Source organism: Roseospira navarrensis (genome assembly GCF_009601025.1).
GTDB lineage: Bacteria > Pseudomonadota > Alphaproteobacteria > Rhodospirillales > Rhodospirillaceae > Rhodospira > Rhodospira navarrensis.
On sequence record NZ_WIVE01000003.1, the window covers coordinates 1 to 57,327 of the forward strand.

Annotated in this window: 47 protein-coding genes, 1 tRNA gene and 1 pseudogene (1 of these 49 only partly in view); 30 read left to right on the top strand and 19 right to left on the bottom strand. The window is 69.2% G+C overall.

Going from position 1 to position 57,327, the window contains the following annotated elements; translation table 11 throughout:
* Nucleotides 1-192 precede the first annotated feature (192 nt).
* A complete protein-coding gene (locus GHC57_RS02105; protein WP_153340668.1) occupies nucleotides 193-978 on the bottom strand; it encodes an anti-sigma factor family protein in 786 nt (261 codons plus the stop codon).
* Nucleotides 975-1,514, bottom strand: coding sequence for an RNA polymerase sigma factor (locus GHC57_RS02110; protein ID WP_343031078.1), 540 nt, complete (start codon nucleotides 1,512-1,514; stop codon nucleotides 975-977). The genes GHC57_RS02105 and GHC57_RS02110 overlap by 4 nt, the downstream gene beginning before the upstream one ends.
* A gap of 129 nt (nucleotides 1,515-1,643) precedes the next feature.
* Between GHC57_RS02110 and GHC57_RS20195 the strand changes: the two genes are divergently transcribed.
* From GHC57_RS20195 to GHC57_RS02145, 7 genes and pseudogenes are all read left to right on the top strand, one after another.
* Nucleotides 1,644-3,413, top strand: a complete 1,770-nt coding sequence (locus GHC57_RS20195) for a S8 family serine peptidase (RefSeq protein WP_153340670.1) — start codon at nucleotides 1,644-1,646, stop codon at nucleotides 3,411-3,413.
* A gap of 156 nt (nucleotides 3,414-3,569) precedes the next feature.
* On the top strand, nucleotides 3,570-4,208 hold the full coding sequence (locus GHC57_RS02120; protein ID WP_153340672.1) for a hypothetical protein: 639 nt from the start codon (nucleotides 3,570-3,572) through the stop codon (nucleotides 4,206-4,208).
* A gap of 23 nt (nucleotides 4,209-4,231) precedes the next feature.
* Nucleotides 4,232-4,822: an aspartyl/asparaginyl beta-hydroxylase domain-containing protein gene (locus tag GHC57_RS02125; protein WP_153340674.1), complete on the top strand. Its 591-nt coding sequence runs from the start codon at nucleotides 4,232-4,234 to the stop codon at nucleotides 4,820-4,822.
* Between the two features lie 8 nt (nucleotides 4,823-4,830).
* A complete protein-coding gene (locus GHC57_RS02130) occupies nucleotides 4,831-5,691 on the top strand; it encodes a hypothetical protein (protein ID WP_153340676.1) in 861 nt (286 codons plus the stop codon).
* A gap of 25 nt (nucleotides 5,692-5,716) precedes the next feature.
* Complete coding sequence (locus tag GHC57_RS02135) at nucleotides 5,717-6,784, top strand: DUF1611 domain-containing protein (RefSeq protein ID WP_153340678.1); 1,068 nt, start codon at nucleotides 5,717-5,719, stop codon at nucleotides 6,782-6,784.
* Nucleotides 6,781-8,445: an ATP-binding cassette domain-containing protein gene (locus GHC57_RS02140; RefSeq protein WP_153340680.1), complete on the top strand. Its 1,665-nt coding sequence runs from the start codon at nucleotides 6,781-6,783 to the stop codon at nucleotides 8,443-8,445. The genes GHC57_RS02135 and GHC57_RS02140 overlap by 4 nt, the downstream gene beginning before the upstream one ends.
* A 173-nt stretch (nucleotides 8,446-8,618) precedes the next feature.
* Nucleotides 8,619-9,807 (top strand): annotated as a pseudogene (locus tag GHC57_RS02145) (IS3 family transposase).
* A gap of 57 nt (nucleotides 9,808-9,864) precedes the next feature.
* On the opposite strand, the gene GHC57_RS02150 reads toward GHC57_RS02145, so the two are convergent.
* A tRNA-Ser gene (locus tag GHC57_RS02150) sits at nucleotides 9,865-9,954 on the bottom strand.
* A 117-nt stretch (nucleotides 9,955-10,071) separates the two neighbouring features.
* Here GHC57_RS02150 and GHC57_RS02155 point away from each other — a divergent pair.
* Nucleotides 10,072-10,722: a ribonuclease HII gene (locus GHC57_RS02155; protein ID WP_153340682.1), complete on the top strand. Its 651-nt coding sequence runs from the start codon at nucleotides 10,072-10,074 to the stop codon at nucleotides 10,720-10,722.
* Nucleotides 10,723-10,896: 174 nt separating this feature from the next.
* On the top strand, nucleotides 10,897-12,030 hold the full coding sequence (locus GHC57_RS02160; RefSeq protein ID WP_153340684.1) for a site-specific DNA-methyltransferase: 1,134 nt from the start codon (nucleotides 10,897-10,899) through the stop codon (nucleotides 12,028-12,030).
* A 255-nt stretch (nucleotides 12,031-12,285) separates the two neighbouring features.
* Here GHC57_RS02160 and GHC57_RS02165 read toward each other — a convergent pair whose 3' ends face one another.
* From GHC57_RS02165 to GHC57_RS19270, 3 genes are all read right to left on the bottom strand, one after another.
* Entirely contained in the window at nucleotides 12,286-12,741 is a 456-nt protein-coding gene (locus tag GHC57_RS02165; RefSeq protein ID WP_343031080.1) for a MarR family winged helix-turn-helix transcriptional regulator, read from the bottom strand.
* A 274-nt stretch (nucleotides 12,742-13,015) separates the two neighbouring features.
* Nucleotides 13,016-14,233, bottom strand: coding sequence for a glutamate 5-kinase (proB, locus tag GHC57_RS02170; RefSeq protein WP_153340688.1), 1,218 nt, complete (start codon nucleotides 14,231-14,233; stop codon nucleotides 13,016-13,018).
* Between the two features lie 155 nt (nucleotides 14,234-14,388).
* Nucleotides 14,389-15,255 (bottom strand): MlaA family lipoprotein, encoded by an 867-nt coding sequence (locus tag GHC57_RS19270; protein WP_170294632.1) that lies wholly within the window; start codon nucleotides 15,253-15,255, stop codon nucleotides 14,389-14,391.
* Between the two features lie 785 nt (nucleotides 15,256-16,040).
* Here GHC57_RS19270 and GHC57_RS02180 point away from each other — a divergent pair.
* Both GHC57_RS02180 and GHC57_RS02185 read left to right on the top strand, forming a co-directional pair.
* Nucleotides 16,041-17,318, top strand: coding sequence for an OmpP1/FadL family transporter (locus GHC57_RS02180; protein ID WP_153340692.1), 1,278 nt, complete (start codon nucleotides 16,041-16,043; stop codon nucleotides 17,316-17,318).
* Nucleotides 17,319-17,412: 94 nt separating this feature from the next.
* Nucleotides 17,413-19,458, top strand: coding sequence for a tetratricopeptide repeat-containing sulfotransferase family protein (locus tag GHC57_RS02185; RefSeq protein WP_170294633.1), 2,046 nt, complete (start codon nucleotides 17,413-17,415; stop codon nucleotides 19,456-19,458).
* 4 nt (nucleotides 19,459-19,462) lie between these two features.
* Here the strand turns inward: GHC57_RS02185 and GHC57_RS02190 are convergent, their stop codons facing one another.
* Nucleotides 19,463-20,053 (bottom strand): hypothetical protein, encoded by a 591-nt coding sequence (locus tag GHC57_RS02190; RefSeq protein ID WP_153340696.1) that lies wholly within the window; start codon nucleotides 20,051-20,053, stop codon nucleotides 19,463-19,465.
* A 191-nt stretch (nucleotides 20,054-20,244) separates the two neighbouring features.
* The gene (gene mazG, locus GHC57_RS02195; protein WP_153340698.1) at nucleotides 20,245-21,063 is read right to left on the bottom strand and encodes a nucleoside triphosphate pyrophosphohydrolase; all 819 of its coding nucleotides are present in this window, start codon (nucleotides 21,061-21,063) and stop codon (nucleotides 20,245-20,247) included.
* Between the two features lie 133 nt (nucleotides 21,064-21,196).
* Here mazG and rpoZ point away from each other — a divergent pair, with 133 nt between their 5' ends.
* The 7 genes from rpoZ (at nucleotide 21,197) to GHC57_RS02230 (ending at nucleotide 28,376) form a co-directional block, all read left to right on the top strand.
* Entirely contained in the window at nucleotides 21,197-21,640 is a 444-nt protein-coding gene (rpoZ, locus tag GHC57_RS02200; RefSeq protein ID WP_153340700.1) for a DNA-directed RNA polymerase subunit omega, read from the top strand.
* Nucleotides 21,641-21,874: 234 nt separating this feature from the next.
* Nucleotides 21,875-24,031, top strand: a complete 2,157-nt coding sequence (locus GHC57_RS02205) for a RelA/SpoT family protein (RefSeq protein WP_153340703.1) — start codon at nucleotides 21,875-21,877, stop codon at nucleotides 24,029-24,031.
* A gap of 84 nt (nucleotides 24,032-24,115) precedes the next feature.
* Nucleotides 24,116-24,901, top strand: coding sequence for a pyridoxine 5'-phosphate synthase (locus GHC57_RS02210; RefSeq protein WP_153340705.1), 786 nt, complete (start codon nucleotides 24,116-24,118; stop codon nucleotides 24,899-24,901).
* A gap of 97 nt (nucleotides 24,902-24,998) precedes the next feature.
* Nucleotides 24,999-25,736: a signal peptidase I gene (gene lepB, locus GHC57_RS02215; protein ID WP_153340707.1), complete on the top strand. Its 738-nt coding sequence runs from the start codon at nucleotides 24,999-25,001 to the stop codon at nucleotides 25,734-25,736.
* A gap of 13 nt (nucleotides 25,737-25,749) precedes the next feature.
* Nucleotides 25,750-26,454 carry a ribonuclease III gene (gene rnc, locus GHC57_RS02220; protein ID WP_153340709.1) on the top strand — a complete coding sequence of 235 codons (705 nt, stop codon included), beginning with the start codon at nucleotides 25,750-25,752 and terminating at the stop codon, nucleotides 26,452-26,454.
* Nucleotides 26,451-27,422, top strand: coding sequence for a GTPase Era (gene era / locus GHC57_RS02225; RefSeq protein ID WP_153340711.1), 972 nt, complete (start codon nucleotides 26,451-26,453; stop codon nucleotides 27,420-27,422). The genes rnc and era overlap by 4 nt, the downstream gene beginning before the upstream one ends.
* Nucleotides 27,423-27,737: 315 nt before the next feature.
* Complete coding sequence (locus tag GHC57_RS02230; RefSeq protein WP_153340713.1) at nucleotides 27,738-28,376, top strand: hypothetical protein; 639 nt, start codon at nucleotides 27,738-27,740, stop codon at nucleotides 28,374-28,376.
* Between the two features lie 310 nt (nucleotides 28,377-28,686).
* On the opposite strand, the gene GHC57_RS02235 is transcribed toward GHC57_RS02230, so the two are convergent.
* The 3 genes from GHC57_RS02235 to GHC57_RS02245 form a co-directional block, all read right to left on the bottom strand.
* Nucleotides 28,687-29,979 (bottom strand): TRAP transporter large permease, encoded by a 1,293-nt coding sequence (locus GHC57_RS02235; protein ID WP_153340715.1) that lies wholly within the window; start codon nucleotides 29,977-29,979, stop codon nucleotides 28,687-28,689.
* Nucleotides 29,979-30,512: a TRAP transporter small permease gene (locus GHC57_RS02240; RefSeq protein WP_153340717.1), complete on the bottom strand. Its 534-nt coding sequence runs from the start codon at nucleotides 30,510-30,512 to the stop codon at nucleotides 29,979-29,981. Before GHC57_RS02240 ends, GHC57_RS02235 begins: the two co-directional genes overlap by 1 nt.
* A 167-nt stretch (nucleotides 30,513-30,679) precedes the next feature.
* Entirely contained in the window at nucleotides 30,680-31,687 is a 1,008-nt protein-coding gene (locus tag GHC57_RS02245; protein ID WP_153340719.1) for a TRAP transporter substrate-binding protein, read from the bottom strand.
* 243 nt (nucleotides 31,688-31,930) lie between these two features.
* On the opposite strand from GHC57_RS02245, the gene GHC57_RS02250 reads away from it, so the two are divergent.
* From GHC57_RS02250 to GHC57_RS02260, 3 genes are all read left to right on the top strand, one after another.
* Complete coding sequence (locus tag GHC57_RS02250; RefSeq protein WP_153340721.1) at nucleotides 31,931-32,665, top strand: aspartate/glutamate racemase family protein; 735 nt, start codon at nucleotides 31,931-31,933, stop codon at nucleotides 32,663-32,665.
* A 131-nt stretch (nucleotides 32,666-32,796) separates the two neighbouring features.
* Complete coding sequence (locus tag GHC57_RS02255) at nucleotides 32,797-34,473, top strand: thiamine pyrophosphate-binding protein (protein ID WP_153340723.1); 1,677 nt, start codon at nucleotides 32,797-32,799, stop codon at nucleotides 34,471-34,473.
* Nucleotides 34,474-34,564: 91 nt separating this feature from the next.
* A complete protein-coding gene (locus GHC57_RS02260) occupies nucleotides 34,565-36,667 on the top strand; it encodes a cache domain-containing protein (protein WP_153340725.1) in 2,103 nt (700 codons plus the stop codon).
* Nucleotides 36,668-36,704: 37 nt separating this feature from the next.
* On the opposite strand, the gene GHC57_RS02265 is transcribed toward GHC57_RS02260, so the two are convergent.
* Together GHC57_RS02265 and GHC57_RS02270 are read right to left on the bottom strand one after the other, a co-directional pair.
* A complete protein-coding gene (locus GHC57_RS02265; RefSeq protein ID WP_153340727.1) occupies nucleotides 36,705-37,856 on the bottom strand; it encodes a helix-turn-helix transcriptional regulator in 1,152 nt (383 codons plus the stop codon).
* Nucleotides 37,849-38,979: a DUF2336 domain-containing protein gene (locus GHC57_RS02270; protein ID WP_170294634.1), complete on the bottom strand. Its 1,131-nt coding sequence runs from the start codon at nucleotides 38,977-38,979 to the stop codon at nucleotides 37,849-37,851. Before GHC57_RS02270 ends, GHC57_RS02265 begins: the two co-directional genes overlap by 8 nt.
* Nucleotides 38,980-39,674: 695 nt before the next feature.
* Here GHC57_RS02270 and GHC57_RS02275 point away from each other — a divergent pair.
* Nucleotides 39,675-39,944, top strand: a complete 270-nt coding sequence (locus GHC57_RS02275) for a DUF3253 domain-containing protein (protein ID WP_153340731.1) — start codon at nucleotides 39,675-39,677, stop codon at nucleotides 39,942-39,944.
* An 8-nt stretch (nucleotides 39,945-39,952) separates the two neighbouring features.
* Here the strand turns inward: GHC57_RS02275 and GHC57_RS02280 are convergent, their stop codons facing one another.
* The 3 genes from GHC57_RS02280 to GHC57_RS02290 all read right to left on the bottom strand — a co-directional run bounded on the left by GHC57_RS02280 (nucleotide 39,953) and on the right by GHC57_RS02290 (nucleotide 42,433).
* Entirely contained in the window at nucleotides 39,953-40,633 is a 681-nt protein-coding gene (locus tag GHC57_RS02280; protein ID WP_246152083.1) for a protein-methionine-sulfoxide reductase heme-binding subunit MsrQ, read from the bottom strand.
* Nucleotides 40,634-40,656: 23 nt separating this feature from the next.
* A complete protein-coding gene (msrP, locus tag GHC57_RS02285) occupies nucleotides 40,657-41,631 on the bottom strand; it encodes a protein-methionine-sulfoxide reductase catalytic subunit MsrP (protein ID WP_153340733.1) in 975 nt (324 codons plus the stop codon).
* Between the two features lie 130 nt (nucleotides 41,632-41,761).
* Complete coding sequence (locus GHC57_RS02290; RefSeq protein WP_153340735.1) at nucleotides 41,762-42,433, bottom strand: LolA family protein; 672 nt, start codon at nucleotides 42,431-42,433, stop codon at nucleotides 41,762-41,764.
* Nucleotides 42,434-42,707: 274 nt separating this feature from the next.
* Between GHC57_RS02290 and GHC57_RS02295 the strand changes: the two genes are divergently transcribed.
* The 5 genes from GHC57_RS02295 (at nucleotide 42,708) to GHC57_RS02315 (ending at nucleotide 48,903) form a co-directional block, all read left to right on the top strand.
* Nucleotides 42,708-44,231 (top strand): hypothetical protein, encoded by a 1,524-nt coding sequence (locus GHC57_RS02295; protein ID WP_153340737.1) that lies wholly within the window; start codon nucleotides 42,708-42,710, stop codon nucleotides 44,229-44,231.
* The gene (locus GHC57_RS02300) at nucleotides 44,231-44,794 is read left to right on the top strand and encodes a L,D-transpeptidase family protein (RefSeq protein WP_153340855.1); all 564 of its coding nucleotides are present in this window, start codon (nucleotides 44,231-44,233) and stop codon (nucleotides 44,792-44,794) included. Before GHC57_RS02295 ends, GHC57_RS02300 begins: the two co-directional genes overlap by 1 nt.
* A 356-nt stretch (nucleotides 44,795-45,150) precedes the next feature.
* Entirely contained in the window at nucleotides 45,151-46,794 is a 1,644-nt protein-coding gene (locus GHC57_RS02305; protein WP_153340739.1) for a GumC family protein, read from the top strand.
* A gap of 110 nt (nucleotides 46,795-46,904) precedes the next feature.
* Nucleotides 46,905-47,852 (top strand): nucleotide-binding protein, encoded by a 948-nt coding sequence (locus GHC57_RS02310; RefSeq protein WP_153340741.1) that lies wholly within the window; start codon nucleotides 46,905-46,907, stop codon nucleotides 47,850-47,852.
* Nucleotides 47,853-47,970: 118 nt separating this feature from the next.
* On the top strand, nucleotides 47,971-48,903 hold the full coding sequence (locus GHC57_RS02315; RefSeq protein WP_153340743.1) for an ExeA family protein: 933 nt from the start codon (nucleotides 47,971-47,973) through the stop codon (nucleotides 48,901-48,903).
* A gap of 34 nt (nucleotides 48,904-48,937) precedes the next feature.
* On the opposite strand, the gene glpK is transcribed toward GHC57_RS02315, so the two are convergent.
* The 3 genes from glpK to GHC57_RS02330 all read right to left on the bottom strand — a co-directional run bounded on the left by glpK (nucleotide 48,938) and on the right by GHC57_RS02330 (nucleotide 52,902).
* Entirely contained in the window at nucleotides 48,938-50,428 is a 1,491-nt protein-coding gene (glpK, locus tag GHC57_RS02320; RefSeq protein ID WP_153340745.1) for a glycerol kinase GlpK, read from the bottom strand.
* 144 nt (nucleotides 50,429-50,572) lie between these two features.
* The gene (gene glpD, locus GHC57_RS02325) at nucleotides 50,573-52,108 is read right to left on the bottom strand and encodes a glycerol-3-phosphate dehydrogenase (protein ID WP_153340747.1); all 1,536 of its coding nucleotides are present in this window, start codon (nucleotides 52,106-52,108) and stop codon (nucleotides 50,573-50,575) included.
* Nucleotides 52,105-52,902 carry a DeoR/GlpR family DNA-binding transcription regulator gene (locus tag GHC57_RS02330; RefSeq protein WP_343031081.1) on the bottom strand — a complete coding sequence of 266 codons (798 nt, stop codon included), beginning with the start codon at nucleotides 52,900-52,902 and terminating at the stop codon, nucleotides 52,105-52,107. The genes glpD and GHC57_RS02330 overlap by 4 nt, the downstream gene beginning before the upstream one ends.
* Before the next feature lie 253 nt (nucleotides 52,903-53,155).
* On the opposite strand from GHC57_RS02330, the gene GHC57_RS02335 reads away from it, so the two are divergent.
* The 3 genes from GHC57_RS02335 to GHC57_RS02345 all read left to right on the top strand — a co-directional run.
* Entirely contained in the window at nucleotides 53,156-54,892 is a 1,737-nt protein-coding gene (locus tag GHC57_RS02335) for an ABC transporter substrate-binding protein (RefSeq protein WP_153340750.1), read from the top strand.
* A gap of 138 nt (nucleotides 54,893-55,030) precedes the next feature.
* Nucleotides 55,031-56,098 (top strand): ABC transporter ATP-binding protein, encoded by a 1,068-nt coding sequence (locus tag GHC57_RS02340; protein ID WP_153340752.1) that lies wholly within the window; start codon nucleotides 55,031-55,033, stop codon nucleotides 56,096-56,098.
* A gap of 184 nt (nucleotides 56,099-56,282) precedes the next feature.
* On the top strand, nucleotides 56,283-57,327 hold the 5' portion of the coding sequence (locus tag GHC57_RS02345; protein ID WP_153340754.1) for an ABC transporter ATP-binding protein. The gene runs 71 nt beyond the window's last position; 1,045 of the gene's 1,116 nt are visible here — the first part of the coding sequence; it begins with the start codon at nucleotides 56,283-56,285; the stop codon falls past the right edge of the window.

Sequence of the window (57,327 nt, forward strand, 5' to 3'; positions counted from 1 at the left end):
CCCGTGCAATCCTGGCATGCATCGCCGGACTTATCTCGCCCAAACAACCAGCATGCATATCTAACGCAAACTGAGCCTTTCGTTTAGAACCAATGGCCTGACCACGCCGATCGGCGCCGACCACCACGCCGCTCCACACGTCCCGACACGGGGCGCCCGTCCGGGGCCGCATGGCGGTGCCGTGACGGCGGGCTAGGTCCCGTCCACGAGATCGCCCAGCGCCCGCCGTTCCTCCTCTGGATCGAGGAACGGTCCCGCGCGCAGGTTCTCGATGGACAAGGTGATCGGATCGGCGGCCTCACCGCTCGCGGGCCGGTATGCGGACGCCCCGGCGTCCGCCGCGTCCTCGTGCCACGTGACCAGCCGCCAGTCGGTCTGGTGGCGCGGCGTGCAGGCCAGGCCGTGTCGGACGGAGCCGGTCCCGATCACCTCGAACTCGCGGCACAGCCGGTGGTCTGCCGTGCGGAAGCTTTGCAGCACCATGGCGGTGCCGTCGCCCGTCGGGACCCCGGCGTAGCTGGGCTGCTCGGAGAGCATCTCCCGGATTTCCGGCCCCGGCTGCGCCATGCGGCGGTCGTCCCTGTCCTGCACGACAACGCCGACGGTCGCGGCGACGCACAGGGCCAGCCCGGCGGCGGCCGCCATCGGCTTCCAGGTCACGCGGGGATAGGCCCGCCGCCGGCGCCGGTCCGATGCAAGGTCGATCACGCCGCCACCGTCCCTGTCCCGCTGCGCAGGGCGGCGCAGCGCCTCGACAAGGTGTTCCGGAACCGTCTCGGACAGCACCGGTTCGAAAGCCCGGCGCGCCAACTCTCCCGCTTCCACCAGCAGCCGGAGACGGCGCGCGGCCTCGGGGTCCGCGCACAGCCGGGCCTCGACCGCTGCCGCCTCCCGCTCGCCCAGTTCACCGTCGGCATAGGCGACCAGGGTTTCGTCTTTCAGGTCTGTGGGGTCGTCGCGACCGGTCGGTACCTTCATCGGTCCAAGCCCTTCTGCTGCGTCAGTTCGGAGCCGAGGGCATCGGCAAGGGCGCCGCGTGCCCGTGCCAGCCGGCTCATCACTGTTCCTATCGGAATCTCGAGGATGCCTGCGGCCTCGCGGTAGCTGCATCCCTCGATGCAGACCAGCGCGAGAACGGCCCGTTGGTCGTCCGGCAGCGCGGCGATCAGCCGCCGCACGCGGTCCAACTCCAGGCGACCCATGGCCGTCGCCTCGCCGTCGTCGCCGGCGACTTCGCCGGCGTCGTCAAGGGACGCGGATGCGGGTCGCACCCGCTCGGCCCGGCACCGGTCGATCCAGACCGTCTGAACGATCCGGAACATCCAGGAGTCAAGGCGCGTGTCGGGCCGCCACTGGTGCAGCCGTCCGAGAGCGCGTTCGCAGGCCGCCTGGACCAAATCGTCCGCCTGGTCCTGGGACCGGGACAGGGCGAGCGCGAAGCGGCGCAGGCGCGGCAACAGGCTGACCAGTTGCTCCCGCACCGCGCTGTCGTCTGAACAGCCTTCGTCCCGCACGTTCGAGGCCCTCCCGGCGTTTCTTCTGACGGACCGACAACGGACCGACCGACCGCCCTATTCCCGGCCCGTGAGGATTTTTCGCACGCGGGCGGCGTCCGGCGTGCGGACGTCGAAATTCTCTGTCGCGTGATCGTGGCGACCGATACTGTTGACGCATTCCAAACGCCGGAGGTGTTTATGCCCGAAGTCCCGGTCTATGACGACCCCACGGCTTCGTCCGCCGAACGCCCGCGGTCCCTGTGCCTCCTGCGCCTGAGCGGCGTCAGCGCGTTGACACTGGCCCTCGTGCTGAGTGCGCCGTCATGGACCAATGATATCTCTGCGCCCGTCTCGTTCGCGCCCCCGCCGGCCCAGGCCGATGATGACGGCGGAGATGACGGCGGGGATAACGGCGGGGATGACGGCGGTGGGGATGACGGTGGTGGGGACAGCGACAGTGGCGGCGGGGACAGCGACAGCGGCGGCGGCGGGGACAGCGACAGCGGCGGCGGCGGGGACAGCGACAGCGGCGGCGGCGGGGACAGCGACGGCGGTGGCGGTGGCGGTGGCGGTGGCGGTGGCGGTGGCGGTGGCGGTGGCGGTGGCGGGGATAGTGACGGATTCGGTGGCAGCGTCGGCGATGACGACCGCGATGACGATGATCGCGATGACGATGATCGCGGCGATGACGACCGCGGCGATGACGACCGCGACGGCGATGACGACCGCGACGACGATGATCGCGACGACGATGATCGCGACGAGACCGAGGAAGACGCGCGAGAGGACGAGGAGGAGGACGGGCTCTTTTCCGGCCTGTTCGGCTTCCTGGGCGGCGATGATTCGGACTCGCCCACTGTCACCGACATCCTCGCCCTCAACGCGTCTCCGGCCCTTGTGGACGCCGCGGACGGAGTCGGACTGGCCCGCCGCACCGTCACCCGGTACGACAACCTCGGATTTTCCGTCACGCGCTTCGCGGTGCGAGGAACGACCCCGGAGACGGCCCTGGGGCGCCTCGCCAACCAGGGCTTCGGCGGCATCGCGCGCAACCAGACCTATCGGCTTGCCGACCGCGGCTGCGTCTCGGCGGCCTGCGTCCCCCACCGACTGGTCGGCTGGGCGACGATCGGCGGTGGCACCTGTGGTCCCGGGGTCCGGATCGGCATGATCGACACCGCCATCAACCCCGAGACCGACGCGCTGAGGACGCAGGACATCCGTGTGCGCAGCTTCATCGGCGAGGACCATCACGGCGCGCCGCCGGACCATGGCACGGCGGTCGCGGGGCTCCTGGTCGGTGCCGCCGGTGGATCGACGCCCGGGTTGATGCCCCGGGCCAGCCTGTCGGTGGCAGAGGTCTTCTTCCTGGACGAAAGCGGCGCGCCGGCAGCTATGGCCACGACGATCCTTGATGCCCTGGACTGGCTGGCGGGCGAGGATCCGTCCGTCATCAACATGAGCCTCGCCGGCCCCGCGAACCCGTTGCTGGCCCAGGCGATCCGGTCCCTGTCGTCGCGGGACATCCTGGTCGTGGCCGCTGCCGGCAACGACGGCCCCGCCGCCGCCCCCGTCTACCCAGCGGCCTATCCGGAGACCATCGCGGTCACTGCGGTGGATGCCAACCTGCGCCCCTATCGGTCCGCCAACAGAGGCGACTACCTGACGCTCGCCGCCCCCGGCGTCGGCATATGGGCGCCGGGAGCCGGCGGCGGCTACACCGCGCGCAGCGGCACCTCGTTCGCCTCCGTGTTCGTCACCGCCGCTGCCGCTGACCTCATCACGCGGACTGGTCTGACCGGGGCGGAGGTCCGCGCGCAACTCGAACGCACCGCCCGGGACCTGGGACCCCGGGGCATCGATGATATTTTCGGGCATGGACTGCTACAGGCGCGACCGGACTGCACCGGCGACTAGGGCCTTTGGACGATTAGGGCGCGGTCACGGCGGCAAACCGAGACGGCCACAAGCATCCACAATTTTATTATTTTTGCCCCGACCGGGAATAGAGCCGGTCCCGCCCCCGTTCTCGACATGTGACGGCCGCAAGGCCCTTTGAGACCGGGAGCCCTCATGAAATACACACCTGTCCTGCTTGCCCTGTTTCTGGGCGGCTGCGTGTCCACCGGCAACAGCCTGCCGGGCACGCTCACCAGCATGTTCCACCCCGATCAACCAGAGACCGTCGCGCTTTCCGCCCCACCGCCCGAGGTCCGCTCGCCGGTCCGGCTGGCCGACATGGCCGTCCGGAGCCTGCGGGACGACGACACGCGCCGCTTCGATGTCAGCGCCTTCGGCAACGGCTACCGGGTGCGCCAGGACAACGGCTGTGTCTGGACCCGGCAGCGCGGCTGGTTCTCGCCGTCCGACAGCTGGGCGAACTGCGGCGAGTCCACGAACTGGCACACCGCCTCGGCGCAGGTGCGGCAGAAGGACCCGCTGTATCCCCTCCGCCTGGGCGCCGAGGGTCGGTACGAGCGCCGGGCCACATCACACACCGGGCGCAGCTACGTTCGGGAGACCATCTGCCGTGTTACCGACGCGGAAGCCGTGGTCCGACCGGCCCGACCGGACACCCCGGCCTGGGTGGTCGCCTGCAACGACGGCAAACGTGTCCGGACCACTTGGTACGCCCCGGGCGAAGGCCCCGTCGCGTTCACCCAAGTCTCGGCGTCCGGATCGCTCGAGGAATCCTGGATCCGGATCAGGTAGGAACCCGCAGGTAGGGACTCACCATGAAACACTTCGCGAGACTTCGCAGCGGAATCGACTGCGCCCCCGTTCTTGACGAGATCGGCTCCCTGGAGAACGCGTGGGACCGCGCGACCGGGCGACAGAGCAAGGTTCGCGTACAACGCGAGGCGCTCTCCATCCCACTGCGCGGGCGCCGGATGTCGGCCGCCGGCGACGTGCCGCCCCGGGACGTGCAGGAGAGCCGGTGGACCACACTTTCCCGCGCGTTCCCGCACACCCGGGCCTTTCTCAAAACCTTCGCGTCCGCTCAGGACGGGGCGCTGGGCCGCGCCAAGCTGGTCTGCCTGCCGCCCGGCCACCGGGGCTACCCGCACATTGACCGGGGGCTCTACTATCTCCCGCGCGACCGCTATCACCTGATCCTGCAATCGCCCCGAGGCTCCTTCCTGCGGGCGGGTGACGAGAGCGTCTGCATGGCGGAAGGCGAGCTCTGGTGGTTCGACAACAAGCAGGAGCACGAATCCGTCAACGACGGCGACTTGGATCGCATTCACCTGATCTTCGATCGCCGCCCGGCCCGCAGCACCTCGACCACCGAGGCGGTCGCCCCGAGCGAAAGGGCGGCATCATGAGGGGCGTGATGATGGTCCGGGATTACGAGATCGACGTGGCCCGTCCCGCGTGCGGATCGCGCCTGGTGTACCGAACCGGGTGCAGACCCCGCGCGCTGCCCTGTTGGATGGCCCTGCCCGCCAATCCGGCACCGGATGCGCCGCCGCTCGTTGCCGTGCACGGCATCCAGCGCGGCGCCCGGGACATGGCGGCATGCCTGATGGCGCGCGCAACCGCCCTGGGCCGCACCGTGATCGCGCCGCTCTTCGGCGAGGCGGAGTGGCCGGCCTTTCAGCAGGTGGTGCGCAAGGGCCGCGCCGATCTGGCGCTTCTGGCGCTGCTCGAGGACCTGCATGTCGAAGGCGTTTGGGACGGCGGTGTGTTTGATCTTTACGGGCATTCAGGCGGTGCCCAGTTCTCCCACCGCTTCGCCATGCTCTACCCGCACCGGGTCCGCCGCCTCACCCTCGGCGCGGCCGGCTGGTACACGGTCCCCGACACGGAACGGTTTCCGCTCGGCCTCGGGCGGCGGCGGGCGCCAACTGAGGATTGGGGGCCGCGCATGGCCGACGGGCTCTCCAGCTTCCTGCGCCTGCCGATCCAGGTTTACGTCGGCGCGCTCGACGGCCAGCCCGACGAGAACACCCGCCGCGGCCCCCTGATCGACAGCCAGCAGGGGACCCATCGGCTCGCGCGAGCGCGGCACTGGTACGGGGCCGTGCGCGAGGCCGCCACCGCGCGCGGCATCGAACCCCGGATGGACCTGATGATCCTGCCCGGCGCCGGTCACGACTTCCTCGACTGCATCCGCAATGGGGCCCTGCTCGAACGGCTTCTTCCCGACCCGTCCGCCGGCGACGGTGGGACAGCCCGCGCTGCGACGGCCTGATGTTACATCAAAGGGATCCAGGATCATGAAGACCGAAAACACCCTGAGCACCGCCATCGGGACCGCCAAGTGGGCCTTCTCCACCCGCCGGGTCCGCCGCGCTGATGTTGCTGGCCTGAGCCGCGCCGTCACCGAAGCCCGCGCCGGCGATCTGGTGCTCGCGCGCATCCACTCCATCGGTTCGCACAGGCGCCTGCAACTGGCGTCCGGACGCCCATCCGAGCTCTACCCGCAGGACCTGGTGGTGGTCGCCTGCGGTGACCGCTACGCGGCGGACCAGTTCGAGGGCATCGCCCGCATCGGGCCGACCGCCGCGGACCTTCTGGCCAGCGGGGGCGTCGCCGGCGAGATGCGGGAGCGCAATGGCCGAACCAGCCCGCCGACCCGGATCACGCCCATGGGCCTGCTGCTGAACGCCCACGACCACCCCGTCAATCTGTCGCACTACGCCGCTGCGCCCGGCGCTGACGGCGCGATGCCTCCGACGCTCGCGGTGGCGGGCGCATCCATGAACGCGGGCAAGACGACAGCCGTCGCCTCGCTCACCAACGGTCTGCGGCGGGCGGGCCACCGGATCGCGACGTTGAAGATCACGGGTACCGCCGCGTTCGGCGACTTCAACAGCTATCTCGACGCCGGTGCCCACTTCGTCGCCGATTTCGTCGACGCCGGTATGGTGTCCACCTATCGCCAGCCCATCGCGCGGATCGAGGCCGCCTTCGACCTGCTTCTGGGGCTGGCTACGGACGCGGGCTGCGACGTCATCCTGACCGAATTCGCCGACGGTATCCTGCAGCAGGAGACCGCCGCCCTGATGCGCAGCGAGGCGGTTCGGTCCCGCATCGGTGGCATCCTCTTCGCCGCCCCGGATGCCCTGTCGGTCGCCGGCGCCTGCCGCACCCTCGACGCCATCGGACTCGAACCGCTGGCGGTCACCGGCCTGCTGACCCAGTCGCCGCTGGCCTCGGCCGAAGCGACGGCGGCGACCGGTCTGTCCGTCTGGACGCGCGACGCCCTGCGCGACCCGGCCTGCGCCACGGCGCTGATGGCCCGCGTGGCCGACGCCATGCCCCGGCGGGACATCGCCGCATGAGCCGCCTTCCGAACCTTCTGGCAGACGGCCGGGGCCGGCAGGTCGGCGTGGTCGCCGCCCTCGCCCTAGCCCAGGCCGTGGCCACGGGGATCGCGGCCTTCGCCACCCGCGATGCCTTCGCCGCCCTGCGGGCCGGGGACAGCGCGCTTCCCTGGTGGCCGCTGCTGGCGATCACTGGCGCGGGAGTGATGGTCGCCGCCGCCCGCATCGCGGAACGCAGCGTCGCCGAGCGCCTGGGACAGGACTATGCGATGGCGCTGCGAGTCCGGCTGTTCGACCACCTGTCCAGAATGGGGGCCGGAGATATCGCCCGGCTGCGCACGGGCGCGCTCAGCATGCGGTTCGTCGGCGACTTGGCGGCAGTGCGGAACTGGCTGAGTCGGGGGCTCACCCGTCTGGTCTCGGCAATCATCGTGCTGCCGGCCAGCGCGGCCATTCTCTACCTGCTCAGCCCGCCCCTGGCGCTGGCCGCCGCCCTCCCCATCGCGGCCGGCTTGCTCCTGATGACGGTGGCGGCGCGGCCGCTCGGCCTGGCGCACCGTCGTCTGCGGGCGCGGCGTGCCCGACTGGCGGCCCGCATGACCGAGCGCCTACCCCATGCGCCGGAGCTGCGTCTTCTGGGCCGACAGGGCATCGAGCGGGATCATCTGCGCAAGCGCGGCCGCGCACTCATGGACGCGGCCGTCCGCCGGACGCGCCTCGCCGAGATGCTGCGCGCGATCCCGGATGCGGTGGCCGGCACGGCCGCGGCGGGCGTGCTGCTGGCCGGATGGGTGCACACCCTGCCGACGCCGGAGATCGCCGCCGGTCTAGCGGTCGTAAGCCTCATGGTTCTGCCGATGCGAGATCTCGGCGGGGTGTGGGATCGCCGCCGGGCATGGTGCGCCGCCCGCGAAAAGTGCGAGACACTGCTGGCGCGCCGACGCCTCGCCTCGGGTCCGCGCAACCGCCTGGACGGGGAACCGGCCCGGCCCCGGTCGATCCGCTTCCAGGACGTGCGACCGGGCGGCCACGCGCCCATCACCGTGACCGCCGAAGCGGGCGAGAAGATCGCCATCCTGGGCGGCAACGGGTCGGGCAAGACCACCCTGTTGCATCTGGCCGCCGGGCTGGAGCACGCCGGGAGCAGCCGCGTGCTGCTGGACGGCGTGCCCGTGTCGTCGCTGGGGGCCGCCGCGCGCCGCCGCGCGCTGATGCTGCTGAGCACCCGGCCGCCGATTCTGGCCGGCAGCCTGCGGCGCGCCCTGACCCTGGGCCTGAACCCGCGCCCTGACGACGCCCGGGTGCTGGCCGTTGCCGAGACCTACGGTCTGTCGGCGGTTGTCGCGCGACCCGGCGGGCTCGACGGCACCCTGGCCGAGGCCGGGCGCAACCTGTCCTGCGGCGAGGCGCAGCGACTCCTGCTGGCTCGCGCCGCGTTGTCGGAGGTCGGCGTGCTGCTGCTCGACGAGCCCGAGACCGGCCTGGACACCGACGGCGAAACGCTGGTCGCCGACCTGATCCGGCGCTCCTCCGCCACCGTGCTGTTCACCACGCACAGCCCGAGTCTCGTGTCCATCGCGGACCGGGTCTGGCGTCTCGATGCCGACGGGCTGGTTGCGTGTGCGCCGGACCCGCACCATGGCCCCGCCCCCGCCCCCGGGCGCCGTGCCGGAGGCTGACGGTGCGGGCACCATCATGCGACCCGGTCGTCCTTCAGGCCTCGGTCCAGGCGATCACTGCGCTGGCGTTCCGCAGTGTGGTGGATGATCCGACGCGGTGTAAGTCTCCGGTGACCCTGCTCCAAAACGGTGGACACCTCCGTTAAGCTCCCTGGGGAGCGGAGAAGTGGACGATGACGAGCAAGACACGACGGACCTTCACGGACGAGTTCAAGCAGGAATCGGTGGCGTTGTTGGAGAGCAGCGGCCGGGCCCCAATCAGTTTGTGGGGGCGCATATCGCGTCCGAGCTGGGCATCCAGCCTTCCATGCTGAGGAACTGGCGCCGACGGTTCGGAGGGCCAGGGGGGACGCCGCGCCCCTCCCAAAGGCAGGCGGCGGCCCCCCTGGCCTGCGATGAACAGGCGAAGGAAATCGCGCGCCTGAAACGTGAAGTGGATCACCTGCGCATGGAGCGGGATATTCTAAAAAAAACTGTCTCCATCATATCGGGTCCAGTGAAATGAAGTTCCGCATCGTTGAAGACTGTCGAGAGGAGTATCCCGTTCGTGTCATCTGCCGCGCGCTCGATGTCTCGGCTTCCGAATACTATGCTTGGCGTGACCGACCCGAAAGTCCACGCAAGGCCGAGAACCGCCGTCTTCTTGGCGATATCCAGCGCCTTCATCACGAGCACTCAGGGCGGTACGGCTCGCCCCGCATCCACATCGCTCTCGGCGAGGAGGGCTGGACCGTCAGCCGGGGGCGGGTGGCGCGCCTGATGCGCCGCCATGGCGTCCAGGCCAAACAACGCCGCGCCTTTCGGCCGTGTACCACGGACAGCAACCACACTCTGCCCGTGGCGCCCAACCTGCTGGACCGGCAGTTCTCGCCTGACGCCCCGGGGCGAGCCTGGGTTGCCGACATCTCGTACATCCCAACTGACGAGGGCTGGCTGTACCTCGCCGTGGTCCTCGACCTGTTCAGTCGCAAGGTGGTCGGCTGGGCGATGCGCGACCACATGCGCACCGAACTGCCGCTGGCGGCCTTGATGATGGCCACCCAGCGCCAAAAGCCTCCGCCTAGCCTGATCCACCATTCCGACCGGGGCAGCCAGTATGCCTCCCATGACTACAGAAAAGCGTTGGAAAACAGTGGCCTGACCCCCTCCATGAGCCGCAAGGCCAACTGCTGGGACAACGCACCCATGGAAAGTTTCTTCGGCACCCTCAAAACCGAACTGGTCAACGGACGCCGATATGCAACCCGCGAGGAGGCCAAACGCGACCTGTTCGCCTACATCGAAGGCTATTACAATCGCCGGCGCCTGCACTCGGCGCTCGGCTACATCACCCCCGAGCAGGCCGAGCTTCGCGCCGCATAACCCGGTGTCCACTTTTTCGGGGCAAGGTCATTTGGAGAGTGCGTTTAAAAGTAGAACTGGCGGAAGGGGTGGGATTCGAACCCACGGTACGGTTGCCCGCACGGCGGTTTTCAAGACCGCTGCAATCGACCACTCTGCCACCCTTCCCAGGCACCCCGCGCGCGGCCCTCCCTTGTGTCCAAGACGGGCGGGCAGGTCAATCCCTGATAGAGGCCCGCGCCCCACCCCCTTCCCTTTCCGGGCGGACCGGCGCAGACTGCCGCCATGCCCGACTTCTCCCTGGAATGCGCCCACACGGGGCTCGTCTGCGGTGTGGACGAGGCCGGACGCGGCCCCCTCGCCGGCCCGCTGGTCGCCGCCGCCGCCGTGCTGGACCGCGACCGGCTGCCCGCGTCCCTGCGGGACGGCCTGGACGATTCCAAGGCCCTGAAGCCCGCCCGGCGCGAAGATTTGCTCGCGGCCATGGAGAACAGCGCCGCCGTGCGCCTGTCCGTCGCGGTGGTGGACGTGGACGAGATCGCGCGCCGCAACATCCTGGGCGCCACCCTGGCCGGCATGGCGCGGGCCGTTGCCGGACTGGGCGCGCCGCCGCCGACCCTGGCGCTGGTGGACGGCAACCGGCCGCCCACCCTGGCCCCGGATCCGCCCTGCGCCGTGCAATGCGTGGTCAAGGGCGACGCCCGCAGCCTGTCCATCGCCGCCGCCTCCATCGCCGCCAAGGTGACGCGGGACCGGATCATGGTGGCCCTGGACGCCCGCCATCCCGGCTATGGCTGGGCGCGCAACATGGGCTACGGCACCGCCGAGCATCTGGCGGCCCTGCGCACCCTGGGCGCCACGCCGCACCACCGGCGCGGGTTCGCCCCCGTGCGGGCCGTTCTGGAGGCGGCGCAGCCCGCCATCCCTGGTGTCTGAGCGTCACCCGCCCCCCACATGCTGACGGCTCACGACTCGGCGGACGGTCTCCCGCATCGCTTCGTCAACATGTTTTAGAGTCCTGATTCAGAACGAAGATTGCGTTCGCGACTCGGGAGGGGTACAACGGGTCCGGGGACACGCCCCGCCCGCCGCCACCTGTCGAGACCCGTCATGCCCTCGCTCAAGACCGACTGCATCTATCAGGGCGCCTGCGCCGAGATCCTGGACCGCCTGCCGGAAAAATCCGTGGATGTGGTGTTCGCCGACCCGCCCTACAACCTCCAACTCGGCGGCGAGTTGCTGCGTCCCAACAACAGCCGGGTGGATGGCGTGGACGACGCCTGGGACCGCTTCCGCGACTTCGCGGAGTACGACGCCTTCACCGAAGCCTGGCTGCGCGCCTGTCATCGGGTGTTGAAGGACACGGGCACACTGTGGGTGATCGGCAGCTACCACAACATCTTCCGCGTGGGGGCCCGGCTGCAGGATCTGGGGTTCTGGGTGCTGAACGACGTCATCTGGCGCAAGACCAACCCCATGCCGAACTTCCGGGGCACGCGCTTCACCAACGCCCATGAAACGCTGGTGTGGTGCTCCAAGGGGCCGGACGCGCGCTATACCTTCAACTACGAGGCCATGAAGGCGCTCAATGACGGGCTGCAGATGCGCTCGGACTGGAGCCTGCCCCTGTGCACCGGGCCGGAGCGCCTGAAGACCGAAACCGGCGAGAAGGTGCATCCCACGCAGAAGCCCGAGGCGCTGCTGCACCGGATCATCCTGGCCAGCTCCAACCCCGGCGACGTGATCCTGGATCCCTTCCTGGGCAGCGGCACCACGGCGGCCGTGGCCAAGCGGCTGGGCCGGCGCTGGATCGGCATCGAGCAGGACCCGGACTACATCGCCGCCGCCCGCGCGCGCATCGCCGCCGTCACGCCGGTGGACGATCCCACCCTGGTGACCACGCCGCGCAAGCGGTCGGAGCCGCGCATTCCCTTCGGCACGGTGGTCGAGCGCGGCCTGCTGCCCCCGGGCACGGTGCTGTCCGATGCCGCCGGCCGCTGGTCGGCGCGGGTGCGGGCCGACGGCACGCTCATCAGCGCGGACCATCGCGGGTCGATCCATCAGGTGGGTGCGGCCGTGCAGGGCGCGCCGGCGTGCAACGGCTGGACCTTCTGGCACATGCGCACGCAGGACACGGACGCCGAGCGGCTGGTGCCCATCGACCTGTTGCGCCAGCGCCTGCGGGCCGAGATGGCGGCCGAAGGCACCGGCACGACGCCGGAAAGCGGCGGAGCCTTGCAGTAGCGCCGTCGCCGCGGCCGTCCCGCGCTATTGGTGGCCTTTTGATGGCGTGGTCCGGGTCCCTCTCGGGTGTCGCGTGTCACGCCGGCCCCCCCTCCCGACCTCGCCCATGAATGGGGGAGAAGTCCCGGTCCACCCGGCGCCAGCCGGACGCCCTCCCCATCGAATGGGGAGGACTGGGGAGGGGGTGTGGCGGGCGCATGCCACCGTCCGGAAACCACGACCCGGGTTCTCCGCGATGCGCCCTATATCTCGGGCTCAGTCGCGCCCGTAGCGGATATAGTCCGTCCAGGTGCGTTCCAGGTGTTCCAGGGTGCCGAACGCGGTGCGCAGGTTCTCGTCCGTCACGTTGTGGCGCTTGAGGTTTTCAACCAGCGCCTGCTGCAACTCGAACACCACCCGCGAAATGTTGAAGCCCTGCTCCGTCAGGCTGAGCCGGGTCGCGCGCCGATCATGCGGGCTGCGTTCCTGGGTCAGGTATCCCAACTCGGTCAACTTCTTGATGTTGTACGACACGTTGGAGCCGTGGTAGTAGCCGCGGTCCCGCAGATCGCGGATCACCACGTCTTCCTGCCCGATGTTGAACAGCAACAGGGCCTGAACGGCATTGATGTCCTCGTTGCCGACCCGTCGCAGTTCCGTGCGCAGCACGTCGAGAAAATGGCGATGCAACCGCTCAACCAGTTGGACGATCGCCGAATAGGACTCGTACACTCCAGCCCCCGTGTTTTGGTCAACTGTGGCCGTGGATGCCCAGCGGGGCGCGGGCATTAAGGCTCCATCGCATTTTCACCGCTTTGCAGGCAATCTTCAAGAAAAACCTTAAGCGGAATAGAGAAGATCAGCCAGAACCATCCGTTTTCACCAATCCTGGACCACTGAAAAGGGGTCAGGCTAACGATCCTCCGGACTCCATGAGCGGGCCCGTGCCCCACCCCAAGCCGTGCACACCGACCCCGCAACACGGACTCGATGACATGGCGACCGGCTAGCCGGGCGGCTCGCCCGATCCCGTCAGGGCCAGATCATCCCGGTGCACCAGTTCGTCCGGCCCCCGGTAGCCCACCGTCGCCTCGATGTCCCCGGTGCGGTGCCCGGCGAGGCGGCGCGCCTCGTCGGACGGATAATTGCACAGGCCGACACCGAGCACCCGGCCGCCCGGGTCGGTGATGCGCACCGGCGCGCCCTTCTGGAAGACGCCATCGACCCGCGTCACGCCGGCCGGCAGCAGGCTCTTGCCGTCCATCAGCGCCCGCACCGCACCCGCATCCAGCCGGAGCGTGCCCTCGGGCTTGAGCGCCCCGGCGATCCAGCGCTTGCGGGCGGCGCGCGGCTCCTGCGCGGGCACGAACCAGGTGCACGGACCGCCGGCCTCCAGCGCGCCCAGCGGCCCCAGCCCCTTGCCGGGCGCGATCACCATGGCGCAGCCCGCATCCATGGCGACACGGGCGGCGATCAGCTTGGTGACCATGCCGCCGGTGCCCATGGACGAGCCGGCCGCGCCCGCCATGGCCTCGATCTCCGGGGTCAGCTCGCGCACCTCGTCCAGGCGCCGCGCGGACGGGTCCACGCGCGGGTCCGCCGTGTACAGGCCATCGATGTCCGACAGCAACACCAGCGCATCCGCCGAGACCATGGCCGCCACCCGCGCGGCCAGCCGGTCGTTGTCGCCGAACCGGATCTCCTGCGTGGTCACGGTGTCGTTCTCGTTCACCACCGGCACCACGCCCAGGGACAGCAGTTGGTCCAGTGTCTTGCGGGCGTTCAGATAGCGGCGTCGGTTCTCGCTGTCGTCCAGGGTCAACAGCACCTGGGCCACGGTGATGTCGTGGTGGGCGAGCGCCTCCTGCCAGGCGTGGGCAAGGCGGATCTGTCCGGCGGCGGCGGCGGCCTGCTTCTCCTCCAGGCGCAAGGCCCGGCCCGAGCCGGTCAGACCAAGCACCCGGCGCCCCACCGCGATCGCGCCCGAGGACACCAGGATCACGTCCTGTCCCCGCCGGCGCAGCAGGGCCACCTCGTCGGTCAGGGCGTCCAGCCAGGTCCGATGGGTCTTGCCGGTGCGGTCGTCCACCAGCAGGGCCGAGCCGATCTTGATGACCAGACGGCGGGCCGTGCGCAAGCGGGCCGTCGGCGGAACCTCCGCCAAGACGTGGGACGGCGCGGATGGAGACACGGAGGGGAAAGCGCCGGTGGCGGGATCGGTCATGGCACGGTCAGTCACGGACGGGAGCGGTTTCGGGCAGCGGACGGAACGGACACCGGCGGCGCCCCTCAGGCCCCGGCCGCATGCGAGAAGGGGCGCCCCGAGGGGCGCCCCTGTCGAGAGGGTGACGCGCCGGGGGCGGCCGGCGCGGGCCTGTCTCAGCCGCCGACGGCGTCGGACCCGGCCGGCTCCGGCACGGTGTCGCCGGTGCGCACGCGCGAGATCGCGGGGGCGCTGGCGGCCGGGTTGCCTTCGTCGTTGGCGATGGCGGCGCGCCGCGACTGGACGTACAGGCTGCGCACGGCGGCGTAGAAGTCGATGGACGTGGACCGCAGCTCCTCTAGACGATTGGTGTTGCTGCCGAGCTGGCTGGACACCGTCGCATAGGTCTTCATCCGCGCCATGTTCTGCCCGGTGTTGCCGGTCAGCCAGAACATGGGGTCGCTGACCATGTCCACCATGCGGCCGACGCCGTCGCGCGGGTTGCCCGGGCCGAGCAGCGGATAGACCATGTACGGGCTGTCGCCGAGGCCCCAGACGCCCAGGGTCTGGCCGAAGTCCTCGGAGTGCTTGGGCAGACCCATCTCCTCGGCCGCATCCACGAAGCCCAGCAGGCCCACGGTGGAGTTCACGCCGAAGCGCTGGGTGGTCACCCAGGCGCGGTCCACCTCACCCTGCAGCAGGTCGTTCAGCAGGATCACGGGCGTGGACACGTTGTGCAGGAAGTTGTCCACGTTGTCCTGACGCTCTTCCGGCAGCACGCCGTAGGGCGCAATGACCGGCTGCAGGAACATGTAGATGAGCGTGTTGAGGTCGAAGACGTAGCGGTTCCAGTCCTCGTACGGGTCCGACACCAGCGTGTCTTCCACCGCATCCGGATTGTCGATGTCCGGGGCCGACTGGGCCAGCGCCGCAAGCTGGTCGCCCGCCTGCCCGGTGGGGGCCTGGGCCTGCAGCGTGGCGGAGGGCGCGCCCGCCGAAGCCGTGGACGCCGATGCCGTGGGCACGGTGTCCGCGTCCCGCATGGCGGCACATCCGCCGAGAAGGCTCACTCCAACCATCGCGGTCGCCAGACCCACAAGAGCCCGCCGCGCGTCTTTCCTTGTCACGTGTGTCATGCCGTACCGCCGCCCCACCTGAAATTCGAGACCGTTCTTGATCGCGTTGACCGAACACCGGACCCCGGGCGCGCGACAGGACTGGCGCACCGCACTCCGACGGTCACATCCTAACGAGAAGCGTGTCGGGGTGCGAGCCCCGTTTCCCGCCCGCCGGGGTCGCTCGCGGGGCGGGGCGGGCTCCCGAGGCGCCGCCCCCCGGAGCGGGATCCGCGTCCCGCCTGCCGCGCCCGGATGGCCGCCACCCCCTCCAGACCTGTAGATGCCCCACCCTAAGGCATTGATATCATGGGCGGTTCCAAGGACACGGTGCCGTGTGCACGCGCCGCGCGAGCCCGTCGCGGGCGGGCACCCGGCACCCCGCCCATCGCACCCCCGCAGCAAAATGAGGGGCCGATGTGGCACTCCCGCAACACTGGCGCCGCTCCGGACCACGCGGCCTGCAACGATTCGCCCCGGCGCCAATTCTGATCGGGATTCCAACCCCTTATACGTCAATCGCGTGGCCGCCAAACCGGAAAAACTGGTTGAAATGTGACGAAAATAGAACAGACTGAAGCGGTGGTCGCCCGGGTCACACGGGGACTCGACGCGCCGAAGGCGATGACCCGCCGCCCACATCAAAAACGGTCGAATGACCGGGCACTCACTTGAAGCCTGTTTTTTTGGCTGAGATTTTTGGGGGAAACCAGATGCGTGGGCGTTCATACCGCCGGATCGTTGCCGGCCTGTGCTGCCTTGGAGGTGTCGCGACGGGGGCCACCGTCGCCGAGGCCTCGGGCTTCCAACTCAAGGAACAAAGCGCCGAGGGCCTCGGTAATGCCTATGCCGGCTCGACGGCGAAGGCGTACGATCCCAGCACGGCCTTCTACAACCCGGCCGGCATGACGCGGCTGAAGGGCATTCAGGGCCAGATGTCCGGGGCCCTGGTGTCGCCCACCGCCTACTTCAGCGGGTCCGCCACCTCCTCGGCGACGGGCGCCGCCATCAGCGGCGGCGGCGGCGGGGATGCCGCCGAGGACGCCTTCCTGCCCTCGATCTACGGCGTCTATCCGCTGACCGACGACCTGACGTTCGGGCTCGCGATCAACGTGCCGTTCGGCATGAGCACCTCCTACGCCGACGACTGGGTGGGGCGCTATCAGGCGGTGGATTCCTATCTGCAGGTCACCAGCGTGATGCCCAGCATCGCCTGGCGCGTGAACGACAATCTGTCGGTCTCGCTGGGGCCGGTCATGCAGTACACCGAGGCCCGCCTGACCTCCGCCATCAACAATCTGGCCTTCTCCGGTATCGACGGCGAACAGAAGCTGACCGGCGACGCCTTCGGCTTCGGCGGCAATCTGGGCCTGTTGTGGGAGTTCAACGAGTCCTCCCGCATCGGCCTCAATTACCGATCCCAGATCCACCACATCCTGCGCGGCCGGGTCAACTATTCCGATGTGGCGCCCCAGCTTGTGGCCCTGCGCAACATGGTGGACAGCGACGCCACGGCGGAGTTGACCACGCCCGACGTCCTCAGCATCGGCGCCTATCACGCCTTCAATCCGGAATGGGCCGTGGTCGCCGACGTGGCCTGGACCCGCTGGTCGGTGTTCAACGAGTTGAAGACCAAGACCGACGTGGGGCCGGACGGTCTGACCCGCGAGAACTGGCACGACACCGTGTTCGCCTCGATCGGCGCGATCTGGACGCCCAACGAGCACTGGTCGTTCCGGGGCGGCGTCGCCTACGACATGTCGCCCATCCCCGACACGTACCGCACCGCCCGCATTCCCGGCGAGGACCGCTACTGGCTGTCCGGCGGCGCGTCCTATCACTTCGAGGACTGGCTGAGCGTGGACGCGGGCTATGCCCACGTCTTCGTCAACGACGCATCGATCAACGAAACCTCCTCGCAGGGCACCCTGGTCGGCAACTACTCGAACGGCATCAACATCTTCAGCCTGGGCGGCACGCTCCGGTTCTGACCGGGCCGGCGGCGGGCGGCCTCCAGAAAAGGGGTTGCGGCGGTCGCCGGTCCCCCTTTTTGATGGCGGACAGTCCCCCCTTGCGGAAGTCGTGATGAGCAGGAAATCGAAGGCGCCGCCCCCCCGCCGCTCCGGCGGCCCCGGACCCGCACGCCCCGCCGGCGGCACCCTGGGGCATCTGGTCCCGAAGGCCGGTCCGACCGCGCCCACGGCCGGACGCTCCGGCCCGACCCCGAAACCGACGGGGGACCCGCGCCGCCTCGCCGCCGAGGGGCATCGTCTCCTCGCCAGGGGCGACGCGCGTGGGGCCGAACGGCTGTTCCGCGAGGCCCTCGCCCTGGACGGCCACGAGCCGGCGGCGCTGTCCGGCCTCGGCTTGGTGGCCGCGCAGTCCGGCCACCTGGAGCCCGCCGCGACCCTGTTCCTGAAGGCCGCCGAGGCCCAGCCGGGCGCGCCGGATCACGGCGTCAACGCGGGCTCGGCCCTGTGGCGGCTCGGCCAGCGGGAGCGCGCCCTTGGCGTCCTGCGCGAGACCGCCCGGCGACACAACCGCGACCATCGCGCCCGGCTGGCCCTGGGCGCGGCGCTGATGGACTCGGGGCATCTGGACGACGCGGAGGCGGAGGCCCGGGCGGCCCTCGCCTTGAAGGGACCGGACTCCGAGGCCCGCGCCCTGCTGGGCCGCGTGCGGCTGCGCGCCGGTCGCCCCGCCGACGCGGTGCCGGCGCTGGAGGCGGCGGCTCAGGGCGCGCCGAAAGACCCCGGCCTGCTGAGCGATCTGGGGCTGGCCCTATCGGCGGCCGGACGCGCGGAAGACGCGATCGCCACCCTGCGCCGGGCCGCGGAGGCCGCCGGACCGGGGCGCGGCGCCATCGAGATCGGGCTCAATTTGGCGGCGGCCCTGCTTTCCACGCAGCGCGCGACCGGGGCCGAGACGGTGGTGCGGGACCTGCTGGCGCGCGCGCCGGACCACGTGGGCGCGCATCTGACCCTGGGCGACGTGCTGCAGCGCCAGGGCCGGTTCGAGGCTGCCCGCGCCGCCTTCTCCGCCGCGTTGGAGCAGGACCCCGGCAACGTCATCGCTCTGCGCGGTCTGGTGAAGTCGGGCCGCGTCGAGACCGGCGACCCGGTCCTGGACAGCCTGCGGACGGCGGCGACCAGGGATCTTGCCCCGGCGGCCCGCACCGAGGCGCTGTTCGCGCTCGCCAAGGCCCTGGACGACGCCCGCGCCGATCCGGGCGAAGTCTTTGCCGCCCTGCATCAGGCCAACGCCCTGCAAAGCCGCGGCCGTCCGGACGACATCGGTCCGCGCACCGCCCAGGTGGAACGCGCGCTGGACCTGTTCACGCCCGACCTGTTCGAGACCCTGGCCCCACTCGGGCATGACAGCGAGCGGCCGGTGTTCATCGTCGGCCTGCCCCGCTCCGGCACGTCGCTGGTGGAACAGATGATCGCCAGCCATCCGGCCGCCGTGGGCGCCGGGGAACTGGGCGTCATGCCGGACGAGGAGCGGCGGCTGGGGGATCGTCTCGCGACGGCCGAGGGGCTCGCCGGCCTCGCCCAAGAGGAGGTGCGCACAGCCGCCGGGCGGGTCCTGTCTGTGCTGGACACGGCCGCCGGGCAGGCCGGCAAGCCGGACGCCCTGCGCGTCACCGACAAGCTGCCCGACAACGCCATGCGGCTGGGGCTGATCGCGCTGCTCTTCCCCAAGGCGCGGGTCATCGTCTGCCGCCGCGACCCGCTGGACACCGGCCTGTCGCTCTACCAGCAGAACTTCGCCGACAGCGTGCCGTTCGCCAACGCGCTGGAGACCATCGGCCGCGCCACTATCCTGCATGACCGCATCATGGCGCACTGGAAGGCGGTGCTGCCGCTGTGGATGCTGACGGTTGACTACGAAACCCTGGTCACGGACCTGGAGGGCGAAGGGCGGCGCCTGATCGACTTCCTGGGCCTGCCCTGGGACGATGCGGTGTTGCGCTTCCACGAAACCGACCGGGCCGTCTACACCGCCAGCAAGTGGCAGGTCCGCCAACCCGTGTTCACGGGCTCGGTGGGCCGCTGGCGGCGCTACGCCGACCAGCTCGCGCCCCTGCGGACCATCCTGGACGAGGCCGGCCTGCTGGACCGGGGGGTGTAACCCCCTACCGCGCCATCACGATCCGGGGGGCGTCGTCGGTGACGCTCCTCACCGTCCAGTCGTAGTACGTGAAGCCGCCCGGCCCGGTCTGCCGGTCCTGCGCGTTGTGCTGCAAGACGTTGGCGTTGGTCGCGACCCGCATCTTGCCGCGCGTGTCCATCCCGGCGGCCAGCAGGCGGGCCTTGTTGTCGTCGGTGATGCCGTGGGTGCGCACGATCATCAGGCCGTCGGCGCGCGAGATGATGGCGATCACGCGCGCATTGCTGCGCAGGAAATAGTAGCTCTCGTCGCCCTCGACGTGGCCCGTGGCCTCGTAGAACACGCGGAAGCGGCCCGCCCCTTCGTGCTCGACCTGTTTGAAGCCGGAATAGCGCACCAGGTCGCTGCGGATGTTCTCCACCTTCTCGGCGATCTCGTCTTCGGAGAGTGTGCCTTGGGCGATGTCCGTCCACAGCGGCGCCCAGGTCAGCGTGCCCTTGTAGGTCAGGCCGAAATCGCCCTCGCGGTTGATGCGGACCTCCACCAGGAAATCGTCGGGCACGTAACAACTGGCCACCAGCGGCACCAGCAGCAGCACGGCCGCCAGGACTCGCACAAAGGGTCTCAGCCCGAACGACGATGAGACTGACTCTTCCGAAACACGGTCGCGACGACGGCCGGTGACGATGAGTCTTTGGATGTGTCGCCGCGGCGCCCCCTCGGGGCGCGCGGCTCCGCCGCTTCGCGGCGCCGGTGCGGTCGCACCGGCCGGACGACGAAAAGGATGAACCTTTCCGTCGTCCGCTCTCACCCAACCTCGCCCTTGGCCTCTTGCCATAGCGCTTCCATCTCCTCCAGCGCGGCATCGGCGGGGCCGCGCCCGGTCTCGGCCAGCCGGGATTCCAGATGGCGGAACCGGCGCTCGAACTTGGTGTTGGTGTGCCGCAGCGCCGATTCGGCATCCACGGACAGCTTACGGGCGAGTTGGACGCAGGTAAACATCAGGTCGCCCACCTCGTCGGTCAGGCGGTCGGCGCCGGCCCCGGCGTTGACCTCGACCCGGACCTCGTCCAGCTCTTCCTGCACCTTGTCGAGCAGGCGGTTCGGATCGGACCAGTCGAAGCCCACCCGAGCCACCCGGTTGCCGATCTTCTGCGCCCGCACCGTCGCCGGCAGCCCGACGGTCAGCCCGTCCAGCACGCCGTGATGGGCCTTGGCGGCCCGCTCCTCGCGCTTCAGGGTTTCCCATGCGTCGGTCTGGGCGGCGGCGTCCTCCACGATGGCGTCCCCGAACACGTGCGGGTGCCGGCGCTCCAGCTTGTCGGCGATGGCCGCCACGACATCGGGAAAGGCGAAGTGGCCGGCTTCCTCGGCGATGCGCGCATGGAACACGACCTGCAACAGCAGATCACCCAGTTCATCCTTCAGGTCGGCCATGTCGCCGCGCTCGATGGCGTCGGCGACCTCGTAGGCCTCCTCCAGGGTGTGCGGCGCGATGGTGGCGAACGTCTGCTCCACGTCCCAGGGGCAGCCGCCCTCGGGATCGCGCAGGCGGGCCATGATGCCCAGCAGCCGGCTCATGGCGCCGGGATGGGGCGGGGTCGGGTCTGGGCGGTCGTCCTTCATGGCCCCTGGGGTAGCCGCTTCCCCGGCCCGGCGCAAGCGCGGTCCGCGCGAAACCCGCCACCGCATGCTTGCGGCAGCGCACACGAGACTCTATATAGCTTGGTTCAACTGATTTTTCCTCGGGGAGACCACGATGGCGCGCGTCACCGTCGAAGACTGCATTGAACGCATTCCGAACCGTTTCGAACTGGTGCTGCTGGCCGCCCAACGCGCCCGCGACATCACCGCCGGCAGCCCGATGTCCGTCGAGCGGGACAACGACAAGAACCCGGTCGTCGCCCTGCGCGAGATCGCCGAGCAGCATGCCCGCCCGGACGAGTTGACGGAAGGCCTGATCCACGGCCTTCAGAAGCATGTGGAGACCGACGAGCCGGAAGAGGACGACTTCGACGCCCTGGCCGTTCAGCGCCAGCTTTCCACGGACGCCCGGGACGCGGCCAACGAGGCCGAGGAGGTCTTCGCCGACGGCCTGACCGTGCACGGCGACGGCGGCGAGGCGGAAGACGCCACACCCGAACAGGCGGTGTCCGTCGAGGACAGCGACACGGACGAGCGCGGCCCGGCGGAGGGATACTGATCCCGCCCGGGGCCGCGGACGCGCAGCGGCTCCCGGCTCCCCGCCCCCCGGTTTTCACGACGCGCAGGTGCGCACGGCACTGGACAGGATGACACGACTCGAGCGCCCCCGAGGGCCTGACAGACACGGCGGTTCCGGCCCCGGACACCCGGAGCAACGCTGCCGCTGTGTCGGTCGGGTCCCGGCGACGGGCGCCGGTTTCTGCGCGTCCGCCGCATCGGAGGGCCATGGCCCATGATGCGGCAGTTCGAGCTTGTGGAACGGGTCAAGGCCTACGACCCGAACGCGGACGAAGGCGTTCTCAACAAGGCCTACGTCTACGCCGTCAAGATGCACGGCTCGCAGTTGCGCGAATCCGGAGACCCCTATTTCTCCCACCCGGTCGAAGTGGCCGGCATCCTGACCAACTACAAGCTCGACAGCGCCTCCATCATCACGGCGCTGCTGCACGACGTGGTCGAGGACACGGTCTCCACCATCGAGGACGTCGAGCGCAATTTCGGTGTCGAGGTCGCCACCCTCGTGGACGGCGTCACCAAGCTGGCCAAGATCAAGCTGGCCAGCGACGGCACCACCCGCGAGGCGGAGAACTTCCGCCGCCTCGTGCTTGCCATGTCCAACGACATCCGCGTGCTGCTGGTGAAGCTGGCCGACCGGCTGCACAACATGCGCACGCTGCATTTCGTCAAGAAGCCCGAAAAGCGCCAGCGCATCGCACTGGAGACCATGGAGATCTTCGCGCCGCTCGCCGAACGCATCGGCATGCACGAGATCAAGGACGAGCTGCAGGACCTGGCCTTCAAGCAGCTCCATCCGGAAGCGCGGGATTCGATCCTGGCGCGCCTGACCTACCTGCGCGAGCACGGCGGCGAGCTGGCGCCCATGATCCTGGAGGAACTGCGCAACGTCATCGGCGAACAGGGCCTGCAGGCGCAGATCTCCGGCCGCGAAAAAAGCGCGTACTCGATCTGGAAGAAGATGCAGGACAAGGATGTGGCATTCGAGCAGTTGGCCGACATCATGGCGTTCCGCATCCTGGTCGAGTCCATGGAGGACTGCTACCGCGCCCTGGGCGTCATTCATGGGCATTACCGGATGGTGCCGGACCGCTTCAAGGACTACATCTCGACACCGAAGGCCAACGGCTATCAGTCCATCCATACGGCCGTGATGGGGCCGCGCAACCAGCGCATCGAGGTGCAGATCCGCACCCACGACATGCATCAGGTCGCCGAACGGGGCGTGGCTGCCCACTGGTCCTACAAGCAGGGCCAGCGCCAGCCGCTGGACGGCACCCAGTATCGCTGGCTGCGCGAGCTGATCGAGATCCTGGAACACACCAGCAATCCGGACGAGTTCCTGGAGCACACCAAGCTGGCCATGTACCAGGATCAGGTGTTCTGCTTCACGCCCAAGGGCGACGTCATCAACCTGCCGGCCGGCTCCACCCCGGTGGACTTCGCCTATGCCGTCCACACCGACGTGGGCAACCGCTGCGCCGGCGCGAAGGTGAACGGCCGCCTCGTGCCGCTGCGCCACGTGCTGAACAACGGCGATCAGGTGGAAATCGCCACCAGCAAGACCCAGACCCCCTCGCCGGACTGGGAACACTTCGTCGTCTCGGGCAAGGCGCGCGCCCAGATCCGCCGCTTCGTGCGCATGCGCCAGCGCGAGCAGTACCAGGACCTGGGCCGGCAGATGCTGGTCAAGGAGTTCGGCCGCGCCGGCTACGCCTTCACCGAGAAGGGCCTGGACGGCGTGCTGAACCGCTTCCGCGCGCCCACGGTCGAGGACCTGTGCGCCGAGGTGGGCGCCGGCACCGTGACGGCCAAGGAGGTCGTGCTCGCCGTCTACCCCGGCATCAAGACCGCCCCCCGGCTGTCGCGTGTCATCCCGCCCTTCGGCAAGAGCTGGAGCCGCTCGCGCCCCAGCGCCGACAAGTCGGCGATCCCCATCAAGGGCCTGATCCCGGGCATGGCGATCCACTACGCCCGGTGCTGCCACCCCCTGCCCGGCGACCGCATCGTGGGCATCGTCAACACCGGGCGCGGGGTGACGATCCACACCATCGACTGCGACCAGTTGGAACAGTACCACGACACGCCGGAACGCTGGCTCGACCTGAGCTGGGAGGACGACGCGGCGGTGGACGTCCACACCGGCCGCCTGAGCGTGGTCGCCAGCAACCAGATCGGCACCCTGTCCGAGCTGTCCACGGTGATCGCCAAGAACATGGGCAACATCACCAACCTGAAGATCACCGAACGGGCCTCGGACTTCTTCGACATGATTATTGACGTCGAGGTCCGCGACGTCCGCCACCTGACCAACATCATCGCCGCCCTGCGGGCCTCCAACGCCGTCAACTCGGTCGAGCGCGCGAAGCGGTGAGTTGATCTGGGACGCGCCGTGCTCCATATCGGGCGGGTCGTCCCCTCAAGACCAAGAAGGCCACCCCCCCCAATGAGGTCCCGCATGACCCGCCGCACCCCGAGCCCCCGCTCCCTCCGCCTGGGCATCAACATCGACCACGTCGCCACCATCCGGAACGCCCGGGGCGGTCTGGCGCCAGATCCCCTGCGCGCCGCCCAGATCGCGGCCGAGGCCGGCGCCGACGGCATCACCGCCCACCTGCGCGAGGACCGGCGCCACATCTCGGATCACGACATCGTGCGGCTGAGCCGCGAGATCGACCTGCCGCTGAACCTGGAGATGGCGGCCACCGACGAGATGCTGGACATCGCCCTGCGCCACCGCCCGCACGCCGCCTGCATCGTGCCGGAGCGCCGCGAGGAGCGCACCACCGAAGGTGGCCTGGACGCCGCCGGCCAGCGCGAGCATCTGGCCCGGTTCGTCTCCACCCTGGGTGAGGCGGGCGTGCGCGTTTCGCTGTTCATCGAGCCCGACCCGCGCCAGATCGAGGCCGCCGTTGCCCTGGGCGCGCCCGTGGTCGAGCTGCACACCGGCACCTATTGCGACACCATGGGCGCGGCCCGGGCGGCCGAGCTGGAGCGGCTGCAGGCGGCCGCGCGCCTGGGCGCGGACCACGGCATCGAGACCCACGCCGGCCACGGCCTGACCTATGACACCGTGCGGGACGTGGCGGCCATTCCCATGATCCGCGAACTGAACATCGGGCACTTCCTGATCGGCGAGGCCATCTTTGTCGGCCTGGAGGCCTCCATCCGCCGCATGCGGGCCCTGATGGACGAGGCCCGCCCGGAGCCCGCCGTCGGGCTGGCGGCGGCCGGGCAACCTTGACTTTGCGGGGGCGGGCTGGCTTGATCCCCGCACGTCGGACCGGCGGGGCGAGCGGCCCCGCCCCGTCCTGGATTCCGAGGGGTGCGCGAGCGGCTTGATGCAGAAGAAAAAAACGGGTGGGTTCGGCGAAACGATCCGGACCGTGATCTACGCTGTCCTGATTGCCATCGTCATCCGGACCGTGGCCTACGAGCCGTTCAACATTCCGTCGGCCTCCATGGTGCCGACGCTGGAGATCGGGGACTATCTGTTCGTCTCCAAGTTCTCGTACGGCTACAGCAAGCACTCGCTGCCGTTCAGCTTCCCGCCGTTCCCGGGGCGCATCCTCGCCACCCAGCCGGAGCGTGGGGACGTGGCCGTCTTCAAGCTGCCCGCCGATCCGGCGGTGGACTATATCAAGCGAGTGATCGGCCTGCCCGGCGACCGCATCCAGATGGTCCAGGGCGTCTTGCACATCAACGGCAAGCCGGTGCGGCGCGAGCGGATCGAGGACGCCGTGTGGCGCGACCAGGGCGGCAACGTGCACCGCTCGCCCCGCTATCTGGAAACGCTGCCCAACGGAGTCACCCATGTGATCCTGGAGGATCGCCGCGACACCGGACCGTTCGACCAGACCCGCGAGTTCGTGGTGCCCGACGGTCACTTCTTCATGATGGGCGACAACCGCGACAACTCGGCCGACAGCCGGGCCGACGTGGGCTTCGTACCGTTCGAAAACCTGGTGGGCCGGGCGGAGATCATTTTCTTCTCCAACGACGGCTCAGCGGCCCTGTGGGAGGTCTGGAAGTGGCCCTGGGCGATCCGGTTCGACCGGATCTTCAACACCGTTGACTAGGATGCACGGCGCCATGGCCATCCGTCGTCGCCCCGCCCGCGATCCGTCCCTGGATCCGGCCGCGCTGGAAGCCCGGCTGGGCCACCAGTTCCGCGACCGGACCCTGCTGGAACAGGCCCTGACCCACGGCAGCGCCGGGGGCGGACCGCGCAGTTACGAGCGGCTGGAGTTCCTGGGCGACCGGGTGGTCAGCCTGATCGTCGCCCACATGCTCTACGAGCGCTTCCCGGCCGAGCCGGAGGGCGCTCTCGCGCGCCGACATACCGCGCTGGTGCGCAGCGAGACCCTGGCCCGCGTGGCCCGGGACCTGGGCCTGCCCGAGCTGATGCGGCTGTCCCGGGGCGAGGCCGACCTGGGCGGGCGCGATAACCCGGCCTTGCTGTGCGATGTGTGCGAGGCCGTGCTGGGCGCGCTCTATCTGGAGGGCGGCTACGACGCCACCGCGCGCTTCGTGTGCGAGACCTGGGCGCCGCTGATGGACGAGAACCTGGCCCCGCCCAAGGACGCCAAGACCGCGCTGCAGGAATGGGCGCAGGGCCAGGGCCTGCCCCTGCCCACCTACGAGACCGTCTCCTCCACCGGGCCGGCGCACGCCCCCACCTTCACCGTGGCCGCCAAGGTGGAGGGCCACGAGCCCGCCAGCGCCGACGGCTCGTCAAAACGACAGGCGGAACAGCGCGCCGCCGCCCTGCTGATGGAAAGACTGCCCCCCGAATGACCGACACCGACCGCGACCCCGACCGCGACCAGGAGACCGCCCCCGACCTGCCCGCCGGGGAGGCGCGGGACGGCGACAGCCGGTGCGGCTTCGTCGCCGTCATGGGCGCGCCCAACGCCGGCAAGTCCACGCTGGTCAACACCCTGGTCGGGACCAAGGTCAGCATCGTCAGCCCCAAGGTGCAGACGACCCGCACCCGCGTGCGCGGTGTCGCCCTGCATGGCCCGGCGCAGATCGTGTTCATCGACACCCCGGGCGTTTTCAAGCCCCAGCGGCGTCTGGAGCGGTCCATGGTCGCCGCGGCGTGGGAGGGTGCTGCGGACGCGGATCAGGTGCTTGTGGTGGTGGACGCCAACCGCGGCCTGGACGACGACACGCGCTCCATCATCACCGGCCTGCGGGGTCAGGGCCGGACGGACTGCCTGCTGGCGCTGAACAAGATCGACACCGTCCGGCGCGACTCGCTGCTCGCCCTGGCCGCCGCCCTGGACGCCGAGGGCGTGTTCCGGACCGTGTTCATGATCTCGGCGCTGAAGGCCGACGGCACCGGCGATCTGCTGGCCGCGCTGGCCCGCGAGGCGCTGCCCGGCCCCTGGATGTTCCCGGAGGACGAGGTCTCCGACTTGCCCCAGCGCCTGTGGGCGGCGGAGATCACCCGGGAGCAGGTCTTTCGGCAACTCCACCAGGAGTTGCCCTACGCCGCCCTGGTGGAAAGCGAGTCCTGGCAGGAGCGGGCCGACGGATCGGTGCGCATCGATCAGGTGATCTACGTCCAGCGGGACAGCCAGCGCGCCATCGTGCTGGGCAAGGGCGGCAGCCGCATCCGCGCCATCAGCACGGCGGCCCGCCAGGAGATGTCCACCCTGCTGGAGCGGACCGTTCACCTGTTCCTGTTCGTCAAGGTCCACGATCGTTTGTGGGACGACCGGCGACACTACGCGGAATGGGGCCTGGATTACGACGCCTGACCCTTTCTCGGCCGCAGCGTCACAGGTTTTGCGCGCCCCGATTGAATACCCGACCGGCGTTTTTTGGTTTGTCGCCCGCGCGGAACTGACGCATCATCCTCTGTGGAAAGACTCCAGCACATCCGCACCCTGTCCCCTGACCGGACGCCCCGGAGGATCGGGAGGGTCCTGCGTCCTATGCCCGTACCGTCTCTCACCATCAATGGGGTCCGCGCCGCGCCTGCGGTCCGATCCAATGGTGGCCGCGACCGCAGGGCGGGCCGGCCGCGAGCGGTGGCCTGACGCCGCCGACCCCTTCAAAAGGGAGGACCGCGCATGGCCTGGTTCAGTCGTTTTACCCGGTTCGGCGACGTGCATCTCGTGTTCGGCCAGGAAGCCAACATGTCCTGCGGCATCGCCAGTGTCCTGATGTGCGTGTTCAAGATCAACAAGATCAAGCCGGGCGTGGATGCCGTCCACGTCAACAAGGACATCTACGACGCCTACTCCAAGGCCTCGGGCGGCAAGTACCAGCCTGAGAAGGTGGGCACACACCCCACGCACCTCGTGACCGTGCTCAACAGCCTGAAGTGCGGCAAATGGACGTGGACCAACGCGAGCGCGGCCGCGGCCTCGAAGAAGATCATCGATCTGGTGGGCGTGACGGCGGCCCCCGGCCCCACCCTGACCGTCAATCCGATCATCATCGGCGTGGACTGGGATTCCGGCGGCGCCCACTGGGCCGTCGTGGACACGGTGCGCGGCTTCTTCGGCACCAACTACGCCACCATCTGCGACCCCTGGGACGCCAACGTGCACATCCAGGAAATCAGCAGCAGCAAGCCCTTCATCTACAAGGCCGACGAGGGCGGCTTCGCGGTCGATTTCTGGGGCGAGCACAAGGGCCAGACCAGCCCCTACAAGCCCGGCGCCAAGGGCAGCATCAAGACCTGGGGCATCATCCACCGGCTATAGGGCGGGCCGAATTTGGGTCGACCGACCGCAGGGCAACGGGCTCTGGGTCACGTGATCGCCTTCTGCAGGTCTTTCCGGCGGGTCGGAGACCCAGGCTCGAGATCCTTCAGCCGCTTCGCGGCTTCAGGATGACATCCTATCGTTTTTGTCTGTCATCCCGAGTGAGCGAAGCGAAACGAGGGATCTCGAGAGGCCTGCTCCGACGGCGCGGAACGGGCCGTCATGTTGACCCGCGCCCATTGCCCTGGACCGGCCACCGACGGGATCGATCCTGGCCGACGCAAAGGATGAACCCTTCCGTCGGCCGGTCTCACATATTGTTCGGCAGCACCAGGGCGACATCGGGCACCAGCACCAGCCCCACGATGGCCAGGCACATAATCAGGAACATCGGGATGCTGGCCCGCGAGATGAACCCCATATCGTGGCCGGTCATGCCCTGCAGGACGAACAGGTTGAAGCCGATGGGCGGGGTGATCTGGGCCATCTCCACCACGATCATCAGGTAGATGCCGAACCAGATCATGTCGAACCCGGCCTGACGCACCAGGGGCTCGATCACCGCCATCGTCAGCACGATGGACGAGATGCCATCCAGGAACATGCCCAGGATGATATAGAACACCGTCAGCATGGCGATGAGTTCCAGCGGGCTCAGGTTCAGCCCGCCGATGCCCTCAGCCAGCGCGCGCGGAATGCCGGTGAAGCCCATCGCCAGCGACAGGAACGTGGAGCCGGCCAGGATGAACGCGATCATGGCCGAGGTCCGCACCGCCCCGAACAGGGACTCCCGGAACGTGGTCCAGGTCAGGCTGCCCTGCAGCCCCGACAGCGCGAGCGAGCCGATCACGCCCAGCACAGCGGCTTCGGTCGCGGTCGCCACCCCGGTGTAGATCGAGCCGATCACGCCCAGGATCAGCAGCAGCACCGGCGCCAGATCCTTGAGCGCCACGATCTTCTCGCGCATGGAATGGACCACCATGTCGGCGCTGACACTCTTCGAGATCAGGCCCCAGGCCGCGACGTAGGTCATGAACATCAGCGCGAGGCAGGCCCCGGGCAGAATGCCGGCGATGAACAGCTTGGCGATGCTCTCGTTCACCGACACCCCGTAGATGATGAGCGAGATCGACGGCGGAATCAGAAGGCCCAGCGTGCCCGCACCCGCCAGGGTGCCGACGACCATGCGCTCGGGGTACTGACGGCGGCGCAACTCGGGAATGGACATCTTGCCGACCGTGGCCACGGTGGCGGCCGACGAGCCGGAAATGGCCGCGAAGATGGCGCAGCCGGCGACATTCACATGCAGAAGACCGCCGGGCAGCCGCCCCAGCCAGGGCGTCAGGCCCTTGAACAGCACCTCGGACAGGCGCGAGCGGAACAGGATCTCGCCCATCCAGATGAACATGGGCAACGCGGTCAGCGTCCAGGACGACTGCGATCCCCACAGGATCATCGCCATGGAATCGCCCGTGGGGCGGGTGGTGAACAGCTCCATGCCGATCCAGGCGCAGACCAGCAGGCTCGCCCCCACCCATACGCCGGAGCCCAGCAGCAGAAACAGCGAGAGCACGAACATCGCGATCAGCACACCTTCGGCCATCACTCGCGCCCTCCGTCGGCTTCGGGCGCGGTCAGGCAGTCCTGCCCCTCCACGATGGCCCGGATGAAGGAATCCACGGTCGAGATCGCGAAACAGACCGCGCCGGCGGCCATCACGGCCTGCGGGATCCACAGCGGCATGGCGTCGGCGCCTTGGCTGATGTCGCCGAAGTCATGGGAGATGTAGCTCAGACGCACGAAGTAGAACGCCAGATAGCCGGCCGCGAGCGCGATGATGCCGCGCGCCCACAGCTCGAAGCCCCAGCGCACCGCGCCCGACAGATTGGAGATCAGCAGGCTGACGCGGATATGCGCCCCGGCACGGAAGGCGTAGGGCATGCCGAAGAACGAGCCCGCCGCCATCGCATAGCCGGCGAACTCGTTCACGCCGCCCAGGTAGACCCCCAGCAGGCGCGAGACGATGCTGGCCAGGATGAGTCCGGTCAGGGTCACCAGCATCAGGGCGGCGACCACCCCGCAGGCGAGATAGAAGCGGTCCAGGCCCCTGGCCAGGCCCATGAACAGGTCAGTCATGCGGGGACCCTCGAACCGGCGATGCGCCTGCACTGAAAACCGAGACCGGACGGGCGGCACACGCCCGCCCGCCCGGTCCGATCCGTCTTATACCGGCCCGACTGGGCCGGCGCCGCGAAGCGGCGGAGGCGATAAAACGGACGAGTCCGATTCATCGCCGATCAGTATTACATGGACTCATAGGACTCCAGGACCTCCGCGCCCATTTCGCCGGCACGCTCCGTCCAGTCCTCGGTCATCTTCGCCCCCAAGTCCTGGAACTCGCTCTTCAACGTGTCCGAGGGCGGAGCGACCGTCATACCATTGGCGGCGAGCTGTTCCTTGTACCAGTCGGCGAGGCGCTGCGCCTCTTCCCAGCCGGCGGCCTCGGCCTTGGCGGCCTCGTCCAGAACGATGGCCTGGGTCTCCTCGTCCAGGGCGTCCCAGGCGTCCTGGTTGACGATCACCATGTTCTTGGGCAGCCAGGCCTGGACGTCGTACCAGTAGTCCACGAACTCCCAGATCTTGCGGTCATAGCCGGTGGATCCGGACGAGATCATGCTTTCGGCAACCCCGGTGGCGAACGCCTGCGACAGCTCGGCGGTTTCGATGCTGGTGGGGATGGCCCCCATCATCTCGGCCAACTGCGACGTTGCCGGGTTGTAGGCGCGGAACTTCAGGCCCTCCATGTCGGAGATGCTCTCGATCGGCTTGACCGCGTACAGCCCCTGCGGCGGCCAGGGCACCGCATAGAGCAGCTTCAGGCCCTTGTCGGCCAGCACCTCTTCCGTGGCCGGCTTGCTGGCCTCGTACAGCTTGCGGGCGTCCTCGAAGCTGGTGGCGAGGAACGGCACGGCGTCGATCTCGAAGATCGGGTGCTCGTTGCCGAGGGCCGACATCAGCCGCTCGCCGATGGGGGCGATGCCACGACGCACGGCGCCGAAGATCTCGCCGCCGGGCACCAGCGAGCCGCCGGCATGGGTCTTGATCTCCAGGGCGCCGCCGGTGCGCTCGGTGACGGCCTCGGCAAAGGCGGTGTTGTTCTCCGAGTGGTAGTTGGAGGCCGCATAGGCCATCGGCATGTCCCAGGTCTCGGCCTGGGCGGCCGGGGCGCCCAGCCCGAGGGTCAGGGCGGCGGCGGCGCCGAAGGTGGCGGCCCGGAACAGGCTCCGCCGGCTGGTGGTCGCATGAGGCATGGTCGTGAAACTCCCCTTGGTGTCGAGCCCGCCTTTCCGGAGCGGTGCGGCGCCGACCGAACGGGCCGGTCGGCTTTGGGCCTTCAAGTGTTAGCGAGCATTCCCGGTCCGGTCAAAGCCTCCGCGCGGGGGACGGGCGTTTGACGGGCACGAAATCCTTGCTCCGGGGTGGGGTTCGGCGCAGGGTGGCGCCCCTGCACGGGGCCTCGGCCCCACCAAGGTTTTTTGCTCCGGTGGTGTGCCATGGCCGATGATCCCCGCCCCTCGCCCCGTGCCGCCTCAGGCGAAGCGCCGCGCCCCGATTACGGGCCGGTCGGCGTCATCATGCTGAACACGCACTTCCCGCGCCTGCCCGGCGACGTGGGCCACCCGGACACCTTCGAGGGCCATGTGCTGTACCACCGCGTGACCGACGCCCGCGTTGCCGCCGTGGTCAAGCCCGGCCTGATGTCCGAGCCGCTGGCGAACGCCCTCCTGGACGCGGCCCGGGATCTGGAGCGCCGGGGCGCCGCCATCATCACCACAAGCTGCGGCTTCCTGAGCACCATGCAGGAGCGCCTGCGCGCGGCGGTGTCCGTGCCGGTGGTGTCCAGCGCACTGGTGCTGCTGCCCCTGCTGCGGGCGGGGTGCGGCCCGCACGCCCGGATCGGGGTCCTGACCTTCGACACCCGCGCGCTGACGGCCTCGCACTTCGGCGGCGCCTGGGGACCGGACGTGGTGCTGGAGGGCCTGGAGCTGTCACGGGAGTTCCACGCCGTCATCGCCGAGGACCGCCCTGCCCTCGATGCCGCCACGGCCGAGGGCGAGATCGCGCTCGCCGCCCAGCGCCTGCGCGCGCGGGCCGGCGGCACCCTGGACGCGGTCGTGCTGGAGTGCACCAACCTCGCCCCCTTCCTGCCCCGCATCCGCGCGGAGGCCGGCGCGCCGGTGTTCGATCTGGCCGCCGCCGTCCGGTGGATGGCGCGCGACCTCCTGTGACGGTCATCGCCCCCGCGACACGCACAGGGTCCGTTATCGTCTGGACTCCCCCCTGTCACAGACCGTACACGCTGCTGCATGAGCAGGCGGGCGCGAGACCCGGCGACGACCAAGACGGAGGATGCGGACCCATGGAACGAATCACGGCGACCGGCGGCGAATGGATCGTGGGCTGCCTCGACCGGCTCGGCGTCCGTCGGGTTTACGGCGTCCCCGGCGAGAGCTTCCTGCCGGTGCTGGATGCGCTTCACGAGTCCCCCATCAGCTTTATCGGCTGCCGGCACGAGGGCGGCGCGGCGATGGCGGCCGAAGCCGAGGCCAAGCTGACGGGCCAACCCGGCATCGCGTTCGTGACGCGCGGCCCCGGGGCATCCAACGCGGTCGCGGGCTTGCACGTGGCCAGCCAGGATTCCACGCCGCTGGTCCTGTTCGTGGGCCAGATCGCCCGGGACGTGCGCCACCGCGAGGCGTTCCAGGAGATCGACACCGCGCGCATGTTCGCCGACACGGCCAAGTGGGCGGCCGACATCGACCGGGCCGAGCGCGTGCCGGAGATGGTCTCACGCGCCTTCCACATCGCCGCCTCCGGACGCCCCGGCCCGGTGGTGCTGGGCCTGCCCGAGGACATGCTGCGCGACGACGCCACCAACCTGCCGCTGCCGGCGGGCTTCACGCCGGTCGAGATCCATCCGGCCGCGCAGGACATGGTTCGCATGGCCGCCCTGGTGGACGGGGCGGAGCGGCCGCTCGCCATCGTCGGCGGCAGCCGCTGGGACGCCGCCGCCGTCGCCGCCTTCACCCGGTTCGCGGAATCCCGGGGCCTGCCCGTCGCCTGCGCCTTCCGCCGCCAGATGCTGTTCGACCACAGCCACGAGAACTACGCCGGAGATCTGGGACTGGGCGCCAACCCGGCGCTGGTCAAGCGGGTGCGCGAGGCGGACGTGATCCTGGCCGTGGGCACCCGGCTGGGCGACGTCACCTCGCAGGGCTATGCGCTGCTGGACATTCCGCGCCCCCGCCAGACCCTCGTTCATGTGCACGCCGACCCGCAGGAACTGGGGCGGGTGTACCGCCCGGCGCTGGCCATCAACGCAACGCCGCGCGCCTTCTGCGGCGCACTGTCGAACGTCTCCCCGCCCCTGCGGCGCCCGGACGAGAGTGTGGCGCGGGCGGCCCGCCAGGCCTACCGCCTGTGGTCCACGCCGCCCGAGACCGGCCCCGGCGCGGTCCACATGGGACCCATCGTCAGCCATCTGGAAACCGTGCTGCCGGACAGCGCGATCATCACCAACGGCGCCGGCAACTTCGCCACCTGGGTGCATCGCTTCCACCGCTTCCGCGGCTACGCCACCCAGGTCGCCCCCACCTCCGGGTCCATGGGCTACGGCCTGCCGGCCGCGCTCGGCGCGCAGTTGTCGCACCCGGACCGCCTGGTGGTGTGTGTCACGGGGGACGGCGACTTCCAGATGACCATGCAGGAGGTGGGCACGATGACCCAGCACCGCCTGCCGATCCTGATCCTGGTCGTCAACAACGGCATCTACGGCACCATCCGCATGCACCAGGAGCGCAGTTATCCCGGGCGGATCTCCGGCACCGATCTGGTCAATCCGGATTTCGCGCGGCTGGCGCAGGCCTATGGGGCGTTCGGCGAGGCCGTGACCGAGACCGCCGCCTTCCCGGATGCGTTGGCGCGCGCGCTCGCCCATCTGGAAACGCGCACGGGACCGGCGCTGCTGGACATCCATCTGGACCCGGAGGCGATCACGCCGGCCCGCACGCTGAGCCAGATCCGCGCCGGAAGCTGAGCCCCGGCGCCGGAAACCTGCCTGTGCAAGCTTCAGCCAGTCGGATAGACTGCCCAAAGGGGGAGCAGGCTCGCCTTTGAAGGGCGCCACCATGGACCAGCCGTCTGGTCAGGACGCAGCACGCGCCGCGGTGCGCGAGGGAACGCTGCCGCCGTCCCGGCGCGGGGGGCGGCCGGGGATCGTCCGCGCCTTGTCGCTGCGTCTGTTCGCGGCGTCCGCGGTCGCCTTCGTGGGTCTTTACGCCTACTGGAGCTACGGCGTCTACCAGACCATGACCGAGGAGGCGGCGTACCGCGCCGAAACCCTCCTCGAAGAGCGGCGCACCTACATCCGCGCCCTGGTCGAAACCGCCGTCAACGGGGCGGACCATCAGCGCCGAACCGTCAACGCCCGCGCCCGCCAGGTGCTGCGCGAGCGTGGCCAGCGCGCCCAGGCCATCGCCCGCCACATCTGGGAAACACGGCCCGAGGACGCGACGCGCCGCCAGGTCCTGGAGCAGATTCGGGAGACGTTGCGCCCGATCCGGTTCGATGGCGGGCGCGGCTATTACTATGCCTTTATCATGGATACCGGCGAAACCATCCTGCATGCCGACAGTCCGGACCTGGAAGGCACGGACCTCCGCGTCGTGCGTGACCTGGAAGGTCGCCCGATCGTCCCCTCCTTGATCGATTACCTTCGGGAGCACGGAGAGGGATTCTACAATTATGTCTGGGAGCACCCGAATCGCCCTGGGAAAAACCACGCCAAGATCGCCTATGGCGTGCTGTTCGAACCCCTGAACCTCGGCATCGCCGTCGGCGACTACCTGGAGGACATGACCGCCACGGTGAAGGCCGAGACCCTGGCCCAGCTTGAAGCCATGCGGTTCGGCGACGATGGCTACATCTTCGCCGGCACCTGGGACGGAATCAGCCTGATCGAGCCCGCCAGGGGCCGCGACATGTGGGCGGTCACGGACCCCAACGGCGTCAAGGTCGTGCAGGAACTGGTGGGCGCGGCTCGCGCCGGCGGCGGCTTCGTGCGCTATGTCCGTCCCAACCTGCAGGAAGGCTATCCCAGGTCCGAGCGGCTGAGCTACGTGCTGCCGGTGCCGGAGTGGGAGTGGTACGTGGGCGCCGGCGTCTCCATCGACGACATCAACGCCACCATTGCCGATGTGCGCCGCGAGATCCGGTCCGACGCCCTGCGCAGTCTGGTCCTGGGTAGTCTGCTCGTCGCCCTGCTGGCCGCCGCCAGCTCCTGGATCGCCCTGCGCAGCGCGCGCCGGGTGGGCCGCGACTTCGCGCGCCTGGAAGCCGCCCTGGCCGAGGACGGGCGCAATCCGGACCGGCTGCAGGCCGATGCGCTGCGCCACGCCGAATCCCACCGCCTCGCCATCGCCATCCACGGCATGGTGGAGCGCCGCGACGCCGCCGAACGGGCCCTTGAGCAACAGTCCCGCAAACTGGAGCGCTCCAACGCCGAACTGGAGCGGTTCGCCTATGTGGCGTCCCATGATCTGCGGGAGCCGCTGCGCATCGTCTCCAGCTATGTGGGCCTGTTGCGGCGGCGCTATCACGGGCAGTTGGATGCCGACGCGGACACCTTCATCGACTTCGTCACCGAGGGCGCCCAGCGGATGCACGACATGATCGGCGACCTGCTGGAGTATTCGCGCATCAAGCGGTCCGCCACCCCGTTCGAGGCCGTGGACCTGAACGAGGTCTGCGCCCAGGCGGTGCAGAACCTGACCGCCAGCATCCGCGAAACCGATGCCCGGGTGCAGATCGCCTCGGCCCTGCCGACCGTGCGCGGGCGGCGGCCCATGCTCATCAGCCTGTTCCAGAACCTGCTTGAAAACGCCATCAAGTACCGCAACCCCGACCGCACGCCGGACATCCGGGTGCGCGGCGGCATCCGCGACGGCGAGGCGGTGGTGGATGTGGCCGACAACGGCCTGGGCATCGATCCGGCGTTCCACGCCCGCATCTTCCAAATCTTCCAGCGGCTGCACGCCGCCCACCGCTACCCGGGCACGGGTGTCGGGCTGAGCATCTGCCAGAACATCTGCGAAAGCCACGGCGGCCGGATCTGGCTGGATTCCGAGCAGGGGCGCGGCACCACGTTCCACGTTGCGCTGCCCCTGACCGACGGCACGGAAGCGTCGCCCGACGGCGCCGACTCTGCCCGCGAGACCGCCCCGGCCCGGTGACCCCAGCCAGGGGCCACCCCCGGGCCGCGCGCCGGGATCAGGGGCCTGTGGGGAACAGACGGGCCGCGATCGCCGCCGTGGACGTGCGGTTGCCCGCGCCCAGGGCGTCCTTCAGCGACCGGACGTGCGTCTTGACCGTGGCTTCGGAAATGCCGAGCGTCCGCCCGATTTCCTTGTTGGTCTTGCCGCTGGCCAGCAACTCCAGCACCTGGGTCTGGCGCTGGGTCAGCGTGGCCAGGGTGGAGCCGCGCAGGTCCTTGAGCACCTCGTCCGCGACCGGCTCCGCGTCCGTCTGGCCGGCTCCGGTCTGCGACCACGCGTCAAGGGCGGACAGCACCACCGGCGACAGGTCGTGGAAGCCCGACATCAGCACTTCGGCGTAGCGGGTCAGCAGGGCATCCGCACGGCCGGCGTCCCGCAGAAGCGACCCGGCCAGACGGCGGGCGGATTCGTCGATCACGATGACGAGCTGTTGGTTCCGGGGCCCCTGGAGCGCCCCGAACACGGCCGCCAGAGGGCGGCCCTGGCCGTCCTGCTTGACCGCTCGCATGTCCTGCCACACACCCGCCCCGCGCTCCGACGGGCTGCACGGCGCCGGAATCTGCAGGTGCTGGCTCAGACGATCGCCCACCATCTCGGTGTCCGGACTGCCCACGGCCCGACGGAAGACGGAATTCGCGAACGTGATCGTTCCCTGCTCGTCCACCAGACAGACGCCCAGCATGCCGCGCGCCAACACCTCGGCGAGGGCGGCGGCGGCGGACTGGCGCATGCTGTCCTGGGGCACGAATTCGGCGATTCCGATGGTCCCGATGAACTGGCCCGAGGCCGGATCAAAGCAGCGCCGCCCCTCCACCCGGCCGAACAGCGGCTTGCCGCGATAGGTCCGCGCCAGGAACATGGACCCCCACGTGCCGTCGGCCGTGGGCACCTGCCCGGCCGGCCGCAGTTGCGCGTTGAGGGTCCAGGAGCGGTCCTCGAACACGCTGTCGAAGGGCTCACCAATCAGTTCCTGCGGATGGCGACCGAACAGCTCCAGCACGAGACTGGAGACGAACCGGAAGCGGCCGTTCTGGTCGGTCTCCCAGACCACCCACGGCAGCAGGGTGGTCAGCGCCAGATATCGGACATCGTACTGGCCGGACGGGGCGCCGCGCCCACTGTCCGGTCCGATGAGGGTCTCATTCATCCTGCAACGTCTCCAGGTCGCGCAAGGCGCCGAGGAAACCGGGGCGACGGCCCCAGTGGGAAATGACGGTCAAGGCCGTCTCTTCCGACACCCGATTGAAGAAGTCGGCGGCCACGGCCGGGTCCTCGACCCCGCCGCCGGCCACTTCGACCTTCATGCCCGCGGTGACGGCGACGAAATCCAGGAACTCCTTGACGGTCATCCCGAGGGCCGTGCAGACGATGGCCAGCGCCTCGCTGGTCGGCTCGAACAGGATGCGCCGCACCAGCACCTTGCGCAGGCCCAGCCCCTTGCTGATGAGGGCGACGACCAGCCGGACGTCCCCGGCCGCCATGGCGGAGATCACCAGACGTTTAAGTCTTTCCTTGTCGGACGCGATCGAGTCCGCCAGCGCATCCGCCTTGCCTTCCAGACCGTCGTCGCCGGCCGCGATCTCGACATCCCGCAGCACGCTGTCCAGGTTCTCGTCCAGGGTGTTCGCCGAGATGTCCCAGTTGGTCAGGATGTACTGACGCAACGCAGCCGAGACCCAGTGGCACAGCTTGCGCGCCAGTTCCGGCGTCAGCTCGGCGCGTTTGACCAGCGGCTCATGGAACCGGCGCTCGGTGCGAGCCCGCTCCACCAGATAGGCCAGGGTGGCCTCGGCAATGGCGGCGGTGTCGTTGCGCAGCAACTCCACGATCACGTCGGATTCGCCCACGCGCGCGATGATGTCGGACACCGTTTCCGACAGATGCGGACGCTTGGCGATCGTCATGCGGTGTTCGATCGCCTTGTGGCGGACCAGTTCGATCAGGTCTTCGTCGCGCAGCACCCGGCTGCGCAGCAGGATCGGATAGGCGATTTCGATGGGTTCGTTCGCCAGGAACCAGATCAGGTCATGCGGGCAGTCGCCGGTATCGGCCAGCAGTTGCACCAGCCGGTCCCGGATGGAGCGCTCCAGCTTGAAGATCAGCGTCCGCAGGATGTCGCTCAGCAGGGTTCGTTCGGTGTCCGTCAGCGCACCGGGCCTATCGCCCAGCAGGTCGATCATGAACGACGCCAGCGCCGCCCGGGATTCCTGAGAACGCTGCCGGGCCAATTCCATGAGGTAATGCGAGTCGAACGGCTTCGCATCGCTCAAGGCGCTATCTCGTTCATTCTTTGTCATCGCAGGGTTGTGATGCACGCTGGCCCCCTGATCTCACGTCTACGTCTCGCCCCGGCCCTTCTTTCGGCGACGAGGCCGAAACGCCATGGTACGGTGCGCGACCGCGCGTCGGGAAGCCGCTCCCCCAAAAAAGCCGTGGGCCGCGAACCGTTTCTCGCCGCCCCCGGACGGATCATCCCGACCACCATGCTGAGCCTTTCCCGACGGCGATAAAAGCAAAACACCCGTCAAATTGTACAGCACAACGACGGGTGTGCCAATTCCGCCACAAACCGCAGCGTGTCGTCCGCGCGCCAGCCTCAGTGGAGACATGTATTTTAGAATGCTCCCATGAAGAGTCAATCTCTCCAAACTACAGTGTCCATTGGTCACTATTCCCGAAGTCACGACCACGCGCGGCGGCCGGACCTCGGGCGTGCTCCAGGACCCGCGCCAGTTGCCGTCTTGCGGGGCGCAAAGTCCGCCCCCCAGCCCGGCGCACGGCGCGGCCGGTCTCGACGGTATCGGGTCTTGGCGCGACGCCCTCGGGAGCGGATCGCTCGTTTTGAACGGCCCCGGTCATTTCTTGGTCGGGTCCGTTGCCGAAAGCCCGGGCCGTCCGGCCCGATCACCGGACTCGCCCACCGCTCCGCCCCCTCAGCCCCCCGCAACACGAGGCCCTCGACCCCATGGATCATGACCGCATCGCCGACGCCATCCTGACCGCCGTGACAGAGCGGGGCCCCGGCAAGACGCTCTGCCCGTCCGAGGTCGCGCGCACCCTGGCCGGCGACGGACCGGACTGGCGCCCGTGGCTGCGGTCGGTGCGCGCCACGGCGATCGCGCTGGCGAAAGACGGGCGCATCGGAATCTACCGCAAGGGCAAGCCGGTTTCCGATCCGGGCGCGGTCAAGGGCGTCATCCGCCTGGGCGTCGCGCCCGGCCAGCCGTCCGGTTGAGGTCCCCCTCAAACCGATCGGCCGACGATCCAGCGCCCCAGACGGATCCCGTACAGCAGCACCAGGAGGGCGATGTAAATCATCGGCTCCGTGATATCCGCCTTGACCATCATCAGGTAATGGGCGGCCCCCAGAGCGCCGGCCACATACACCAGGCGGTGGAGCCGCTTCCAGCGCCGCCCGCCCAGCCGCCGGACCATGGCCTGCGGCGAGGTGGCGGCCAGCGGGATCAGAGTCAACAAGCCCGCCATGCCCACCATGATGTATGGCCGCTCGGTCAGGTCCGAGATCATGGTGGGTCCGTGCAGCCCGATGTCCACCACCGCATAGGCGGTGACATGCAGCACCGCATAGGCAAAGGACCACAGGCCCACCATGCGGCGATAGCGGATGGGCCGCGTCGAGCCGGTCAGGTAGCGCAGCGGCGAGATGGCCAGGGTCGCGACCAGCAGTCGCAGCGCCCAGTCCCCCAGGTGGCGGACGATGGTCTCCACCGGATTGACGCCCAGGTCGCCGGTCGCCGCCCACAGGCCGAGGGCCGCCAGCGGCGCGCCGCAGGCGCCGAAGACGGCCCACCACCACACGCGGTCCTTCACGGGGGCGCGCCGACGCTCGCGCCCTCGCGGCGCGGCCTTGCCGGTCCGGTCCGCCATGGACCCGGCGGGGTGCGCGGAAACGGCTGTCGTCATGGCCGGTCACACCCCCGCATCGGCTAGAACTGCTTGGACAGGTCCATGCCGGCATACAGCGAGGCCACCTGCTCCCCGTACCCGTTGAACATGAGGGTCGGACGCCGGCCCCATTCGCCGATGCGGCGCTCGCGCGCCTGGCTCCAGCGGGGGTGGCTGACCTCGGGGTTCACATTGGCATAGAAGCCATACTCGTAGGGCTGGGACATGTTCCAGCTCGTGGCCGGCTCGGTTACCGTGAACGAGATTCGGACGATCGACTTGATGGACTTGAAGCCGTACTTCCAGGGCACCACCAGACGCACCGGCGCGCCGTTCTGCTTCGGCATGACGCGCCCGTACAGACCGACGCCCAGGATGGTGAGGGGATTCATGGCCTCGTCCATGCGCAGCCCCTCGCGGTAGGGCCAGTCGAGCACCCGGCTGCGCTGGCCGGGCATCTGGGTCGGGTCCTCCAGGGTCTCGAAGGCCACGTATTTCGCGTTGCCGGTGGGCTCGAAGCGCGCCAGCACCTTGGCCAGCGGGATGCCCACCCAGGGGATGACCATCGACCACGCCTCGACGCAGCGCAGACGATAGATGCGCTCCTCCAACTGGTGGCTGGCCATCAACTCCTCGGCCCCGAGAACGCCCGGCTTTGCGCATTCCCCGTCCACCCGGATGTCCCAGGGCGAGGTCTTCAGATCGGGCGCGTAGCGGGCCGGATCCTCCTTGGAGGTCCCGAACTCATAGAAGTTGTTGTAGGTCGTGATCTGGTCGAAGGCGTTCAGGTCCTCGTCGGTCGAGAACCGGCTGGGCGCGACGTCCGGCAGTTGGCGGAAGTCCTCCATCTCGGCGGCTCCGGCGGACCGGGCGGTCAGGCCGAGCATGCTTCCGGCCAACCCGGACAGGGCGGCCACACCGGCCCCCTGCATCAGGCGGCGGCGGTTCAGATAGACGGCCTCCGGCGTGATCTCGGACGGACGCGGGTCTGTGGACGATCGAAAGCGGAAGAGCATGGGTCTCGGTCCTCTCCTGAGCAAGACACGGGGGCGAGGCGTCCCGGGAGTCCCTGTGGATGTGGGAGCCGATGCTCGCTTTGGAATGTGTCCATTTTGCGTTGGGTAAAGACCGAACCGGCGGCGCCGCCTATTGCCGGCTGTAGCCGGGCTTTTCCTGATACTTGAACAGGTCGGAGTCCAGATCGACGCCGAAGCGCGGCGTGAACAGGGTGACCGTCACCTCGATGTTCTGCGCGTCGCGCACGCGCCATTGGCGCAGTTCCATGGGCGACAGGGCGAACACCAGGGTCAAAACGCCCTGCCCCGGGTCGTCGGTCTGCACCAGGTCGATCTCAAGCAGGCCGCCGCCTTTGCGCATCCCGGTCACGGTGATGTCGGGATCGGTGAACTCGACCCGCTCGCGCAGCAGGATGCCCAGCGGCGTATCGTTCAGCCCGATGTAGCTGACCTGATCCAGTTCGCCGTCCTCGAAGATGACGTAGTTGCCGTTGGCGACCACCAGAATGTCCGCCGGCGGATCGTACTCGATGCGCAGGCGCCCGGGCCGCTGCAGATAGACCGTCCCCTCGGCATAGTTGCCGCGCGACGAGGTCTGGGCGAACCGGGCCCGCATGGTCTGGATGGCATTGAGGGTCTGGGCGGCCTGCTTGAGCAGCACCGCCTCTTCGGTGGTCATCAGATAGGGCTGCGGACGCTGCGCATGCACCTCGGCCGGGGCGGTCACCCAGCCGGCGGCCAGGATTGCGGCCGCCACGGCCAGCAGGGAACTCCGGCGGAGGGAACGGAACAGGCGGACCATGGGGGCTCCTCGAACGAACGGCGGGACGGGTCATACTGGCCGGCTCTTGTCCTGTCTCGTCAGGACAAGAGCCATACGCCGGACGGTATCAGACACTAGCGTCTGATTGTGGCGCGAAAAAGAGGGGGTCCGCCCGGCAAGTCTTGCCGCCGTGGGCAGCCGTGCAGGCCATTCCTGCCCGCCGCGCCGGACGAGGGGACCCGAACCGCGCCAGAAACTCCGGCCGGATGGGTGGCACATGGTTTGCTGCGTCGGGCGCGAGGAGGGTCCGCCCATGTCGATAGACGCCGTCGGCTCAGATCACGCCGCGCCGGCCCTGAGAGAGGCGCCGCGCCCCATGTACGAGGGGCAGCCATACTATACGTTTGACGATGTGGTGGAGAGCTTCAGCTTCTGGGACGTGCTGGACATCTTCAACCCGCTGCAGCACATCCCGCTCGTCAGCACCCTCTATCGCGAACTGACCGGCGACGAGATCGGCGGCTTCGCCCGCATCGCAGGCGGCGCCCTGTATGGCGGCGGCGCGATCGGCGCGGCCGTGGGCGTCGCCAACATGGCCTTCGATGCCATCACCGACGGCGGACCGGCCCAGATCGCCAGAGGCGCGTTCGATACGGTGTTCGGAGACGACCCGCCCGCGTCCGGCCCGGCCATCGGCACCGACGCGGCCGGCGCGACGACGCTGGCCGCCGCCCCGTTGGGCGGATCCCTCCTCACCGACGGCACGCCGGGCGGCGGCGCATCGGCCGGCGGCGGCCGTTTCGCGCCGGGCTCCCTCCTGATGGCGTCGCTGGCGCGCGCGCCGGACCTGCCGGGACAGACCGCGGGCGGCGGCCTGCCCAACGGCCCGCTGGCCGGCGACATGCTCACGGGCCCGGCGGCGGTGGCCGGGACCACACCCCGCCCCGAAGCGGTCGGGGGTGACGTGCTGACGCTCAACACCGCCCAGGCGTCGGCCTTGGCCGCCTTCGTCGCCCAGCAGAGCGGCGGCGCGCGCGGCGCCGACCCCGCCGGCCGGACCGCCGGCACGACCGCCGCGGCGGCCGCCGCGGGACCCGATGGGGTCGCCCGGCCCGGCCTTGCCGCCGCCCCCTCCCCCTCCAGCAGCCCGGATGGCCAGAGCCAGGACATGCACCAGAATCCCGACTTCTCCGATCGCCCTGACGACCGCGACACCCGCCAACAGGCGGCCGCCCTCGCCATGCCGCCGGAGATCCAGCGGGGCCGCGAGGCCCATCAGGCCCTGCTCGCCGAGGCCCGCGCCGCCATGGGCGCGCCGGAGGCCGCCGGCGCCCTCGCCGGTCAGATGGTGCCCCAGATGGCCGGGCAGGCGGGCGGCGCTCCCGCGCCCACCGACAGCCGCCGGACCGGCATGACCCTTGCCGACTACCGCGCCAACCCGAACCGGCGCGCCGAGGGCCAGCCCCGCCCGTTCGGGACCACGGCGCCCGCCGGCGGCGGCCGCGCCGTCTCGGGCGTGCTGCCCGATGCCGCCACCATGGCCGGCCTGATGGAGCGCGGCGAGACCCTGGCCACGGCAGTGGCCCGCCAGGGCGAGCGCACCACCGCCAGCGTCCAGCCGCCGGTCCACGGCGCCGGGGACCTGGACTTCCGGGCCATGCCGCTGGCCTCCGAGCGTCCGGCAAGGCCCGCCACCGCCGCCACCGCCGCCACGACGCCGATGGCACCCGCGTCCGGACGGCCGGTGGCCGCGCAGCCCTGGTTCTCGGATCGCGTGATGGACGCCATGCGCCGCTATGACGCGACCCGCGACGACGGCCGGGCGCCCGCCACGTGATGAACGAGGCGGGCACGCTCGACGTCTCCGCGGACGGCTGGCTGCGTGTCGGCAACAGTGCGCCCCGGGCCTGCGCCCTGGGCCGCGCCGGCGTGACCGCCGACAAGCGCGAGGGCGACGGCGCCACCCCCCTTGGTGCGTGGCCCCTCCGTCGCGTGTTCTATCGGCCGGACCGCCTGCCGACGCCCCCCGACGTGGGCCGTTCCCGGTTGCCGGTCGATCCCCTCACGTCGGGCATGGGGTGGTGCGACGACCCCACCCATGCCGACTACAACCGACTGATCGCCCTGCCCCATCCGGCCGGGCACGAGACCCTGTGGCGCGACGACGGTCTTTACGATGTCATTGTGGTGCTCGGCCACAACGACGATCCGCCGGTTCCCGGGCAGGGCAGCGCCATCTTCCTGCATTGCGCGCGGCCGGACCCGGCCGGCCCGCACGGGTTCAGCCCGACCGCCGGATGCGTGGCCCTGCCCCGGCCCGACCTGCTCGATCTGCTCGCCGGCCTGGCCCCGCCGCCGGTCCTGTTGCGTGTTTCGGTCGGCGACCAAGGCGCGCCCTGATCGAAACGGCCCCCGCGCCGCCCTGCACGCAACACAGCGCACACCGGAGCCCGACTTTTAGGCAGGTTGCGTTTCGAGATTCCTTTCCCCATACTTCCTGGAGAAAAGTTTGGAGCCTTCCCCTCCCGGGTCCGGCAGGATTGCGGGCGATGTGTTGTGTGAAACCACGCGGGAGACCTTTGGGGGCGCCCGCCGGTGGGTCGCACTGATTTGGAGAGGCGTCCGGATCGGGTGGGATGTTGGGTCCCGCCCTTTACAGGGGCCGAGATCCGCCATCTCCTGATCCAACGCAGGGCGTCGGGCGGACTCAGTGGACCCCACCGCACGCCGCCGCATGAAGCGAAACAAGGCCTGCCATGAACATGCAATCCTACGAAGACGACGAAAAGCCGTTTGAGTTCGATCTGGGGCTGATCTGGCGTGTCGCCCGGCGCCGTTTCTGGTTTTTCGTGCTGCCGACACTGTTCTTCGGAAGCATTGCCCTGGTGGCCGCCAAGCTTCTGCCGCCCTCCTACATGTCGAAGGCGACCATCGCCATCGAGCAGCCGAACGTGCCGGCGGACCTCATCAATTCGACCGTCACGAGCATCGCCGCCGAGCGGATCGAGCTGATCCGGCAGCGGTTCATCGCGACTGACAACCTGGTGCGCCTGATCCGGGAGCACGATCTCTACCCGTGGCGGCGCGAGACCGAAACACTCACCCAGATCGCCAGCACCATGCGGGACGATATCAGCGTCCAGTTGATCCAGCAGAAGTCCGGTCGCGAAACTTACACTGTCGCGTTCAGCGTGGGGTTCTCCTACAGGTCGCCCGCGAAGGCCAAGGCGGTCGCCGATGCGCTGGTCTCCTGGTACCTGAGCGAGAACGCCCGCACCCGCCAGGAGCGGGCGCAGGAGACGGCCTCGTTCCTGGAACAGGAAACGCGCGCGGCCGAGCAGGAGGTGGACCGCCTGGCGAACGAACTCGCCAATTGGCGGGCGGCGAACCGGGACCGGCTGCCCGCCCAGCAGCCCATGATCCTGGAGCAGTTGAACGCCAAGCGACTGAACCTGCGGGACGCCACGTTCCGGCTTGAAGCGCTTCAGGGCGAGAAGACCTCGCTGGAGGCCAAACTGGAAGCGATGCGGGGCGACGTCGCCAATGCATCGTCGGGCCCCAGTGCTGGCGCGGTCGAGGCCGCTCGTCTGAACACGCTGCTGACCGACTTGCGGAGCCGCCGGGTGGCGCTGTCCACCACCTACACCGACAGGCACCCGGATATGGCCCGCCTGGACCGCCAGATCGCGGAAATCCAGTCCCAGTTGTCCCGGCTGCCCGCCGCCGCCGTGGCGGGCGCGTCGTCCGGCGCCAATCCGGGCGCCCGGATCGAGGAGATGGAACTCCGGCTGGAAGCCATGGATCGGAGCATCCGCCTGACCGAGCGCTCCATTGCCGTGATCGAGGCGGAGATCCAGGAGGCGGAGCAACAGCTTGAGGAAAGCGCCAAGGTCGCCGATTCCTATCAGGCGCTGGTGCGCGCCCACCAGAGCGCCGTCGAGGACTTCAATGTCCTGCGCCGCAAGCAGATGGCCGCCGACATGGGCGCCTCGCTGGAGATCAACCAGAAAGCGGAGCGCTTTACGCTCATCGAGCCCCCGCAGTTGCCGAGCCAGCGGGAAGGGCTACCGCCGTTGCTCATTGCGCTCGGCGGCATCGTCGCCTCCGGCGGGCTGGGCGTCGGCAGCATGGCGGGGGCCGAGTTCCTTGACAAGCGGTTGCGCAGCACCAGGAAAGTGGAGGAGATCGTCGGCGCGGCGCCGTTGATCGTGATCCCGGAAATCCGGACCCGACGGGAGCGCATCCTGAGGTGGACCATCCGGATCGCCGTGATGGTGTCCATCCTCACAGCGACGATCGGTGGATTGTGGTATGTGCATACCCAGGTCAAGCCGCTGGATATTCTCATCATCATCCTTGAACGGAAGATCGAAACACAGATCAACGCTCTGGGGCTCTAGCGGCCCCGGGACCACCAGGACGGACTGACGGGACCTCCGTGCCCCGCGCCCCCCCCGGAGAGGGGGCTTGGTCAGCGGCACGGACCCCGGCTTCAGCCAGGAAGGCTTCCATGGACAAGATCCAGAAGGCGCTCGAAAAATCGTGGTTGGAGCGCGACAGGGACCAGGCGGCGCAGCGGCGGGAGGGATCGGCCCCGGCCCGGCCGTCCCCGCCCGTGAACGGCGTTCCCGCGACACGTCAGGGCTCCGCGCCGAGCCCGACCGTCCAGCAGCCGGTCCGCACCGGGCCGACCCGCTCGCCGATGCCGGTCCCGGCGGCCGACGAAACCGACCAGATCGCCGACATTTCCTACACCCAGACGCGCGTCAATCCGATCACGCCCAAGGGCCTGGAAAAACGACGCCTGATCGCCGGCCTGCCGCAGCATGCCTATGCCGATACCTTCCGCATCCTGCGCACCCGCGTCCTGCAGCGCATGGAGCAGAACGGATACCGGACGATCGGGGTGCTGAGTTCCGTCGGCCAGGAAGGCAAGAGCCTTGTCGCCAGCAACCTGGCCATCAGCCTGGCCAACATCCTGACCCGCACCGTCCTGCTGGTGGACCTTGACCTGCGCGCGCCCAGCATCCACACCTACTTCGGCGTCTCACCCGAACCGGGCCTGATGGGCTATCTGCGCGAAGGGCGCGCGTTGTCGGACTGCCTTGTCAACCCGGGCATCGACCGGCTGGTGCTGCTGCCCAACGGCCGGCCGGCCATCAACTCGGCCGAACTGCTGACCATGCCCCGCATGACCGGCCTGGCCAAGGAGTTGCGGGAGACCTATCGGGATCGCGTCATCATCTATGATCTGGCCCCCCTGCTGCACACGGACGACGCCCTGGCCTTCATGCACCACATCGACTGCTGCCTGATGGTGGCCAGCGAGGGGCGGACCACCGAGAACGAGCTGAAACAGGCGGTCAGCCTGCTCAAGGGGCACAAGCTGATCGGCACCGTCATGAATCGGTCCACGGAGACCGCAAAGCACGTCAAGAAGAGCCGGGCCACCCGCTAGGCCCGGCGCGCGCCGTCGGGTGCATCGGGACCCAGGGGGGAAAACGGCGGGGGGACGCGGCGCGGACCGGATCGCAGGGCGCCACCGCCGCCGTCGGGAGAGCCAGAAAGGTGGACTGATGTACGCTTCGTTTTTCGGACTGCAGCGGAAACCGTTCTCGTTGCAGCCTGATGCTTCCTTCATGTACCTGGGGCGTCGGCACAAGCTGGCGTTTCACCTGCTGCAATACGGGCTGCTGGAGGAAACCTCGCTGACGGTCGTCACGGGCGAGATCGGGGCGGGCAAGACCACTCTCATCCAGTACCTGATGCGCAACATCCTGGCCGATGTGGAAATCGGCATCGTCAACCACACCCACGCCAACTTCGGCCACATCATGCGCTCCATCGCCGGGGCGTTCGGCGTGACCTGCGGCGACAAGGACAATCCGACCCTCTACGAGGATTTCGTGGCGCACGTGGACGAGGTCCACGCCAGCGGCAAGCGCGCCGTCCTGGTGATCGACGAGGCCCAGAACCTGTCGATCGACACCCTGGAAGAGATGCGCATGCTGCTGAACATCAACACCGGCGATCACTTCGTGCTGCAGGTGATCCTGGTCGGCCAGCCGCAGCTTCTCGACATGCTGAAGCGGCCGGAACTGACCCAGTTGGTGCAGCGCATCGGCATCAGCCACCACCTGGACAACCTGGACCTGCCCGAGACCATGGCCTACATCCGCCATCGCCTGCGGATGGCGGGGGCGGAGCGCGACATCTTCAACGATCTGGCCTGCGCGGCCGTGTACTACTTCTCCCAGGGCACGCCGCGGCTCATCAACCAGCTCTGCGACTTTTCACTGGTCTATGCCTTCAGCGACGACGAGGAGACGGTCACCTTCGAAACCGTCTTCGAGGTCGCCGATGCCCGCCTGGCGAGCGGCCTCAGCGCCTATCGGCATCTGCCGGAGGGCGACACGCCCGAGATGCTGAAACAGCGCCTGCTCCGGGACCTCTACCCCGACCACGACGTGCCCGAAAGCCAGCGGGCCGCCGGAGGCCGGGCGTCCTGATCCGCCCCCGCGCCGCCCAGGTCAGCGGGTCCGTTCAGCGGGTGAGCGTGCGCCGCACCGCGTCGCGCCACCCCGCCAGCCGTCGCGCCCGCTCTTCCTCGGACATGGCGGCCTCGAACCGGCGATCCGGCCGCCATCCGGCGGCGAATCCCTCCATGTCCGGCCAGACCCCGGCCTTGTGCCCGGCCAGCCACGCCGCCCCCAGCGCCGTGGTTTCCAGCACCATGGGCCGGTCCACCGGCGCGCCCAGAAGATCGGCAAGGCGCTGCATGGTCCAGTCGCTGGCCACCATGCCGCCGTCCACGCGCAGCACGGTGCGCTCGCCCTCCACGGACCAGTCCTTGTGCATGGCCTCCAGCAGATCGGCGGTCTGGAAACACACGGACTCCAGCGCGGCGCGGGCCAGCTCGCGCGGCCCCGTGGCCCGACTGAGGCCGAACATCGCCCCCCGCGCATGCGGATCCCAGTGCGGCGCGCCCAGGCCGGTGAAGGCGGGCACCAGATAGACCGCCTGCTCGGGGTCGGCCTCGGCCGCCAGGGGGCCGGACTGGTCGGCCCGCTCGATCAGGCCGAGCCCGTCACGCAGCCACTGCACCGCCGCCCCGGCGATGAAGATGGCCCCTTCCAGGGCGTAGGTGGTGGTGCCGTTCAGCCGATAGCCGATGGTGGTCAACAGGCGATTGGTCGAGGCCACCCGGTCCGTGCCCGTGTTGATGAGCGCGAAACAGCCGGTGCCGTAGGTGGATTTGATCATGCCCGGGCTGAAACAGGCCTGCCCGACCACGGCCGCCTGCTGGTCCCCGGCCACACCCAGGATCGGCACGCCGGTGCCCAGGATGGCGGGATCGGTGGTGCCGAAGTCGGCGGCGCAGTCCAGCACCTCCGGCAGCAGCGCACGCGGGATATCGAGCGCGCGCAAGAGGTCGTCGTCCCAGTCGCCGCGCGCGATGTCGTACAGCATGGAGCGCGACGCGTTGGTGGCGTCCGTGACATGGCGGCGGCCGCCGGTCAGGTTCCAGATCAGCCAGGAATCCACCGTGCCGAAGGCCAGGTGTCCGGCCTCGGCCTTTGCCCGCGCGCCCTCCACCGTGTCGAGCAGCCACGCGATCTTGCTGCCCGAGAAGTAGGGATCGATGATGAGCCCGGTCCGCTCGGTGATAAGGTGTTCCAGCCCCTCGGCGTCGTAGCGCGCGCACAGATCGGCGGTGCGGCGGTCCTGCCAGACCAGCGCCCGATGGATCGGCTGGCCGGTCTCCCGGTCCCAGATCAGCGTGGTCTCGCGCTGGTTGGTGATGCCGATGCCCGCGATGTCGCCGGCGGACAGCCCCGCGTCGGCCAGCGCGAGGCGCATGGTCTCCACCGTCGTGGTCCACAGGTCGGCCGGTTCGTGCTCCACCCAGCCGGAGCGCGGGAAGTGCTGCGTGAACTCCTGCTGCCCGACCCCGACGACGGCATATCGATCATTGAACACGATCGACCGGGTCGAGGTGGTTCCCTGGTCGATCGCCAGCACGTAGCCGCTCATGACGCTCTCCCCTGTGTGACTTTTTTCCATGCGGCGCCGCCCCTCTCCCCCACCCGGCCACCCACAGGTTACTGGCGTTGGGTGGCCGGGTCGGGGAGAGGGCCGGCCACGGGTGTCTTTGGTCCTCGGTAGAGGCCATTGGCATCAGGGCGCGGCGGCGCCCCCCGCCGGGTCACTCTGCCGCATCTGCCGCATCCAGTCATCCAGCGCCGCCGCCTGACCGGAGGACAGCCGCAGGCCCAGCTTGGAGCGCCGCCACAGCACGTCCTCGGCCGTGCGCGCCCATTCCCGGTCGATCAGGTGGCGCACCTCGGCCTCGTACAGATCGGCCCCGAACCAGCGGCCCAGATCCTCCACCACCCGGGCCTGACGCAGGATCCCGGGGGTCATGGTGCCGTAGTTGCGGGCGAGGCGGCGCACCAGCGTCTCGGGCAGGTCGGGATAGGCGCCGGACAGGGCGAGAACCAGCGCCTCGAACCCGTCCATGGGGAAGGCCCCACCCGGCAGCGGCTGCTCGCGGGTCCAGGGACCGCCACGCTTGTCCAGCCGGGCCTCGATCTCCGACAGCATGGATTCGGCGAGCCGACGATACGTGGTGATCTTGCCGCCGAAGATGTTGAGCAGCGCCGGCCCGGCGCCGGGGTCGGCCTTCAGCACGTAATCGCGCGTCGCCTCCTGCGCCTTGCCGGCGCCGTCGTCGAACAGCGGGCGGACCCCCGAATAGCTCCAGACCACCTGATCGGGCCTGACCGGCGCCTTGAAGTACGCCCCGGCCGCCTCGCACAGATAGGCGATCTCCGCCGCCGAGATGTGCGCGGCCCCGGGGTCGCCGGTGTACTCCTGGTCGGTGGTCCCGATCAGGGTGAAGTCCTGCTCGTAGGGAATGGCGAAGATGATGCGTTGATCCGGGTTCTGGAAGATGTAGCAGCGGTCGTGGTCGAACAGGCGCGGCACCACGATGTGGCTGCCCTGCACCAGCCGGACGTTGTGGGCGTCGTTGCGCCCGAGCGGCCCGCGCAGCACACCGTCCACCCAGGGACCGGCGGCGTTCACCACCAGCCGCGCGGTCACGGTCCGGTCGCTCCCCGCCTCGCGGTCGCGCAGGCGGATGGTCCAGCGCCCGCCCTCGCGCGCGAGTCCGACGCACGCGGTCCGCACCATGATCGCGGCCCCCCGGTCGGCCGCATCGCGGGCGTTCAGGACCGTCAGCCGAGCGTCCTGCACCCAGCAGTCGGAATACTCGAACGCCGTCACCAGATCGTCTCGCAGGGGGGTCCCGGCCGGGTCCTTGCGCAGATTGAGCGTGCGCGTGCCCGGCAGTTGCTGGCGGCCGCCCAGGTTGTCGTACAGGACCAGCCCCAGGCGCAGCAGCCACTTCGGCCGCATGCCGCGCGAATGGGGCAGCACGAACCGCAGCGGCCAGATGATGTGCGGGGCCGCGCGCCACAGCACCTCGCGTTCCAACAGGGCCTCGCGCACCAGCCGGAACTCGTAGTGCTCCAGATAGCGCAGTCCGCCGTGAATCAGCTTGGTGGACCACGACGACGTGCCGCTGGCCAGATCGTTCATTTCGCACAGCCCGACGGAATACCCGCGCCCCACGGCGTCGCGGGCGATGCCGGCGCCGTTGATGCCGCCGCCGATGATGAAGACATCGAAATCGGCTGATGGGTCGGTCATGGCGTCGGGTCCTCCTCGGTGTCGGCGACCTCCACCCGCACGCCGCTGTCGGCGCACAGGTCCAGGACGGCGTCCGGCGGGGGCCGGTCGGTGACGAAGATGTCCACGTCCGTCAACCGGGCGATCCGCACCGGGGCCGTGCGCTCGAACTTCATGGCATCGGCGACCAGGATGGTCCGGCGGGCGTGCGTCAGGATGGTGCGCGCGGCGTGGACCTCGGCGTGGTCGTAGTCCAGCACCGTGCCGTCCTCCGGGTCGATGGCCGAGGCCCCGATGACGGCGTAGTCCACCTTGAAGCCGGACAGAAACTCGACCGTGGCGTCCCCGACAATGCCGCCGTCGAAGGCCCGCAGCGTGCCGCCGGCGATCATCACGCGGACCCCCGGCGCGTCGCGCAGGATGTTGACCACGTTCAGGTTGTTGGTCACGACCATCAGGCCGTCGTGGGCGCGCAGCGCCATCGCCACCTGCTCGGTGGTGGTGCCGATGTTCAGGATAGCGGAGCTGTTGTTCGGAATCAGCGCGCCGACCCGAAGGCCGATGCGGCGCTTGGCGTCGGCGGCCATGCCGCGCCGCGCATCGTACCGCAGGTTCGAGGCCCCGGTGGGGAACATGGCGCCGCCGTGAATGCGCTTCAGAAGCTGGCGGTCGCACAGCTCGTTCAGGTCCTTGCGAATGGTCTGGGGGGTCACGCCGAATCGGCCGGAGAGGTCATCCACCGTCACGCGCCCTTCGCGCCGCGCGATGTCCAGGATGCCCGACTGTCTCGGCGAAGTGATGTCCAGATCGCGCACGACGACGGCTCCGCTGGGGACTTTCGGTCAAGGGCGGACGGTGGCCGCGGGCGCATCCCGCGGCGCGGAATCCCGCGCTTCGATCACCATCCGCTTTCACTTGCCCGCCGATTTGGACTCGCATCGGCGCGCATGGGTCAGATTGTTGCGGAAAAATTTGCGGTGGACAATGAAAATGTCGCCTTGACGTTCGTTTGGTTTCGCTTGATGATCCGTTGCTGTCCCATAACAGAAAACCTTCGGGAGGAACGGGATGAAAGGAAAGCTGATGACCGCCGTCGCGCTGGGCGCGATTGCGGCGGTTGCCATGCCCGCCTGGGCCGGCATGGAAGAGGCGGAAACGTGGATCGACGAGGAGTTCCAGCCGTCGTCCCTGACGCGCGAGGAACAGCGGGCCGAGATGGAATGGTTCATCAAGGCGGCGGAACCCTTCCAGGGCATGGAAATCAACGTCCTGTCCGAGACGATCCCGACCCACGAGTACGAGTCGAAGGTCCTGACGAAGGCGTTCGAGGAAATCACCGGCATCAAGGTCAACCACCAGCTCCTCGGCGAGGGCGAGGTGGTGCAGGCGGTTCAGACGCAGATGCAGACGAACCGCAACCTGTATGACGCCTACGTCAACGACTCAGACCTGATCGGCACCCACTCCCGGCTGCAACTCGCCGTGAACCTGACCGACTGGATGGCCGGCGAAGGCGCGGACGTCACCAACCCGATGCTCGACCTGGACGACTTCATCGGCCGGCCGTTCACCACCGGGCCGGATGGCAAGCTGTATCAGCTACCCGACCAGCAGTTCGCCAACCTGTACTGGTTCCGCAAGGACTGGTTCGACCGCGAGGATCTGCAGGCGCAGTTCAAGGACCTGTACGGCTACGAACTGGGCGTGCCCGTCAACTGGTCGGCCTATGAGGACATCGCCGAGTTCTTCACCGAGCACGTCAAGGAGATCGACGGCGTCCGGGTCTACGGCCACATGGACTACGGCAAGCGCGCGCCCGACCTGGGCTGGCGCATGACGGACGCGTGGCTGTCCATGGCGGGCGCGGGGTCCAAGGGCCTGCCCAACGGTCGTCCCATCGACGAGTGGGGCATCCGCATGGAGGAAGGCTCGTGCAATCCCTCCGGCGCGTCGGTCGAACGAGGCGGCGCCACCAACGGCGCGGCCGCCGTCTACGCGATCCGCAAGTGGGACGAATGGCTGCGCCAGTATGCGCCGCCGGCCGCCGCCGACTACGACTTCTACCAGTCGCTGCCGGCGCTGTCGCAGGGCAACGTGGCCCAGCAGATCTTCTGGTACACCGCCTTCACGGCCTCCATGGTCGCCCCCCAGAGCGAGGGCAACAACACCGTGGATGAAGAGGGCAAGCCGCTGTGGCGCATGGCCCCCTCGCCGCACGGCCCGTACTGGGAAGAGGGCATGAAGCTGGGCTACCAGGACGCCGGTTCCTGGACGTTCCTGAAGTCCACCCCGGAGGAGCGCCGCAAGGCCGCCTGGCTGTACGCCCAGTTCGTCGTGTCCAAGACGGTGGACACCAAGAAGAGTCACGTCGGTCTGACCTTCATCCGCGACAGCACCATCCGTGACGAGAGCTTTACCGAGCGCGCCCCCAACCTGGGCGGTCTGGTTGAGTTCTACCGCTCGCCCGACCGGGTGCTGTGGACCCCCACCGGCGTCAACGTGCCGGACTATCCGAAGCTGGCCCAGCTTTGGTGGCAGCAGATCGGTGACGTGAACTCCGGCGCCTTCACCCCGCAGGAAGCCATGAACCGCCTCGCCAGCGAGATGGACCAGGTGATGGCCCGCATGGAGCGCGCCGACGAGGCCAACAACACCTACGGGGGCTGCGGCCCGCGCCTGAACGAGCCCAAGGATCCGTCCGAGTGGATCGGCCAGGGCGGCGCCAAGCCGGCGCTGGAGAACGAGAAACCGCAGGGCGAAACCATCCGCTACGACGAACTCGTCAAGCGCTGGGCCGAGCAGTAATCGCCCGGATGCCTGCCTGACCCCGGGAGCGCGCGCCCGTCCTCGCGACGGGTGCGCGCCCCCGGCCCCCTCTCCCGCCCTCCCCGCGCATCGCGGAGGGACTGCGGGGCGCACGGACCGCATAGGGTCACCGGAACCATGTCACTTGAGTTGAAGGGCGTGACCAAGCGGGTGGGCGCGGAGACGCACATCCACCCGACCGACCTCACGCTTGAGCACGGCGTGTTCAATATCCTGCTGGGCACCACCGGGTCCGGCAAGACGACCCTGATGCAGTTGATGGCCGGCCTGGAACGCCCCACCGAGGGCGAAGTCTGGTTCGACGGCGCCGATGTCACCGGCATGGCGGTGCAGAAGCGCAACGTTTCGATGGTCCACCAGCAGTTCATCAACTACCCGAACATGTCGGTGTATGAGAACATCGCCTCCCCGCTGCGCGTCGCCCGCCTGTCGAAGGGCGAGATCACCGCGCGGGTCGAGCGCATGGCCGATCTGATGAAGCTGACCCCCATGCTGGGCCGACGCCCGGTCGAGCTGTCCGGCGGCCAGCAGCAGCGCTGCGCCATGGCGCGCGCCCTGGTCAAGGACGCCAGCCTCGTTTTGCTCGACGAGCCGCTGGCCAACCTGGATTTCAAGCTGCGCGAAGAGCTGCGCGACGAGCTGCCGCGCCTGTTCGCGGACCGCCGCTGCGTGGTGGTCTACGCCACCACCGAGCCGGTCGAGGCCCTGCTGTTCGCCGGCAACACCGCCACCCTGCATGAAGGCCACGTGGCCCAGTTCGGCCCCACGGGCGAGGTCTACCGCCGCCCCCGCACGATCACCAGCGCCCAGGTGTTCTCGGAACCGCCGATGAACACCGCACCCATCGTCAAAGAGGGCGACACCTTCCGGCTGTACGACGGGACGGAATGGCCTGCGTCCGCCGCCGGGGCCACGCTGGCCGACGGCGAGTACGTGTTCGGCATCCGGCCCCACCACGTCACCCTGACGCCGACGGGCGCGCACCCGGTGGCCATCGAGGGCATGGTTCTGGTCTCGGAGTTGAGCGGCTCGGAAACCGTCATTCATTTCCGCCACCGCGCCGAGACCTGGGTGTCCCAGTCGCACGGCATTCACGCGGTCCCGGTGGGCGAGGTCGCCGGGCTGCACATGGATGTCGCCCAGGGCCTGTACTTCGACCGATCCGGCGAACGGATCGGGTTTTGAACCCAACGGCCTCTGACGAGGACCGTTGGACTCCGTGGCCGGCCCTCTCCCCCACCCGGCCACCCCCCATTCTTATCTTGGGGATACTCGCGTTGGGTGGCCGGGTGGGGGAGAGGGCCGGTGCCGAAGAGGCGGGTGAGTCTCACTCACCCGCCAACCAGATGACACCGCTTTCGGGGGGTTCATGGCAAAGATCACGTTGTCCGACCTGCGGCACTCGTACGCAGCCCGCCCGATCCGGGATGACGACTGGGCGCTGAAGCACCTGGACGTCGAATGGCGGGACGGCGGCGCCTACGCGCTGCTCGGGCCGTCGGGCTGCGGCAAGACGACGCTGCTCAACATCATTTCCGGCCTGTTGCGGCCCAGCCATGGGCGCGTGCTGTTCGACGACCGGGACGTGACCGACCTGCCGCCCGACCAGCGTCACATCGCCCAGGTGTTCCAGTTCCCGGTGATCTACGACACCATGACCGTGGGCCAGAATCTGGCCTTTCCCCTACGCAACCGGGGTGTGGACGAGGCCACGGTAAAGGCGCGCGTGGCCGAGATCGGCGAGATGCTGGAACTGTCCGGCATGCTGGACAAGCGCGCCAAGAACCTGACGGCAGACGGCAAGCAGAAGATCTCGCTGGGGCGCGGGCTGGTGCGCGAGGACGTCAACGTCATCATGTTCGACGAGCCGCTGACGGTGATCGACCCGCACCTGAAATGGCAGCTCCGCTCCAAGCTGAAGGAGCTGCACCAGCGCGTGCGGCGGACCATGATCTATGTCACCCACGACCAGACGGAGGCCCTGACCTTCGCCGATCAGGTGGTGGTGATGAACATGGGCGAGGTGGTCCAGATCGGCACCCCCGTGGACCTGTTCGAGCGGCCCCAACACACGTTCGTCGGCCACTTCATCGGCTCGCCGGGCATGAATGTGGTGCCCTGCGGCATCGCGGGCGGACAGGCGACCGTCGCCGGCCACACCATCCCGGTCGCCAATCCCGTCGCCGCCGGGGACGTGCGCGGCCGGATCGAAATGGGTGTGCGGCCGGAGTTCATCGCCTTCGACCCCGGCGGGCTGCCGGTGGACATCGTCAAGGTCAGCGACGCCGGCCGGTTCCGCATCGTGGACACCCGCCTGGGCGATCACAGCGTCAAGGTGCTGGTGGACGAGGGCACCGAGATCCCCGCCGACGGCGCGCGCATCGTCCTGCGGACCGACAACACGCGGCTGTATG

Excerpts from the sequence above, each read along its gene's own strand:
- GHC57_RS02105 (WP_153340668.1), bottom strand. The coding sequence starts at position 978 with ATGAAGGTACCGACCGGTCGCGACGACCCCACAGACCTGAAAGACGAA.
- GHC57_RS02120 (WP_153340672.1), top strand. The coding sequence starts at position 3,570 with ATGAAATACACACCTGTCCTGCTTGCCCTGTTTCTGGGCGGCTGCGTG.
- GHC57_RS02125 (WP_153340674.1), top strand. The coding sequence starts at position 4,232 with ATGAAACACTTCGCGAGACTTCGCAGCGGAATCGACTGCGCCCCCGTT.
- GHC57_RS02130 (WP_153340676.1), top strand. The coding sequence starts at position 4,831 with ATGATGGTCCGGGATTACGAGATCGACGTGGCCCGTCCCGCGTGCGGA.
- GHC57_RS02135 (WP_153340678.1), top strand. The coding sequence starts at position 5,717 with ATGAAGACCGAAAACACCCTGAGCACCGCCATCGGGACCGCCAAGTGG.
- GHC57_RS02140 (WP_153340680.1), top strand. The coding sequence starts at position 6,781 with ATGAGCCGCCTTCCGAACCTTCTGGCAGACGGCCGGGGCCGGCAGGTC.
- GHC57_RS02155 (WP_153340682.1), top strand. The coding sequence starts at position 10,072 with ATGCCCGACTTCTCCCTGGAATGCGCCCACACGGGGCTCGTCTGCGGT.
- GHC57_RS02160 (WP_153340684.1), top strand. The coding sequence starts at position 10,897 with ATGCCCTCGCTCAAGACCGACTGCATCTATCAGGGCGCCTGCGCCGAG.
- proB (WP_153340688.1), bottom strand. The coding sequence starts at position 14,233 with ATGACCGATCCCGCCACCGGCGCTTTCCCCTCCGTGTCTCCATCCGCG.
- GHC57_RS19270 (WP_170294632.1), bottom strand. The coding sequence starts at position 15,255 with ATGCGGGACGCGGACACCGTGCCCACGGCATCGGCGTCCACGGCTTCG.
- GHC57_RS02180 (WP_153340692.1), top strand. The coding sequence starts at position 16,041 with ATGCGTGGGCGTTCATACCGCCGGATCGTTGCCGGCCTGTGCTGCCTT.
- GHC57_RS02185 (WP_170294633.1), top strand. The coding sequence starts at position 17,413 with ATGAGCAGGAAATCGAAGGCGCCGCCCCCCCGCCGCTCCGGCGGCCCC.
- mazG (WP_153340698.1), bottom strand. The coding sequence starts at position 21,063 with ATGAAGGACGACCGCCCAGACCCGACCCCGCCCCATCCCGGCGCCATG.
- rpoZ (WP_153340700.1), top strand. The coding sequence starts at position 21,197 with ATGGCGCGCGTCACCGTCGAAGACTGCATTGAACGCATTCCGAACCGT.
- GHC57_RS02205 (WP_153340703.1), top strand. The coding sequence starts at position 21,875 with ATGATGCGGCAGTTCGAGCTTGTGGAACGGGTCAAGGCCTACGACCCG.
- GHC57_RS02210 (WP_153340705.1), top strand. The coding sequence starts at position 24,116 with ATGACCCGCCGCACCCCGAGCCCCCGCTCCCTCCGCCTGGGCATCAAC.
- lepB (WP_153340707.1), top strand. The coding sequence starts at position 24,999 with ATGCAGAAGAAAAAAACGGGTGGGTTCGGCGAAACGATCCGGACCGTG.
- rnc (WP_153340709.1), top strand. The coding sequence starts at position 25,750 with ATGGCCATCCGTCGTCGCCCCGCCCGCGATCCGTCCCTGGATCCGGCC.
- era (WP_153340711.1), top strand. The coding sequence starts at position 26,451 with ATGACCGACACCGACCGCGACCCCGACCGCGACCAGGAGACCGCCCCC.
- GHC57_RS02230 (WP_153340713.1), top strand. The coding sequence starts at position 27,738 with ATGGCCTGGTTCAGTCGTTTTACCCGGTTCGGCGACGTGCATCTCGTG.
- GHC57_RS02235 (WP_153340715.1), bottom strand. The coding sequence starts at position 29,979 with ATGGCCGAAGGTGTGCTGATCGCGATGTTCGTGCTCTCGCTGTTTCTG.
- GHC57_RS02240 (WP_153340717.1), bottom strand. The coding sequence starts at position 30,512 with ATGACTGACCTGTTCATGGGCCTGGCCAGGGGCCTGGACCGCTTCTAT.
- GHC57_RS02245 (WP_153340719.1), bottom strand. The coding sequence starts at position 31,687 with ATGCCTCATGCGACCACCAGCCGGCGGAGCCTGTTCCGGGCCGCCACC.
- GHC57_RS02250 (WP_153340721.1), top strand. The coding sequence starts at position 31,931 with ATGGCCGATGATCCCCGCCCCTCGCCCCGTGCCGCCTCAGGCGAAGCG.
- GHC57_RS02255 (WP_153340723.1), top strand. The coding sequence starts at position 32,797 with ATGGAACGAATCACGGCGACCGGCGGCGAATGGATCGTGGGCTGCCTC.
- GHC57_RS02260 (WP_153340725.1), top strand. The coding sequence starts at position 34,565 with ATGGACCAGCCGTCTGGTCAGGACGCAGCACGCGCCGCGGTGCGCGAG.
- GHC57_RS02265 (WP_153340727.1), bottom strand. The coding sequence starts at position 37,856 with ATGAATGAGACCCTCATCGGACCGGACAGTGGGCGCGGCGCCCCGTCC.
- GHC57_RS02275 (WP_153340731.1), top strand. The coding sequence starts at position 39,675 with ATGGATCATGACCGCATCGCCGACGCCATCCTGACCGCCGTGACAGAG.
- GHC57_RS02280 (WP_246152083.1), bottom strand. The coding sequence starts at position 40,633 with ATGACGACAGCCGTTTCCGCGCACCCCGCCGGGTCCATGGCGGACCGG.
- msrP (WP_153340733.1), bottom strand. The coding sequence starts at position 41,631 with ATGCTCTTCCGCTTTCGATCGTCCACAGACCCGCGTCCGTCCGAGATC.
- GHC57_RS02290 (WP_153340735.1), bottom strand. The coding sequence starts at position 42,433 with ATGGTCCGCCTGTTCCGTTCCCTCCGCCGGAGTTCCCTGCTGGCCGTG.
- GHC57_RS02295 (WP_153340737.1), top strand. The coding sequence starts at position 42,708 with ATGTCGATAGACGCCGTCGGCTCAGATCACGCCGCGCCGGCCCTGAGA.
- GHC57_RS02300 (WP_153340855.1), top strand. The coding sequence starts at position 44,231 with ATGAACGAGGCGGGCACGCTCGACGTCTCCGCGGACGGCTGGCTGCGT.
- GHC57_RS02305 (WP_153340739.1), top strand. The coding sequence starts at position 45,151 with ATGAACATGCAATCCTACGAAGACGACGAAAAGCCGTTTGAGTTCGAT.
- GHC57_RS02310 (WP_153340741.1), top strand. The coding sequence starts at position 46,905 with ATGGACAAGATCCAGAAGGCGCTCGAAAAATCGTGGTTGGAGCGCGAC.
- GHC57_RS02315 (WP_153340743.1), top strand. The coding sequence starts at position 47,971 with ATGTACGCTTCGTTTTTCGGACTGCAGCGGAAACCGTTCTCGTTGCAG.
- glpK (WP_153340745.1), bottom strand. The coding sequence starts at position 50,428 with ATGAGCGGCTACGTGCTGGCGATCGACCAGGGAACCACCTCGACCCGG.
- glpD (WP_153340747.1), bottom strand. The coding sequence starts at position 52,108 with ATGACCGACCCATCAGCCGATTTCGATGTCTTCATCATCGGCGGCGGC.
- GHC57_RS02335 (WP_153340750.1), top strand. The coding sequence starts at position 53,156 with ATGAAAGGAAAGCTGATGACCGCCGTCGCGCTGGGCGCGATTGCGGCG.
- GHC57_RS02340 (WP_153340752.1), top strand. The coding sequence starts at position 55,031 with ATGTCACTTGAGTTGAAGGGCGTGACCAAGCGGGTGGGCGCGGAGACG.